Origin of the sequence: Klebsiella sp. 10, from assembly GCF_018223925.1 — a bacterium.
In the GTDB taxonomy this organism is placed as follows: domain Bacteria; phylum Pseudomonadota; class Gammaproteobacteria; order Enterobacterales; family Enterobacteriaceae; genus Klebsiella; species Klebsiella pneumoniae.
On sequence record NZ_JAGRRB010000004.1, the window covers coordinates 171,003 to 228,004 of the forward strand.

General features: G+C 54.9%; 54 protein-coding genes and 3 pseudogenes (1 of these 57 only partly in view). 13 read left to right on the top strand and 44 right to left on the bottom strand.

All coding sequences use genetic code 11. From position 1 onward, the window contains the following. Positions 1 to 37: 37 nt before the first annotated feature. From KHQ26_RS05000 to KHQ26_RS05015, 4 genes and pseudogenes are all read right to left on the bottom strand, one after another. Positions 38 to 301 (bottom strand): annotated as a pseudogene (locus KHQ26_RS05000) (ATP-binding protein); the annotation flags it as partial. Positions 302 to 513: 212 nt separating this feature from the next. After that, positions 514 to 1,383: an aldo/keto reductase gene (locus tag KHQ26_RS05005; RefSeq protein WP_004152141.1), complete on the bottom strand. Its 870-nt coding sequence runs from the start codon at positions 1,381 to 1,383 to the stop codon at positions 514 to 516. Between the two features lie 78 nt (positions 1,384 to 1,461). Continuing rightward, positions 1,462 to 2,664: an MFS transporter gene (locus tag KHQ26_RS05010; protein WP_020803557.1), complete on the bottom strand. Its 1,203-nt coding sequence runs from the start codon at positions 2,662 to 2,664 to the stop codon at positions 1,462 to 1,464. Between the two features lie 72 nt (positions 2,665 to 2,736). Next, positions 2,737 to 3,873, bottom strand: coding sequence for an alpha/beta hydrolase (locus KHQ26_RS05015; protein WP_004190569.1), 1,137 nt, complete (start codon positions 3,871 to 3,873; stop codon positions 2,737 to 2,739). Between the two features lie 172 nt (positions 3,874 to 4,045). Between KHQ26_RS05015 and KHQ26_RS05020 the strand changes: the two genes are divergently transcribed. Next, positions 4,046 to 4,930: a LysR family transcriptional regulator gene (locus KHQ26_RS05020; protein WP_143465112.1), complete on the top strand. Its 885-nt coding sequence runs from the start codon at positions 4,046 to 4,048 to the stop codon at positions 4,928 to 4,930. Between the two features lie 124 nt (positions 4,931 to 5,054). On the opposite strand, the gene KHQ26_RS05025 is transcribed toward KHQ26_RS05020, so the two are convergent. Beyond that, positions 5,055 to 5,888 (bottom strand): DUF6216 family protein, encoded by an 834-nt coding sequence (locus KHQ26_RS05025; protein WP_004190572.1) that lies wholly within the window; start codon positions 5,886 to 5,888, stop codon positions 5,055 to 5,057. Positions 5,889 to 6,118: 230 nt separating this feature from the next. On the opposite strand from KHQ26_RS05025, the gene KHQ26_RS05030 reads away from it, so the two are divergent. Then, positions 6,119 to 6,505: a hypothetical protein gene (locus tag KHQ26_RS05030; protein WP_004190575.1), complete on the top strand. Its 387-nt coding sequence runs from the start codon at positions 6,119 to 6,121 to the stop codon at positions 6,503 to 6,505. Positions 6,506 to 6,672: 167 nt separating this feature from the next. Here KHQ26_RS05030 and KHQ26_RS05035 read toward each other — a convergent pair whose 3' ends face one another. Then, positions 6,673 to 8,289: a peptide ABC transporter substrate-binding protein gene (locus KHQ26_RS05035; protein ID WP_004888568.1), complete on the bottom strand. Its 1,617-nt coding sequence runs from the start codon at positions 8,287 to 8,289 to the stop codon at positions 6,673 to 6,675. Further along, a complete protein-coding gene (locus KHQ26_RS05040; RefSeq protein WP_004148146.1) occupies positions 8,286 to 8,402 on the bottom strand; it encodes a hypothetical protein in 117 nt (38 codons plus the stop codon). The genes KHQ26_RS05035 and KHQ26_RS05040 overlap by 4 nt, the downstream gene beginning before the upstream one ends. Positions 8,403 to 8,474: 72 nt before the next feature. On the opposite strand from KHQ26_RS05040, the gene mpaA reads away from it, so the two are divergent. After that, entirely contained in the window at positions 8,475 to 9,182 is a 708-nt protein-coding gene (gene mpaA / locus KHQ26_RS05045) for a murein tripeptide amidase MpaA (protein WP_004888570.1), read from the top strand. On the opposite strand, the gene ycjG is transcribed toward mpaA, so the two are convergent. Next, positions 9,179 to 10,144: an L-Ala-D/L-Glu epimerase gene (gene ycjG, locus KHQ26_RS05050; RefSeq protein WP_004176448.1), complete on the bottom strand. Its 966-nt coding sequence runs from the start codon at positions 10,142 to 10,144 to the stop codon at positions 9,179 to 9,181. The genes mpaA and ycjG overlap by 4 nt on opposite strands. A gap of 102 nt (positions 10,145 to 10,246) precedes the next feature. Here ycjG and tpx point away from each other — a divergent pair, with 102 nt between their 5' ends. Next, positions 10,247 to 10,753 carry a thiol peroxidase gene (gene tpx / locus KHQ26_RS05055; RefSeq protein WP_004152131.1) on the top strand — a complete coding sequence of 169 codons (507 nt, stop codon included), beginning with the start codon at positions 10,247 to 10,249 and terminating at the stop codon, positions 10,751 to 10,753. 70 nt (positions 10,754 to 10,823) lie between these two features. Here the strand turns inward: tpx and KHQ26_RS05060 are convergent, their stop codons facing one another. The 3 genes from KHQ26_RS05060 to KHQ26_RS05070 form a co-directional block, all read right to left on the bottom strand. Next, positions 10,824 to 11,876 carry an AbrB family transcriptional regulator gene (locus KHQ26_RS05060; protein WP_004176450.1) on the bottom strand — a complete coding sequence of 351 codons (1,053 nt, stop codon included), beginning with the start codon at positions 11,874 to 11,876 and terminating at the stop codon, positions 10,824 to 10,826. A 101-nt stretch (positions 11,877 to 11,977) separates the two neighbouring features. Then, the gene (gene tyrR, locus KHQ26_RS05065; RefSeq protein WP_002901979.1) at positions 11,978 to 13,519 is read right to left on the bottom strand and encodes a transcriptional regulator TyrR; all 1,542 of its coding nucleotides are present in this window, start codon (positions 13,517 to 13,519) and stop codon (positions 11,978 to 11,980) included. Positions 13,520 to 13,691: 172 nt separating this feature from the next. Continuing rightward, positions 13,692 to 15,005 (bottom strand): 6-phospho-beta-glucosidase, encoded by a 1,314-nt coding sequence (locus KHQ26_RS05070; protein ID WP_020803570.1) that lies wholly within the window; start codon positions 15,003 to 15,005, stop codon positions 13,692 to 13,694. A 143-nt stretch (positions 15,006 to 15,148) separates the two neighbouring features. Here KHQ26_RS05070 and KHQ26_RS05075 point away from each other — a divergent pair, with 143 nt between their 5' ends. Continuing rightward, a complete protein-coding gene (locus KHQ26_RS05075; RefSeq protein ID WP_223343760.1) occupies positions 15,149 to 16,018 on the top strand; it encodes a LysR substrate-binding domain-containing protein in 870 nt (289 codons plus the stop codon). An 89-nt stretch (positions 16,019 to 16,107) separates the two neighbouring features. On the opposite strand, the gene KHQ26_RS05080 is transcribed toward KHQ26_RS05075, so the two are convergent. The 6 genes from KHQ26_RS05080 to pspA form a co-directional block, all read right to left on the bottom strand. Beyond that, the gene (locus KHQ26_RS05080; protein WP_020803562.1) at positions 16,108 to 17,169 is read right to left on the bottom strand and encodes a YcjF family protein; all 1,062 of its coding nucleotides are present in this window, start codon (positions 17,167 to 17,169) and stop codon (positions 16,108 to 16,110) included. Further along, the gene (locus KHQ26_RS05085; protein ID WP_020803554.1) at positions 17,166 to 18,563 is read right to left on the bottom strand and encodes a YcjX family protein; all 1,398 of its coding nucleotides are present in this window, start codon (positions 18,561 to 18,563) and stop codon (positions 17,166 to 17,168) included. The genes KHQ26_RS05080 and KHQ26_RS05085 overlap by 4 nt, the downstream gene beginning before the upstream one ends. Before the next feature lie 102 nt (positions 18,564 to 18,665). Next, positions 18,666 to 18,884 carry a phage shock protein PspD gene (gene pspD / locus KHQ26_RS05090; RefSeq protein ID WP_002901915.1) on the bottom strand — a complete coding sequence of 73 codons (219 nt, stop codon included), beginning with the start codon at positions 18,882 to 18,884 and terminating at the stop codon, positions 18,666 to 18,668. Between the two features lie 28 nt (positions 18,885 to 18,912). Next, positions 18,913 to 19,272 (bottom strand): envelope stress response membrane protein PspC, encoded by a 360-nt coding sequence (gene pspC / locus KHQ26_RS05095; RefSeq protein WP_002901913.1) that lies wholly within the window; start codon positions 19,270 to 19,272, stop codon positions 18,913 to 18,915. Further along, positions 19,272 to 19,496, bottom strand: a complete 225-nt coding sequence (gene pspB, locus KHQ26_RS05100; RefSeq protein ID WP_002901911.1) for an envelope stress response membrane protein PspB — start codon at positions 19,494 to 19,496, stop codon at positions 19,272 to 19,274. The genes pspC and pspB overlap by 1 nt, the downstream gene beginning before the upstream one ends. 55 nt (positions 19,497 to 19,551) lie before the next feature. Continuing rightward, positions 19,552 to 20,220, bottom strand: coding sequence for a phage shock protein PspA (pspA, locus tag KHQ26_RS05105; protein ID WP_004203910.1), 669 nt, complete (start codon positions 20,218 to 20,220; stop codon positions 19,552 to 19,554). Between the two features lie 152 nt (positions 20,221 to 20,372). On the opposite strand from pspA, the gene pspF reads away from it, so the two are divergent. Further along, the gene (pspF, locus tag KHQ26_RS05110; protein ID WP_004148137.1) at positions 20,373 to 21,362 is read left to right on the top strand and encodes a phage shock protein operon transcriptional activator; all 990 of its coding nucleotides are present in this window, start codon (positions 20,373 to 20,375) and stop codon (positions 21,360 to 21,362) included. Here the strand turns inward: pspF and KHQ26_RS05115 are convergent. Next, positions 21,353 to 22,744: an MFS transporter gene (locus tag KHQ26_RS05115; RefSeq protein ID WP_020803558.1), complete on the bottom strand. Its 1,392-nt coding sequence runs from the start codon at positions 22,742 to 22,744 to the stop codon at positions 21,353 to 21,355. The genes pspF and KHQ26_RS05115 overlap by 10 nt on opposite strands. A gap of 25 nt (positions 22,745 to 22,769) precedes the next feature. Beyond that, complete coding sequence (locus tag KHQ26_RS05120) at positions 22,770 to 23,939, bottom strand: M20 aminoacylase family protein (RefSeq protein WP_032410268.1); 1,170 nt, start codon at positions 23,937 to 23,939, stop codon at positions 22,770 to 22,772. Positions 23,940 to 24,110: 171 nt separating this feature from the next. Here KHQ26_RS05120 and KHQ26_RS05125 point away from each other — a divergent pair, with 171 nt between their 5' ends. Next, entirely contained in the window at positions 24,111 to 26,432 is a 2,322-nt protein-coding gene (locus KHQ26_RS05125; RefSeq protein WP_020803564.1) for a helix-turn-helix domain-containing protein, read from the top strand. Here the strand turns inward: KHQ26_RS05125 and KHQ26_RS05130 are convergent. After that, complete coding sequence (locus tag KHQ26_RS05130; RefSeq protein ID WP_049124341.1) at positions 26,399 to 27,241, bottom strand: helix-turn-helix transcriptional regulator; 843 nt, start codon at positions 27,239 to 27,241, stop codon at positions 26,399 to 26,401. The genes KHQ26_RS05125 and KHQ26_RS05130 overlap by 34 nt on opposite strands. 107 nt (positions 27,242 to 27,348) lie before the next feature. Between KHQ26_RS05130 and KHQ26_RS05135 the strand changes: the two genes are divergently transcribed. The 5 genes and pseudogenes from KHQ26_RS05135 to KHQ26_RS05155 all read left to right on the top strand — a co-directional run bounded on the left by KHQ26_RS05135 (position 27,349) and on the right by KHQ26_RS05155 (position 33,112). Continuing rightward, on the top strand, positions 27,349 to 28,257 hold the full coding sequence (locus tag KHQ26_RS05135; RefSeq protein WP_075204416.1) for an SDR family oxidoreductase: 909 nt from the start codon (positions 27,349 to 27,351) through the stop codon (positions 28,255 to 28,257). Between the two features lie 333 nt (positions 28,258 to 28,590). Further along, positions 28,591 to 30,234: an ABC transporter substrate-binding protein SapA gene (gene sapA / locus KHQ26_RS05140; RefSeq protein WP_020803565.1), complete on the top strand. Its 1,644-nt coding sequence runs from the start codon at positions 28,591 to 28,593 to the stop codon at positions 30,232 to 30,234. Then, positions 30,231 to 31,196, top strand: a complete 966-nt coding sequence (gene sapB, locus KHQ26_RS05145; protein WP_002901816.1) for a putrescine export ABC transporter permease SapB — start codon at positions 30,231 to 30,233, stop codon at positions 31,194 to 31,196. The genes sapA and sapB overlap by 4 nt, the downstream gene beginning before the upstream one ends. 204 nt (positions 31,197 to 31,400) lie before the next feature. Next, a pseudogene (locus KHQ26_RS05150) lies at positions 31,401 to 31,678 on the top strand (SOS response-associated peptidase family protein); the annotation flags it as partial. A gap of 261 nt (positions 31,679 to 31,939) precedes the next feature. After that, positions 31,940 to 33,112 (top strand): diguanylate phosphodiesterase, encoded by a 1,173-nt coding sequence (locus KHQ26_RS05155; RefSeq protein WP_065762267.1) that lies wholly within the window; start codon positions 31,940 to 31,942, stop codon positions 33,110 to 33,112. 314 nt (positions 33,113 to 33,426) lie between these two features. Here KHQ26_RS05155 and KHQ26_RS05160 read toward each other — a convergent pair whose 3' ends face one another. From KHQ26_RS05160 to KHQ26_RS25980, 4 genes and pseudogenes are all read right to left on the bottom strand, one after another. After that, on the bottom strand, positions 33,427 to 33,846 hold the full coding sequence (locus tag KHQ26_RS05160) for an ASCH domain-containing protein (protein WP_012540023.1): 420 nt from the start codon (positions 33,844 to 33,846) through the stop codon (positions 33,427 to 33,429). A gap of 163 nt (positions 33,847 to 34,009) precedes the next feature. Beyond that, the gene (locus KHQ26_RS05165) at positions 34,010 to 35,275 is read right to left on the bottom strand and encodes a Y-family DNA polymerase (RefSeq protein WP_186932015.1); all 1,266 of its coding nucleotides are present in this window, start codon (positions 35,273 to 35,275) and stop codon (positions 34,010 to 34,012) included. A gap of 1 nt (position 35,276) precedes the next feature. Next, entirely contained in the window at positions 35,277 to 35,696 is a 420-nt protein-coding gene (locus tag KHQ26_RS05170) for a translesion error-prone DNA polymerase V autoproteolytic subunit (protein WP_186932014.1), read from the bottom strand. A 376-nt stretch (positions 35,697 to 36,072) separates the two neighbouring features. Then, a pseudogene (locus KHQ26_RS25980) lies at positions 36,073 to 36,269 on the bottom strand (DNA-invertase); the annotation flags it as partial. A gap of 118 nt (positions 36,270 to 36,387) precedes the next feature. Between KHQ26_RS25980 and KHQ26_RS05175 the strand changes: the two are divergent. Next, positions 36,388 to 37,431, top strand: coding sequence for an acyltransferase family protein (locus KHQ26_RS05175; RefSeq protein WP_211777853.1), 1,044 nt, complete (start codon positions 36,388 to 36,390; stop codon positions 37,429 to 37,431). Between the two features lie 236 nt (positions 37,432 to 37,667). Here the strand turns inward: KHQ26_RS05175 and KHQ26_RS05180 are convergent, their stop codons facing one another. The 20 genes from KHQ26_RS05180 to KHQ26_RS05275 form a co-directional block, all read right to left on the bottom strand. Beyond that, complete coding sequence (locus KHQ26_RS05180; protein WP_186932012.1) at positions 37,668 to 41,495, bottom strand: tail fiber domain-containing protein; 3,828 nt, start codon at positions 41,493 to 41,495, stop codon at positions 37,668 to 37,670. Between the two features lie 69 nt (positions 41,496 to 41,564). After that, positions 41,565 to 44,633: a host specificity factor TipJ family phage tail protein gene (locus KHQ26_RS05185; RefSeq protein ID WP_132349597.1), complete on the bottom strand. Its 3,069-nt coding sequence runs from the start codon at positions 44,631 to 44,633 to the stop codon at positions 41,565 to 41,567. Beyond that, positions 44,630 to 45,010 carry a nitrite transporter gene (locus tag KHQ26_RS05190; RefSeq protein WP_132349599.1) on the bottom strand — a complete coding sequence of 127 codons (381 nt, stop codon included), beginning with the start codon at positions 45,008 to 45,010 and terminating at the stop codon, positions 44,630 to 44,632. Before KHQ26_RS05190 ends, KHQ26_RS05185 begins: the two co-directional genes overlap by 4 nt. A 9-nt stretch (positions 45,011 to 45,019) precedes the next feature. Next, on the bottom strand, positions 45,020 to 45,502 hold the full coding sequence (locus KHQ26_RS05195; RefSeq protein ID WP_132349601.1) for a DUF1833 family protein: 483 nt from the start codon (positions 45,500 to 45,502) through the stop codon (positions 45,020 to 45,022). A 180-nt stretch (positions 45,503 to 45,682) separates the two neighbouring features. Then, positions 45,683 to 46,147 (bottom strand): hypothetical protein, encoded by a 465-nt coding sequence (locus KHQ26_RS05200; RefSeq protein ID WP_004190622.1) that lies wholly within the window; start codon positions 46,145 to 46,147, stop codon positions 45,683 to 45,685. A 311-nt stretch (positions 46,148 to 46,458) separates the two neighbouring features. Next, positions 46,459 to 46,794, bottom strand: a complete 336-nt coding sequence (locus KHQ26_RS05205) for a hypothetical protein (RefSeq protein WP_015958316.1) — start codon at positions 46,792 to 46,794, stop codon at positions 46,459 to 46,461. An 83-nt stretch (positions 46,795 to 46,877) separates the two neighbouring features. Continuing rightward, positions 46,878 to 49,757: a phage tail length tape measure family protein gene (locus KHQ26_RS05210; RefSeq protein ID WP_211777854.1), complete on the bottom strand. Its 2,880-nt coding sequence runs from the start codon at positions 49,755 to 49,757 to the stop codon at positions 46,878 to 46,880. A 101-nt stretch (positions 49,758 to 49,858) separates the two neighbouring features. Next, on the bottom strand, positions 49,859 to 50,221 hold the full coding sequence (locus KHQ26_RS05215; protein ID WP_071526638.1) for a zinc ribbon domain-containing protein: 363 nt from the start codon (positions 50,219 to 50,221) through the stop codon (positions 49,859 to 49,861). A gap of 67 nt (positions 50,222 to 50,288) precedes the next feature. Further along, the gene (locus tag KHQ26_RS05220) at positions 50,289 to 50,456 is read right to left on the bottom strand and encodes a hypothetical protein (protein ID WP_004184440.1); all 168 of its coding nucleotides are present in this window, start codon (positions 50,454 to 50,456) and stop codon (positions 50,289 to 50,291) included. Between the two features lie 167 nt (positions 50,457 to 50,623). Further along, positions 50,624 to 51,106, bottom strand: coding sequence for a hypothetical protein (locus KHQ26_RS05225; protein ID WP_026005925.1), 483 nt, complete (start codon positions 51,104 to 51,106; stop codon positions 50,624 to 50,626). A gap of 39 nt (positions 51,107 to 51,145) precedes the next feature. Beyond that, positions 51,146 to 52,078 carry a phage tail tube protein gene (locus KHQ26_RS05230; RefSeq protein ID WP_186932010.1) on the bottom strand — a complete coding sequence of 311 codons (933 nt, stop codon included), beginning with the start codon at positions 52,076 to 52,078 and terminating at the stop codon, positions 51,146 to 51,148. Between the two features lie 23 nt (positions 52,079 to 52,101). Beyond that, entirely contained in the window at positions 52,102 to 52,494 is a 393-nt protein-coding gene (locus tag KHQ26_RS05235; RefSeq protein WP_186932009.1) for a phage tail terminator-like protein, read from the bottom strand. Beyond that, positions 52,491 to 53,042: a hypothetical protein gene (locus KHQ26_RS05240; RefSeq protein ID WP_012967909.1), complete on the bottom strand. Its 552-nt coding sequence runs from the start codon at positions 53,040 to 53,042 to the stop codon at positions 52,491 to 52,493. The genes KHQ26_RS05235 and KHQ26_RS05240 overlap by 4 nt, the downstream gene beginning before the upstream one ends. 1 nt (position 53,043) lies before the next feature. Then, positions 53,044 to 53,427, bottom strand: a complete 384-nt coding sequence (locus KHQ26_RS05245; protein ID WP_211777855.1) for a glutamate 5-kinase — start codon at positions 53,425 to 53,427, stop codon at positions 53,044 to 53,046. Further along, the gene (locus tag KHQ26_RS05250; protein WP_211777856.1) at positions 53,399 to 53,695 is read right to left on the bottom strand and encodes a hypothetical protein; all 297 of its coding nucleotides are present in this window, start codon (positions 53,693 to 53,695) and stop codon (positions 53,399 to 53,401) included. The genes KHQ26_RS05245 and KHQ26_RS05250 overlap by 29 nt, the downstream gene beginning before the upstream one ends. 1 nt (position 53,696) lies before the next feature. After that, positions 53,697 to 54,107, bottom strand: a complete 411-nt coding sequence (locus tag KHQ26_RS05255; RefSeq protein ID WP_032421472.1) for a hypothetical protein — start codon at positions 54,105 to 54,107, stop codon at positions 53,697 to 53,699. Between the two features lie 3 nt (positions 54,108 to 54,110). After that, positions 54,111 to 54,323, bottom strand: coding sequence for a hypothetical protein (locus KHQ26_RS05260; RefSeq protein WP_040199633.1), 213 nt, complete (start codon positions 54,321 to 54,323; stop codon positions 54,111 to 54,113). A gap of 40 nt (positions 54,324 to 54,363) precedes the next feature. Continuing rightward, entirely contained in the window at positions 54,364 to 55,500 is a 1,137-nt protein-coding gene (locus tag KHQ26_RS05265) for a P22 phage major capsid protein family protein (protein ID WP_040230376.1), read from the bottom strand. Between the two features lie 87 nt (positions 55,501 to 55,587). Then, entirely contained in the window at positions 55,588 to 56,352 is a 765-nt protein-coding gene (locus KHQ26_RS05270; RefSeq protein ID WP_186932008.1) for a DUF6651 domain-containing protein, read from the bottom strand. 105 nt (positions 56,353 to 56,457) lie between these two features. Then, positions 56,458 to 57,002, bottom strand: the end of a protein-coding gene (locus KHQ26_RS05275; protein WP_211777857.1) for a phage minor head protein. It continues 568 nt past the right edge of the window; 545 of the gene's 1,113 nt are visible here — the last part of the coding sequence; its start codon lies beyond the right edge, outside the window — the gene reads right to left on this strand; its stop codon occupies positions 56,458 to 56,460.

The window sequence follows — 57,002 nt, forward strand, 5'->3', positions numbered from 1 at the left end:
TCCCCCGGTGATTCACCCGGGGGCAACGTCTGTTCCCTCACCCGCAGCGATCGTCGGTGGCATGGCTTAGGCGGGTATCAGGCAACGCTTCTATCAGGGTAGTCACATTCTCCCCGGCGCCAGTTTCCACATTAAAATAGTCCACCGCACGCAGAATAAGCCGCAAGCCTCTGCCGCCTTCCGCTAACGGATCGACATCAAAGTGCTCATCGTTACGCGCCAGCGCCAGGCGTTCGGCAGGAAAGATCTCTCCCGCATCGATAAAGCGCAGTGTCACGCGGTCATTGGCAGCGAAAATTTCCCGGGAGACTGCCGCTTTAAAGGCCACTGCGACGGAAGCATCCAACCGACATGTCACCGGCCAGAGGATCAACTGTCACCAGTCAGCTGCCCGTGACGATCGACTACCGCATTGACAACCATCGCGGCAAACGCGTGGGCGCTAACCAGCATACTGAACCCGTCGCCGCAGCGCAGGCGAGGAGATGGATATCGAATCAGCCGATGCCGCAATCAGTCGTGGATTTTCACCCCCAGACATCCGCGAACGAACTCAGGGTTGAAGTGTTTTACCGCTTCGCCAACATAGCCTAAATCCAGGGCGCTGATTTGCGCCATTTCGTTATCTGTTAATACGAAATCCCAGATAGCAAAATTTTCTTCAATGCGCTCCTGGCGGGTGGATTTAGGGATCACCGTGACGCCACGCTGCACGTTCCAGCGCAGAACAACCTGCGCAATGGTTTTCTGGTGCGCATCGGCGATCCCCCGAAGCAATGCATCTTGATACGGATTATGTCTGCCACCGCCTAACGGCGCCCACGCTTCAGGCTGAACGTGATAATGCTTCATGGCTTCCAGCGCCGCGGGCTGCGCGAAATAAGGATGCAGTTCAACCTGGTTCACCATTGGTTTAATTCTGACAGTTTCGCAGAAGTTAGCTAACACATGGGGGTAAAAATTGGAGACGCCGATCGCTTTCAGGGTACCGGCCTCATAGGCCTCTTCCAGCGCACGCCAGGCGCTGAAATAATCGCCCATCGCCTGATGTAGCAAATAAAGATCAAAGTATTCCAGGCCCGATTTTTTTAATGACGCGGCAATCCCGGCTTTCGCCATCCCGGTGTTGGCCATGTCCTGGACCCACAGTTTGGAGGTAATAAACAGCGCCTCGCGGGTACACAGACCTTCGGCGATGGCTTCGCGCACGGCCTCACCCACCGCATCTTCATTATCGTAGACGGCAGCGGTATCGATGAGGCGATAACCGGTGCGAATGGCGTTCAACACCGCCTGCTTACACTCCGCTTTATCGGTCACCTTGAAAACGCCGAAACCCAGCATCGGCATTTTGCGGGCGTTACTTAATACTGAATATTCCACGGTGAAGCTCCCCTCTTGTTAAAACACCATGGTAAGACAGGAACGCGGTCACGATTAGCCTGTCATTCCTGATTTGACTTATGCATTCAATTCATTAATCGCAGTGCGCTGATATGATCTGATTTTGACAGAGAGCAGAAAAGTCACCCCTGCCGCGCCCAGCAGTAACAGACCGCTCAGTGCAAAAGTGCTGTGCCATCCCAGACTATCAAACACCAGGCCGCCTACCGTTGACCCGAGGGCTATCGATAGCTGGATCACGGCGACCATCTGCCCGCCGCCCGTCTCCGCATCCTCGGGCAGCGTCCGCGCAATCCATGTCCACCAGCCGGTGGGCGCCGCTGTCGCCAGCAGGCCCCACAGGCTTAACAGTACGGTGACCGATCCCATATGCTGTCCGGCCAGCAGAAGCGTTCCGGCAATCGCGGCCATGACCAAAGGGATAGCTATCAGCGTCGGATAAAATAGGGCATTCAGAACGGTCGTAATAAGCAGCGTGCCGACAAAACCGGCGATACCAATCGCCAGTAATATCAGGGGCAGACCAGAAGGACTGACCTGGGTCACCGTCTCCAGAAACGGTCGCACATAGGTAAATAAGGTAAACTGTCCCATAAAGAACAGTCCGCAGGCCAGCAATCCCAGGGATAGCGTAGAAAGACGGAACAGACGCAGCACCGATCCCTGCCGCTGTGGTGCGCGCGGACTTTTCATCGACGGCAGGCTAATGCATTGCCAGACGAAGGCCAGCACCGCCAGCGGGACAAGACATAAAAAGGCGCCGCGCCAGCCGACGGTGGCCCCCAGGTAGCTGCCCAGCGGCGCTGCCACAACGGTGGCCAGCGCGTTACCACCGTTAAAGATGGCCAGTGCGCGGGGGACCTGGCGTTGCGGCACCAGCCGAATGGCCGTTGCCGCCGACATCGACCAGAAGCCGCCGATGACGATCCCAATGAGCGCTCTGCCCAGCATATAAACCGGGAAACTGGACGCCAGGGCAATAATCACCCCAGAGGCTGCCATCAACGCCGTGAGCCCCAGCAGCAGCCATTTACGGTCCAGCGATCCGGTAAGACGGGATATCGTCAGGCTGGTCAGTACCGCCAGCGCGCCAGAAAGCGCAATGCCCTGACCGGCTAATCCCTCGGTAATGTGTAAATCACCCGCGATGGGTGTCAACAGACTGACCGGCATAAATTCTGAGGCAATGAGCACAAATACGCAGAGCGTCATCGCCAGGACGCCGCTCCAGTGTGCCCGGGTGTGACCTAATGCAGACATTATTTCTCTCCGACAAGACAAAGCCGCCCGCAGGCGCGTGGCGGCTTTGGGGATGTCTCCGGCACAGGAGATCTATTTCAGGTTGGTTTTAAAAAATTGCGCGAACGTCGCAAAGGGAATTTTGCCCGCGACGTTGTCATAGAGATCGACGTGGTTTGCGCCTGGGACAATCACCAGCGCTTTCTCTTTACTGCCGATGGCCTTAAAGGCATCTTCGGCAAAATAGCGTGAATGGGCTTTTTCGCCGGTCACGATAAGCGTCGGAATAGTCACTTCGCTGGCGTAACTCAGCAGCGGCATATTCATAAACGACAGCGGCATCGTCGCATTCCAGGCCCCGGTTGAATTAACCGAACGCGGATGGAAACCACGCGGCATACGGTAATAATCGAAAAACTCTTTCAGGACCGGGTTGGGGTTGGCGGGCAAGGTTTCCGGCAAAATACGATCGGCAGCGCTGACGTTGCCCTTATCATCAACATAAATGTCATGCCCACCGGGGACGAAGGTGCCGTTTGCCGCATCTTTCCAGCGCTGCACGTTCAGATAGCGCAGTACGGCGCGACGATCGGCAGTGGTATAGCGGTCTTTGCCATCGCCCACTCCATGCCCCATCGCGCGGCTCATGTCATACATTACGCTGGTCGCCACCGCTTTGACGCGTGTATCCATCGCCGCGTCGTTCAGGGCCATACCGCCCCAGCCACAAATGCCGAGCAAACCGATACGGTTGCGATCCACCTCTTTTTGCAGGCCCAGAAAGTCCACCGCGGCACTAAAATCCTCGGTATTGATATCCGGTGAGGCCACGTTGCGTGGGTAGCCACCGCTTTCGCCCGTATACGATGGGTCAAACGCCAGGGTGACAAACCCCTGTTCGGCCAGCGTCTGGGCATACAGGCCGCTGGACTGCTCTTTTACCGCGCCGAAGGGACCGCTCACGGCAATAGCTGCCAGTTTGCGTTCACCGCGATCCTTCGGCAGGTAGAGATCGCCAACTAAGGTTATCCCGTAGCGGTTCTGGAAGGTCACCTTACGGTGATCCACTTTCAAGCTCTCAGCAAACGTTTTATCCCATTGTTCAATCAGTGAAACAGGCGCATTCGGGTTAGTTGTCTCAGCAGAGCTCATCGTTGTGACTCCAGTTAATGAGGCGCAAAGCAGCATGGCGGGTATCGCGGCTGTCAGTTTTTTGGTGAAAACCGTCATCAAAATTCCCCTAAATAAACGTGATCAATGCAAGTCTTCAGTAGACAACGCTGCTGTGCTTTGTTGTCGTGCGCTTAGTGTAGCCAGCAGTAATGGTTCTGATTAGAGGCTGAAAAATGCTAAAATTAATACCATATTGTTCTAAATGGCATCTGGGTGACGAGGCAGGATAATGGCGAAACGGGAAAACTATAATGACCTTTATCTGTTTATGCAGGTGGTACGGGAAGGCAGTTTTACCGCCGCAGCGCAACGACTTGGCCTGGCGCAGTCCGGGGTAAGCCGTGCGGTTCGTGAACTTGAAGAGCGGCTGGGCGTTCAGCTTCTGGTGCGTACCACCCGCCGGTTGTCGCTCACTCAGGCAGGTGAGCAGCTCTATCACAACGTCGAATCCGGTTTCGACGCCTTAGATATGGGACTCGCCACGCTGGCCCACTATCGTCAAACGCCCTCCGGTACGGTACGCATCAATGCCAGCCAGCATGCCATTGATAAAGTCCTGCTGCCGAAGCTGGCAGTATTTAAACAACGCTATCCCGATATCAGACTGGAACTGATCAGCGAAAGCCGGTTTGTCGATATTATTGCGCAGCGATTTGATGCGGGCGTACGTCTGGGCCCGGAAGTCGGAAGCGGCATGATTGCGGTACGCATTTCGCCCGATATGGAGATGGCGGTGGTGGGTACACCGGAACATTTTCGCCGCTACGGCTTTCCACAAACGCCCGCCGATTTAGTCGCCCACCCCTGCATCGCTTATCAGTTCGGCGACGGCAGCCTTTACGCCTGGGAACTTAATGTGGATGGCAAAAAAATCCCCCACCCGCCTCAGGGACAGTGGGCTTTCGCCGATAGCTATATGGAGGCCAAAGCGGCGAGGCTCGGTCTGGGGCTGGCCTATGTCCCGGAAGAGCTGATTACCGACGATCTAGCCCAGGGCACACTTATCCGGGTGCTCCAGCGTTATAGCCAGCGTCTGGAAGGTTCATTTCTCTATTACCCGCACCGCAATGTGTCGCCCGCGCTGAGAGCGGTCATTGATACATTGCGAATGTAGCTGAGGTTGCCTGCAGGCAGCAGGCAACCGGTAGTGGCCGGTGACAGCTTCTGTACTCGGACCTGTCATTTAATTCCGATCGATGCAAACAGTAATGCCAGACGGAAATGAATTTATATAAATATTAATTTTGTGAGTTATGTACTTCATTATAAAGTTTAGAAGCAGCACCTCTGCGTAACAAGCTAAAAAAGCAAATAATCGTAAAGATGAAGGGGTAAATAGCCAAAACCCATGCCAGTTTTTGATTTTTAATAATATTATTTAGAGTATCACTCAACGAACCACTTGAAAAGTTCTCACAAATCCTGTCAACCGAGCGCACACTTATCCCCGCTTTTTCTGAGAAAACCGTTTTATCGAAATCTTCACTTTCACACTGTTTTTTATCGAGCTTCCACTCAGTCCAGTTCAGGGGAAGGTAATTATTGGTCCAGATCGAACTCTCAGCAATATGATCATTAATCCAAACCCATGACTTGTCGTCGCCTAATCGTACTAGTGCGGATGGCTTCAATGCCAGCAACATAAAATTTGATAATAGCAGCATAGTTAACACACAAGAGACAAATACACCAACATTAGCGATAAATAATGGTTTTATTGCCTTAAGCGTTGATATTTCAAACCATCCTTTCGCGGCTGTGACATGACGAATATCTATATTTTTCTTTTTCGTCCAGTTAATCAGTGACTTGATCTCTTCTTTATTTCTTGCGCCGACATTAAATAAAACATTAAAACGTTCAACATCATTTCTCTCATTGAAATATGCATTTATTTTACCGTCGTGAAACGTTTTCCCTCCCAGGCAGAACTCCCATAGCCGGTTCAATAAAGAATATGCGGATCCTGCCCGTTTCCAGAGAAACACTCCTAATAAACCAAAAGTAACAAAAATTAACGCGCTATTTATCAGTCCATCAAAATTCCATATCGAAGAAATTAAACTTTCCATCTAGCCCCTCTTAATCATCCCGCTAATCGTATGCTCAGCAATCACACCACAGCATCATTACAAAATAAATATTTTTTAACTGCAACTTTTCTTATCCAGCGCACAAGGTCATTGCCGATATCTTCTTATACGCAGGCCACAACTATACGTCACGCTCTTCTGCTACTTGAGCCTTACATTCCACCTCAGTGCTGCTACGCTATCTCTGAGAAAATGGCGAAGGAGATATAATGAAAGTCCTCAATATCCTGATCCGTCGATGCGTGCTGATTGCCCGCTTTGAAGATACCGTTTCGTTCTACGAAAATCTCATCGCGCAGAAGGCAAGGTTGCGTTTCGACTATCCCGAATACGATCTCAAACTGGCGCAGGTGGGTTCCGTGCTTTTAATTGGCGGAACCGAGCAAAGCCTGGCTCCGTTTCGCGCCACCGAGGCCACTTTCCTGGTAAACGACATTACCGCCTGGGAGAAACATCTGCCTTCCACCGGGGCAACGATTATCAACCTGGTGAAGGCCGTGCCCACCGGCTGGAACATGCTGGTTCGGCATCCGGATGGCATGGTTGCCGAATACGTTGAGCATCATGATAAAAACCCGGCGGATGAGATCTTCTGATGCTTCGCGACCAGATGGTAGAACCTGGCATCTGTCGGCCATACTGCCAGAAAAGTGAGACTTTCTACTGTGGCGCGAGAAGGAGAGCAGGAAAAACTGGCGCGGCAAGACGCGCCAGCTCGGGGATCAGCGATGGTTGCCTGGCATCATCAGGCAACCAGTACCGGTTAGTGCTTCACGATATACATGGTACGGCTGTAGGCCACATCTTCCGGGTTGGTGATCGGGTAGCCTTTCAGCCACGGCTTAATCAACCGGCCGTTAGTGTACTGGTAGATCGGCGCGATCGGCGCTTTGACCATAATGATCTTTTCCGCCGCGTTGTAATCGTCGTTACGCGCTTTGGCCGAATTCTCTACCGCCGCCTGGGCGAGGATTTTGTCGTACGCCGGATCGTTAAAGCGCGAAATATTTCCGCTGTGGGTGGAGGTCAGCAGCGACAGGAAGGTGGACGGCTCGTTGTAGTCCCCCACCCACGAAGCGCGGATCACGTCGAAATTGCCGGTGTTACGGCTGTCGATATAGGTTTTCCACTCCTGGTTCTGCAGCTTCACTTCCACGCCGAGGTTTTTCTTCCACATCGACGCCACCGCGATGGCAATCTTCTGGTGGTTCTCAGAGGTGTTATACAGCAGCGTCAGCTTCAGCGGACGATTCGGGCCATAGCCCGCGGCAGCCAGCAGGGCTTTCGCCTGGGCATTAAGCTCAGCCTGACTCATGCTCTCAAACTGTGACGGCTGGGGGGTGAAGCCCGCCGTCACGTCCGGCGTGAAGCGCCAGGCCGGTTTTTCCCCGGTCCCCAGTACTTTCTCCGCCATCACCCGGCGATCGATGGTCATGCTCAGCGCCAGGCGTACCCGCTCATCCGCCGTCGGCCCCTTTTGGGTATTGAAAGCGTAATAGTAGGTACCCAGCTGCGGCGGGGTATACACCTGCCCCGGAATATCCTTCAGCAGTTTCTGGTACATATTTTTCGGGAAAGACTCGGTGATATCGATATCCCCTGCAAGATAGCGCTTGGTGGCGGCGGACTCCTGGTTAATCGGCACAAAGGTGACCTGCTGGATCACCGTTTTGGCGTTATCCCAGTAGTGCGTGTTCGGCACCGCCACCAGCTTCTCATTGACCACACGGTCTTTCAGAACATAGGCGCCGTTGCCCACCAGGCTGCCGGGCCGCGTCCAGTTCGCCCCGCTGTCGACATTCGCCTTTTGCACCGGATAGAAGGCAAAGCTGGCGGTCAGGTTGCTGAACCACGGCAGTGGTTTATCCAGCTGCACCCGCAGGGTGTGGGCGTCGACGGCGGTGACTCCCAGGGTCTCCGGCGCGGCTTTGCCGTCAATAATGTTCTGCGCGTTAGCGATCCCCGCCAGCGCCGCGAACCAGGCGAACGGCGAAGTGGTTTTCGGATCCACCAGACGCTGCCAGCTATAGACGAAATCTTCGGCAGTAACCGGCGTGCCGTCGGACCAGCGGGCATTATCACGCAGGGTAAAGGTCCAGACGCGGTTATCGTTGCTCTGCCAGCGGGTCGCTACGCCTGGAACCAGGTTGCCTTTCGCATCCTGATTGACTAAACCTTCAAACAGATCGCGGATCACCTGGATTTCCGGCAGGCCCACCGCTTTGGCGGGATCTAACGAGGCGGGTTCATCTTTGATATGGCGCACTAACAGCTGTTTTTCCGCCAGTACCGTGCCCGGCGGTACGTCAGCCGCCCAGGCCAGAGAAGATACGCTGGCTAACCACAGCGCGCCGCATGTCAAAGCGACAGGATACTTCATAAGATCCCCTTTAAAATGAAAAAAATACCGCCAACAGAGCGATAATTATTTGTTTCATCACCTGAAATTGCAAACGACATATGATAGAAAATTGATGTGCCGTCGGATTTCACGCCTCAGGGAATGGGTTTGATCCCGATACGCTTTTCGCCAACACTAAATAATAACGACACACAGGAAGCCCTATGTCTATTTCACGTCCTCGCCCGCAGCGCGGCGACTTTCCGCCGGGAACCCGGCAGTATGGCAGCTCGGAACTGGGCGCGCCGCTGCTGTGGTTTCCTGCGCCGCAGGCCGACAGCCGTAGCGGGCTGATTATTGCCGGTACCCACGGTGATGAGAATTCGTCGATTGTGACCCTCTCCTGCGCCCTGCGCACCCTGAAACCCGAGCTGCGCCGCCACCACGTGGTGCTGACGGTCAATCCTGACGGCTGTCAGCTCGGGCTGCGCGCCAATGCCCGCGGCGTTGACCTCAACCGTAACTTTCCAGCAGCCAACTGGAAGCAAGGGGAAACGGTTTACCGCTGGAATAGCGCGGCGGCGGAGCGCGACGTGGTGCTGTTGACCGGCGAGCAGCCGGGTTCGGAACGGGAGACCGAGGCCCTGTGTCAGTTGATCCATCAGATTCATCCGGCGTGGGTGGTCTCCTTTCACGATCCGCTGGCCTGCATCGAAGATCCGGGCCACAGCCCGCTGGGTCGCTGGCTGGCCGACGCCTTCTCCCTGCCGCTGGTGGGCAGCGTGGGCTACGACACGCCGGGCTCCTTTGGCAGCTGGTGCGCCGATATCGGACTCCCCTGCATCACCGCCGAGTTTCCGCCGGTCTCCGCAGACGAGGCAACGGAGCGTTACCTGCCGGCGATGACCGATCTGCTGCACTGGCAGGCTTAAAGATGAAGCACGCCGGTGCTGAACCGCAGCGCCGGCTCAACGTCCACCGCCAGCCATGTCGGGCCGTCGAGGTCAGCGAAGCGCGCCAGCGGCGCCAGAGGGAGCGCGGCGGCGATCCCGCGCGAGGTGCAGAGCATACAGCCCAGCATCCGTTCAAATCCCTGCCGTTCCGCCTCCCCGGCCAGAGCCAGCGCTTCGGTCAGGCCGCCCGTTTTATCCAGTTTGATATTGACCATCTCATAGCGCCCGCGCAGCCGCGGCAGGCTCTCCCGGGTGTGGCAGCTCTCGTCGGCGCAAATCGGCAGCGGATGAACGAAGTTTTCCAGCGCCGAGTCGTCGTCGGCGGGGAGCGGCTGCTCAAGCATCGCCACACCGAGGTCCGCCAGCAGCTGACAGCGCGCCGCCAGCCCCTCGCTGTGCCAGGACTCATTGGCGTCAACAATCAGCGTAGCCTCCGGCGCCGCCTGGCGGATAGCGATTAGCCGCTCGCTGATCAGTCGATCGTCGAGCTTCACCTTCAACAGCTGGGCCCCTGCCTGCCACAGCGCCGCGGCGCTGGCCGCCATCTGATCCGGCGTGCCAATGACCACCGTCTGGGCGGTAATCACCCGGTTAGGCAACGCCACGCCCAACAGCTGGGCCAAGGTTTTGCCTTCGCGCCGGGCCTGCAGATCCCATAGCGCGCAGTCAATGGCATTGCGGGCGGCGCCTGCCGGCAGCAGCCGCTGCAGCTGTTCGCGGGTAAGCCCCGCCTCCAGTTGCTCGCCGATCGCCATCACCTGGGCCATGACCGAGGCGATGCTCTCGCCATAGCGGGGATAGGGTGTGCATTCGCCTACCCCTTTCACGCCGTCCTCTTCCAGTTCCACTACCACCACTTTTGCCTCGCTGCGGCTACCGCGGGCGATCACAAAAGGGGTATGGAGCGGCCAGGCTTCCTCATACACTCGCACGTTACGCATTCCCTTGTCCTCTCTGGTAAATGTTAAATAGGGTTTGCCGTGTAGCTGGCGGATGTCATACACTACTCGCGACGTTAACTATATGTAAACAGGAAGATAACCATGTCACAAACCGTGCATTTCCAGGGCAACCCCGTTTCTGTTCAGGGCACCATTCCGCAGGCAGGCGCTAAAGCGCAGCCGTTTACGCTGGTCGCCAAAGATCTCTCTGACGTCGCGCTGAGCCAGTACGCCGGCAAACGTAAAGTACTGAATATTTTCCCGAGCATTGATACCGGCGTGTGTGCCGCATCAGTGCGTAAATTCAACCAGCTGGCCGCTGAACTGGACAACACCGTAGTGCTGTGCATTTCCGCTGACCTGCCGTTCGCCCAGTCCCGCTTCTGCGGCGCGGAAGGCCTGAGCAATGTGGTCACCCTGTCCACGCTGCGCGGCGCGTCCTTCCTCGCTGACTACGGCGTCGCCATCGCCACCGGTCCGCTGGCTGGCCTGGCTGCGCGTGCGGTGGTCGTAATCGATGAAAACGATCAGGTCGTCTACAGCCAGCTGGTGAACGAAATCACCGAAGAGCCGGACTACGACGCCGCGCTGGCCGCCCTGAAAGCCTGATAACAGATTGCCCGGGCGCATCGCGCTCGCGGACATTCGATCTGCCCAGCCCTCGCTCTGCGGGGGCTTTTTATTGCCGCGGCGCATAGCGGGAGATAGCCCGCGCCATCGCCGGGCCGGTCAGCAAAATGGTAAACAGCCGCAGCGTCTGTAGCGCCATAATAAACGACATGTCCGCCCGGGTGCCGGCGGCGATAATCGCCACCGTGTCCAGCCCGCCGGGGCTGGTGGCCAGATAGGCGGTCATAAAGTCCATCTGCAGAATGTGGGTCAGGGCAAGGGCCATCAGGGCGCACATCAGGATCAGTCCGAGGATGGAGGCGATAATCTGCGGCAGCGTCTTGAGGGCCAGCAGAAAAATGGCTTTATTAAACTGGAGCCCCACCGTCCAGCCCAGCACCGCATAGGCCATCGCCAGCAGCCACTCCGGCAGCTCCAGCATCAGCCAGCCGCCGCCCTGGGCCAGCGCGCCAAGCAGCATCGGCAGCAGCATGGCCCCGGAGGGGATGCGCAGCCGCATGCCCAGCCAACAGGCCACCGCCGTCAGCAGCAGCGTGAAAGGGAAATTCAGGGTCAACGATGGAAACCAGACAATATCCTGAGTCATTTCCTGTGCTTCATTGCCCAGGGCATAGCGCACCACCAGCGCCGCCGCGCCGACGACAAACAGCACCCGCAGATACTGCATCAGCGCCACCAGCCGCACATCGGCCCCGTACTCCTGGGCCATCACCACCATTGCCGACGCGCCGCCGGGAGAGCTTCCCCAGGCGCCAGTGGCGCCCGGCAGCGCGCTGTAGCGGACCAGCAGCCAGCCGGTAAGGCCGCTTATCGCCAGGGTGGTCAACAGGATCGCCAGCACCAGCGCCCAGTTGTTGAACAGCACGCCAAAAACAGAGGGATTGATCGCCCGGGCGATCATGCAGCCGACGATGGCCTGCGCCGCCAGATAACAGGGGCGAGGGATGCTCAACTTCACCCCGCGCAGGCTCAAAATGAGACCGGCGATCAGCGGCCCCAGCAGCAGCGCTGCCGGCAGATGTATTCGTAACAGCAGCGAGGAAAAGAGAACAGAGAGCAGCAGCAATATCAGCCAGTGCCCGATCGCGCGACGCGACGCCAAGATGCACCACCCCGGAAAAAGGATTAAAAAACCAGTATATACAGGTTTGGCCCGCTTTGCAGGCCGGGATGCCGGCGACGTGGGTCGCCGGCCTGGCGGGATTATTCGTCGCCCTTTTTCTGACTCAGACCATATTCACGCAGCTTATTGGCGATGGCGGTATGCGACACCCCCAGCCGCTTCGCCAGCTTACGTGTGCTGGGGTAGCTGCGATAGAGCTGGGTCAGCACCGAGCGCTCAAAGCGGCGGGTGATGTCGTCCAGCGACCCTTCCATGGCCTCCTCGCCCACCGGCAGCGAGGCGACGTCATGGTCCGGCAGCAGAATGTCCTGTGGACGCAGCTCAAATCCTTCCAGCTGGGTCAGTGCGCGATAGACGGCATTCTTCAGCTGGCGGACGTTGCCGGGCCAGCTGTAGCGGGTAAGCACCGTACTGAGATCGGCAGAGAGCTTCGGCCGCGGGATCCCCTGCTCGTCGGCAAAGCGGGCCACGAACAGCTCCGTCAGCGGCATGATGTCCTGCGGGCAATCGCGCAGCGGCGGCAGATACAGCGTCAGGACGTTGAGGCGATAGTAGAGATCTTCGCGGAAAAGCCCTTTCTGCACCAGCTCGATCAGGTTTTTCTGCGTCGCGCAGATCACCCGCACATCGACGTGCACTTCATGATCCTCGCCAACGCGGCGGAAGGTGCCGTCGTTGAGAAAGCGCAGCAGCTTGGTCTGCATGCGCGGCGACATCTCGCCAATTTCATCCAGCAGCACCGAGCCGCCGTTGGCTTGCTCGAAGAAGCCCTTCTTGCCCTGCAGCGCGTCGCCAAACAGCTCGCTCTCGACCGCGTCCTCGGGAATGGAGCCACAGTTGAGCGCCAGATAGGGTTTGCCCGCCCGCGGACTGGCCAGATGGCAGGCATGGGCCAGCAGATCTTTACCGGTGCCGGTGTCGCCGACAATCAGCAGCGGCGCGCTGAGCATCGCCAGCTTGCGCGCTTGCTCCACCACGTGGCGCATTTTCGGCCCCACCGCGAGGATCTGACTGAAAGCGCTGGTATCCTGGCTGGTCATGGTCTGCAGCTGGCGTCCCATGCGCACGGTTGAGCGCAACATCGCCACGGCGCCGGTCAGCACTCGCTCGTTATGCTCTCCTTCCAGATAGACCGGAGTCACTTCCAGCAGGTAGTTCTGCCCATTCACCACCACATGCTCCGCATGCGTCTCCTGCGGGCTGCTCTCCAGCCAGCGCTGAACGTTAAAATCGGCGATCAGCTGGGCCACCGGGTGGTTACGCAGCTTCGCCTGGCTTTGGCCAAACAGAAGGCAGCTGGCGGGGTTCGCCAGTTCCACCCGACCTTTGGTATCCAGCGACAGCACCGGCTCCGGCATCGCTACCAGCAGCGCGCTGAGCGCCAGGTGTTCACGTTCAGACGGCATCCACGGCACGGTGCGCACGTCCGTCACGCCGGCGATACGGCGGATCTCAGCCATCAGGCTGCTGAACGTGGCGAATTCCAGTTCGGCGAAATTGAGGTAAATTCGGCCAATAGGGTCAATATCGATACCGCGCAGGTCAATACCACGCAGCACCAGCAAATCGAGCAATTCACGAGTCAGACCGAGACGGTCTTCACAAAAGACTTCAAGACGCATGGGAGTGTTCACCCTAAAAGTGCCAATGACGGGAGAATAATAGGCCAGGAATGGGTTTTCGGGAAGCTAACTGTCAACAATTATTGACAGTGTGGCGGAAAAATGGGCGCTGTGGCGTAAAGTCAGACGGTCAGTGGTTAAATCACCGGCCAGGCGGCCGGTGAGTCTTGGGTCAGGCGTGGAAAGTAGGCAGCCACTGACGGTTCTCAGCGATCACCTCATCCAACGCCAGTTCGAGCTTCTCGCCGCTGACGATCAGCGGATTCAGCATCAGAGCACGCCATGCGGTGTGGCGGTTGCCGGTGAGCGCGGCCTCGATAGTCAGCCGTTCAAATGATTTCATCAGCTGCAGCAAACGCAGGGTATCTTCCGGGAACGGCGCCACATTGAGAGGTAGCGGACCAGAAGCGGTAATCAGCGAGCTGACCTCTACCGCGCAGTCATCCGGCAGGCCACTGATGGCGCCGTTATTACGCGTATTGACGTGCATGATAATCCGCTTGTCGTTGTAGATGGCATTCATCAGCTCGCAGGCCGCCTCGGAATAGTACTGGCCGCCGCGCCCTTCCAGCGCCTTCGGTTTGACTGCCAGGTGCGGGTCGCGGTACTGGTCAAACAAGATTTTTTCCAGCTGCTTAACCACTTCCCCGCGGGTTCCTTCGCCGCCCGCCTCCGCCAGCTCCTGGCGCAGCAGATCGTCTTTCATGTAGTAATAACGCAGATAGGCGCAGGGGATCATGCCTAAGCCCTGCAGCAGATGCGACGGCCAACGGAACGGCGGAATGTTGCGCGGCACCAGCGGATCCCGACCGGCGTTGATCTCGGCTATCACCTCCGGCAGCCATTCTTTACCTTTGTGCAGGATCTGGCGCACGAAGATAAAGTGGTTCAGGCCGGCGACCTGCATCACCACCTCTTTTTCGTCAGCGCATTGCAGCAGAGTGGTTATCCCTTTTTGCATAATCACCGGCACGTTACACAGGCCGACGGCTTTGATGCGGCTGTGGCGCAGGATCGCTTCGGTCACCATCCCCGACGGGTTGGTAAAGTTCAGCAGCCAGGCGTCGGGACACAGTCGCTCCATATCGGCAGCGATCTCCAGGGCGATGGGAATGGTGCGGCAGGCGTTGGCGAAGCCGCCAAGGCCATTGGTCTCCTGGCCGATCAAGCCATACTTGAGGGAGATACGTTCATCGCTGATCCGGGCGTCAAGGCAGCCGGCGCGAAACTGCGAGCAGACGAAATCGGCATCGCGCAGCGCGCTTTCCCGGTCAAGGGTGGCCACCACTTCAATAGTCAGCCCGGCTTTGGCGATCATTCGCCGCGCCAGTCCGGCGATAATCTCGACTTTCTCTTTGCCCTCTTCAATGTCCACCAGCCATAGCGAAGCGACCGGCATTTCGTGATAGCGGTTGAGCAAACCTTCAATCAGTTCCGGGGTGTAGCTGGAGCCACCGCCAATCACCACAATTTTGAGTCCTGACATGGTATACCTCGGTTTAGTTACGATATAACTATTTAAAACCGGCAAAACTGGCCTAACAAACGAATTAAATCGGCCTATGCATGAACTCAATTAATGCATAAGGGAGACAATCTGTGCTTGAGCAACAAAGCATCCTTGCGCTGCTGCAGACCTTTGAGGTGACCGCCCGCCACCTGAGCTTTACCCTTGCCGCGCATGAAATGAACCTTACCCAGGGAGCGGTCAGCCATCGGATCCGCAGGCTGGAGATGCACATCGGGTTTCGCCTGTTTATCCGCATGACGCGTAAACTGGCGCTGACAGAGGAAGGTAAGCGGCTGCTGGCGACGTTAAGCCATTCGCTGCGGGCGATTAACGATGAAATTGAGGATATTCGCGATCAGGATCTGCGCGGCACGCTGCATATTGGTATTGCGCCGACGCTGGCCCATCTCTGGCTGATGCCGCGTCTGCCGCGCTTTCAGGCGCAATGGCCGGGACTGAATCTGCAGTTTCGCGTGCGCGCCGGGGTGATGGATTTTAACGAGGAGCGGGTGGATCTGGCAATTTACTACGGCGCCACGCGCTACCCCGATCTTTATCAACAGCGGCTGATGGCGGAAAGTTTGCTCCCGGTCTGCTCCCCGCGTTATCGCCAGCAGTATCGTCCGCTAAGCGGCGGCGACCCGGCGGCGCTCGTCTGGATCCATGCGTGCGAATCCACCGACGTACAGGATCAATTTGCGGAATGGCGCCTGTGGTGCCAGCACAGCGGACAGGCGTTACCTTTTGAAGGCCGGTATTACGCGGTGAATAACCACTCGCTGGCCATCGAGATGGCGCTCAATGGACTCGGCGTGGTGATGGGGCGTAAAACGCTGATCCAGCCGCTGCTCGACGCCGGCAGGCTGGTGGCCTTGTCTGAAAATGAAGCGCCCTCGCCCTTTGGCTATGACCTGATTTGTCCGCAGGAGAACCGTTCCCGCCCGCGCTTTCGCGCCTTCAGCGAGTGGCTGGCGGAGGAATGCGCCTAATCGAATATTGCCAGGGTGCGCGTGCCAGAGCTTGACGTCGAAGGCCGGGCAAGGCGAAGCCGCCGCCCGGCGATGTCTCTCAGCAGGGGTTAGTTTTCCGGGCGGGTTTTGCTTTTCTGCAGGGTCTCTTTTAACTGCCCAATCAGCTCGCGACGAAAATCGCCGAGTCGCGGTTTATCATCGGCGATCCACGGCAGCGGGCGGCACAGCTCCATCGCCTTGATCCCGAGACGGGCGGTCAGCAGGCCGGCGCCAATGCCCTGCGCGGCGCGCGCCGACAGCCGGGCCGCCAGATCCTGCGACATCCAGTCCATCCCCACCTCGCGCACCAGTTCGCTGGCGCCAGCGAAAGCGATATTAAGCAACACCAGGCGAAACAGTCGCAGACGGCTGTAATACCCGAGCTCAATGCCGTACAACGTGGCGATTCGGTTGATCAGCCGCAGGTTCCGCCAGGCGATAAACGCCATATCCACCAGCGCCAGCGGACTGACGGCAATCATCAGCGTCGACTCCGCCGCCGAACGGCTGATTTCCCGCCGCGCCTGGGCATCGAGCACCGGCTGCACCAGCTGCGCATAAAGGCTCACCACTTCACGGTCGCTTTGCGTTTCGTGGATCGCGGCATACCAGCGCTGCAGCGCCGGATGCGACTGATCCAGCCCGGCCTGCTGCGCCAGCTTCTCACAAAACGCTTTCGCTTTACCGACCGCGTGACTGTGCAGCATATCGCGCGCTTCATCGCGTTCGTGGGCGCGCTGGCGCAGTCGCCACAGACGGCGCCACTCGGTGGCCAGCGAACCGACGCCGGCCCCGACGATCAGCGCCCCGGCGACGCAGCCGCCCAGCGCAATCCAGTCCTGGGTCTGCCAGGCGTTAGCCGTCCACTGCACGCCTTGCGCCACGACGCTGACGCCGAAGATCGCCAGTCCGACGCTGACCATCCGCCGCCACAGGCTGCGTTTGGGTCGCAGGACCGACTCCACCACCGCTTCCGGCGCCCCCTCTTCCTCTTCCCCGGTCACCAGCCGCGCTGGCGCGAAGTTGTCGGCCTCCAGGGTGTCGAAGGCGCGAGCGCCTTTCAGTGACGGAATTTTCTCCGCTTGCAGCGGCCCATCAAAATCAATCCGCGGTTTTAACGGTTCGCTCATCGCAGTTTATCTCCAATCAAAAATTCCAGCGCCGCGTCGAGACGAATGTGCGGCAAAGGCCGATCGACATCCATGACCTGCGGACGAAAGTTTTCAAACTGAAATCCCTGCTGCTGCCAGAAGGCCTGGCCCGGCAGGCGCGCCGGCACCTCACCGGGATAGATGGTCAACGGCTGGCCGTCGCTCAGGCGATTGCCGCGCAGGGCGGGAATTTTCTCGCCATTCACCTCAATCAGCCCGCTCTGGGTCGCCTGAATGGACGCCAGCCCCAGGCAATCCATACTGATCCCTTCAAAGGCGGCGTTCTGCCACGCGTCCTGAATCAGTTGCTGCAGGAGCGACACCATATTGCTGTGCTGATCGATCGTGACGTGATCGGCTTTGGTGGCGGCAAACAGCAGCTTGTCGATGACGGGCGAGAACAACCGGCGGAACAAGGTGCGCTGCCCGTAATGGAAACTTTGCATCAGCTGGGTCAATGCCAGACGCATATCGTTAAACGCCTGCGGCCCGCTGTTGAGCGGCTGCAGACAGTCCACCAGCACAATCTGCCGGTCGAAGCGCAGGAAGTGCTCTTTGTAGAACCCCTTCACCACCCTTTCGCAATAGTATTTGTAGCGTTCGCGCAGCATGCCGGCGTTGCTGTGTTTATCGGCCTGCGCCAGCTTGGCTTCGCCGACGGCGTAGACGTCGGGCCACGGGAAAAACTGCAGCGCCGGCGCGCCCGCCATTTCTCCGGGCAGGACAAAGCGCCCGGGTTGGATAAAGTGCAGCCCTTCGCGCTTACAGGCGTGGAGATAGTCCGTCCAGGCGGCAGCGATATCCGCCAGCCGAGCCTCGTCGGCAGGGGCCAGCGGATCCAGCCCGGCGCACAGCTGCCGCCAGCGGGCCGACCACTCCGCACGCTGTCCCTGCAGGAGCCCGGTCATCTGTCGCGACCAGCTCAGATAATCCTGCGCCAGCATCGGCAGGTCGAGCAGCCACTCGCCCGGATAGTCGACGATCTCCAGATACAGCGTGGAGGTATCTTTAAAATGGCGCAGCAGGGAGTCATTCGAACGGTAGCGCAGCGCGAGACGGATCTCGCTCACCCCGCGCGTCGGGGTTGGCCACATGGGGGGCTGGCCGTACAGCTGGGCCAGCCCTTCGTCGTAGGTGAATCGGGGAATGCCAAAGTCCCGCTGCGGCACGCGCTTGACGCCGAGCAGCCGCTCTTCGCGTGCGGCGCTCAGCAGCGGCAGGCGGGCGCCGGTGTGGATATTCAACAGCTGGTTGACCAGCGCGGTGATAAACGCCGTTTTACCGCTCCGGCTCAGGCCGGTCACCGCCAGACGTAAATGCCGGTCAACCCCGCGGTTGACCAGCGCATTCAATTCAGTTTTCAGTCGCTTCATCGCCAGTCCGTTATGCCCTGAAGGTATGTCTCGTCATCATAAGCGATCTGCCGGGGATAAGCAGGACAACGTTAATCCTTTTGCGCCTTCCCCACGGCGGCATTATTTCATCCCGCGCGTGACGCGGTTGGCCAGCCGGCTGAGCAGCGGCTCCAGCGCCACCGCCAGCAGCATTTTCAGCGGCCGACGCGCGACCGATTTAACCGCCCAGCCGGCAACGCCCGCCGGGCCATAACGCAGCGCGGTCAGCAGCGCCAGCTTACCGACGATTTTCAGACCGGGCTTCACCTGCTGCCCGGCGCGTTGCCATTTGCTATTCATGCGTTGCCTCATTCGTTAGAAACAGGGTTTACAGCTGGCGAAAGCGGCTGCGCAGCGTAAAGGTGTCGGAGGTCACATACCGCTCCATTTCACGCAGACGCTGTTCACCGGAGGCCAGTTCGGCATCCACGGCGGCCAGCAGATCGCCATTGCTCGGCGCTTTATGACCGTACAGCTCGCTGTCCGGTATCGGATCCAGAGCAAAAGTCAAAATGATGTAGGCCACCAGGACAAAGAAAAAGAGGCCGAAAATCATCGCCAGCACGGTAATCAGACGCACCAGCTTCACCGGGACATCAAGATGCTGAGCAATACCCGCGCAGACGCCCTTCACCATCCCGCGCTGCGGGATACGCCACAGTTTTTTATTCAGATCCAGTCCGGCCATTATTTGTCCCTCCAGTTCGGATGTTCGGCATCCAGGATCGCTTCCAGCGCCTGAATGCGTTCGCGCATCCGCTTCGCGTCATCGGTCAACTGCAGCAGCCGTTGCTGCTCATTTTGCGTCAGACTGCCGTTGGCGCCGCGATTGTTGTAGTGCAGCCACAGCCAGACCGGCAGAACAAACAGCACAAACAGCGTCAGCGGAATGGCGAGAAAAAGCATGCTCATGTGTACTCCTTACAGGGGGTGAGCCGCGGCGCAACGCCGCGCCGCGCAATCATACTTACTGGTTGGACTGATTCATTTTGGCTTTCAACGCCGCCAGCTGCTCGCTGATTTCATCGTCCGCTTTCAGTTCGGCAAACTGCTGATCCAGCGTCTGCTGCTTGCCAAAGCGGTGGCTCTCCGCTTCCGCTTCCATCTGATCGATGCGACGCTCAAAGGATTCAAAGCGCGCCATCGCCTCATCCAGTTTACCGCTGTCCAGCTGGCGACGCACATCGCGGGATGAACTCGCCGCCTGATGGCGCAGCGCCAGCGCCTGCTGACGGGCGCGGGTTTCGCTAAGTTTGTTCTCCAGCTCGCCAATCTCTTTTTTCATCCGCGCCAGGGTTTCATCCACCAGCTGCACTTCATGATCCAGCTGAGCGATAAGGTCGGTCAGCTTTTGTTTTTCGATCAGCGCCGCCCGGGCCAGATCTTCTTTCTCTTTGCGCAGGGCCAGCTCGGCTTTTTCCTGCCATTCCGCCTGCTGGGCGACCGCCTGCTCAATACGACGGGTCAGCTGTTTCTTTTCCGCCAGCGCGCGGGCCGACGTCGAACGCACCTCAACCAGCGTGTCTTCCATCTCCTGGATCATCAGACGCACCAGCTTTTGCGGGTCCTCCGCTTTCTCCAGCAGGGAGTTGATGTTGGCGTTCACGATGTCGGCAAAACGAGAAAAAATACCCATAATTTCAATCCTCATAGTTCTGGTTTCAGGCATTCACCTGTGGCTTAGCTAATACAAATGGCGTGCCAACTTTTTATCTTATTGATTTTAAACAGGGTGGTTGCGAAACGTGCTGGGCATTGCTACAGTCACCTGGTTAATTACACTACTTAATGGCGAAATTCATCATGGCGCAGTACAAGGATAATCTGCTGGGCGAGGCCAACAGCTTTCTCGAGGTGCTGGAACAGGTTTCCCGGCTGGCCCCGCTGGATAAACCGGTGCTGGTCATCGGCGAGCGCGGCACCGGGAAAGAGCTTATCGCTAACCGTCTCCACTACCTCTCCAGCCGCTGGCAGGGGCCGTTTATCTCGTTGAACTGCGCGGCGCTGAACGATAATCTGCTCGACTCGGAGCTGTTCGGCCACGAAGCCGGGGCTTTCACCGGGGCCAGCAAGCGCCATCCCGGGCGCTTCGAGCGCGCCGACGGCGGGACGCTGTTTCTCGATGAGCTGGCGACAGCCCCAATGCTGGTGCAGGAGAAGCTGTTAAGAGTGATTGAATATGGCGAGCTGGAGCGCGTGGGCGGCAGCCAGCCGCTGCAGGTTAACGTCCGGCTGGTGTGCGCCACCAACGCTGACCTGCCGCAGATGGTCGAGGAAGGTCATTTTCGCGCCGACCTGCTCGACCGCCTGGCCTTCGACGTGGTACAGCTCCCCCCGCTGCGCGACCGGCAGAGCGACATCATGTTGCTCGCCAACCAGTTTGCCATCCAGATGTGCCGCGAACTCGGTCTGCCGCTGTTTCCCGGCTTTAGCGAACGAGCGACCGCGACGCTGCTCGGCTACCGCTGGCCGGGGAATATTCGCGAACTGAAGAACGTGGTTGAGCGCTCGGTGTATCGCCACGGCGACAGCGAACATGAGCTGGACGCGATTATTATTAATCCTTTTCGTCAGTCCCCCGGCTCTCCGCCGGAAGCCGCGCCCGGCGATGAGCTGCCCGCGCTACCGCTGGATCTGCGCGATTTCCAGCTCCAGCAGGAAAAACGCCTGCTGCAGCGGAGTCTGGAGCAGGCGAAGTATCATCAGAAGCAGGCGGCGGAGCTGCTGGGATTAACCTATCACCAGCTCCGCGCGCTGCTGAAAAAGCATCAGCTGTGAGGGGCGCGCGGCAGCAGCAGCGCGCTCACCGCCATCGCCCCCAGACATAAGACGGCGTTAAACCACAGGGCATACTGGGCGGCATGGGCCATGCCCAGCGGTAAAAACAGCGCGAAAAGTGACGCTGTCACGGCGATACCCATCGCCCCGCCCAGCGAGCTGCCCATCTTATAGATCCCCGAGGCGACGCCGATTTTGTTCTCCGGGGCATTGGCCACCGCGGTATCCGTCGATGGCGTGGCGTAGCAGCCCAGTCCGAGGCCAAACAGCACGTTGCTGGCGAACACCACCCCGATATACAGCGCCTTTTCGAGAAAGGTGCAGGATATCAGCGCGATGGCGATAGCGGTCAACACCGGACCGGCCATCATCGGCAGCCGGGCGCCATAGCGCTGCAGCAGCTTCTCGCCGACCCGGATCATCGCCAGGACGGTCATCAGATAGCCGAGGGTCATCATCCCGCTCTCCAGCGGCGTCAGGTGGTGCCCTTGCTGCAGCCAGATGCTGGCGATCATCATGGTGCCAATCGCCCCATTGAGCAGAAAGTTCGACAGCACTGCCGCACCGTAGGCCCGATTGCGGAACAGCGCAAAATCAATCAGCGCCGCCTCGCCTTTGCGCATGCCGTTGCGGATAAATATCGTCCCCGCCGCCAGCGCCCCGGCCAGCATGGTCAACGACAGCGGGCTGCTCCAGCCCCAGCCGTGGCCCTTGCTGATAAACAGATTCACCAGCACCAGCGCAACAATCAGGCTCAGCAGACCGCCGACGTCCAGCTTATGCTGGCTGGCGCTGGCGCTGCGGCTCTCCGGCGTGCCGCGCAGCAAAAACAGCGCCAGCAGGGCAACGGCGATCGAGAAGACGAAGATCCAGCGCCAGCCCAGACCGGTGGCGATAGCCCCGCCGACGAAGGAACAGAGACCGCTGCCGCCCCACGAGCCGATGACCCAGAAGCTGACCGCCCGCTGCCGCGCACGCCCCTCATACCAGGTCTTAATCAGCGCCAGCGTCGCCGGCATAATGCAGGCTGCCGACAGCCCCTGCAGCACCCGGCCGGCGAGGAACAGCCCCGGTCCCTGAGCGACCACCAGCATGGCGCTGCCGACGATACTCAGCCCCAGCCCGAGGGTGGTCATCCGCATCCGGCCAAACTTGTCCGCCAGGCCGCCGCTGGCGACCACGAAGCAGCCGCTGAACAGCGCGCTGAGACTGACGGCCAGAGTTAAGGTTTCAAGAGAGATATCAAGGCTGCTTTTCATCGCCGGCACCACGTTAATCACCGACTGGGCGAACAGCCAGAAGGTTAAAACGCTTAACACAATCCCCACCAGCAGGCGATCGTTGCCGACAAACGGGGTGTCGCTTATTGTGACAGTGCTCATCGCATGGCCCTCCCGTTTCTCGTGATTAGCGCAGATAGCGTTCCGTCAGGCCACACCACAGCGCCGCGCCGGTCAGCAACAGCGCGTCGTTGAAGTCATACCCCGGGTTATGCACCATGCAGCGATCCGGCTCATCGCCAGCGCCGATGGTGAAATAGCTGCCATGCGGGTGCTGCTCCAGCATGAAGGCAAAATCTTCACTGCCCATAAACGGCTTCACCTCGCCCACCTGCTCTGCGCCAAACAGCGCTGTCGCCACCTCCCGCACCATGGCGTTCGTCGCCGGATCGTTACGCAACACCGGGCTGCCGTTGACGTGGGTCAGCGTGGCGGTGGCATTGAAGCTCTCCGCCTGGGCCACGGCGATATCATGGATCCGCTGCAGCACGGTCTCGCGCACCTGCTCATTGAGGGTGCGCACCGTGAGCTTCATCAGCACGTGATCGTTAATGATATTGGGCGCATGACCGGCCTGGATGCTGCCGACGGTCACCACCGCCGGTTCAAACGGGGTGATATTGCGCGAGACAATGGACTGTAGCGCGAGGGTAATATGGCAGGCCACCAGCGTGGCATCCACCGTATGCTCCGGCACCGCGCCGTGGCCGCCAACGCCCTTCACTTCAATATGCAGCGTATCCGAGGAGGCCATCATCGCCCCGTCGCGCAGGCCGATCTTGCCCAACGGCTGACCCGGCATATTGTGCAGGCCGAAGATGGCGTCGCAGGGGAACTGGTCAAACAGACCGTCCTCGACCATTACCGGCCCGCCGTACAGCAACTCTTCCGCGGGCTGGAAAATCAGCTGCAGCGTGCCGGTAAACTGGCGGGTGCGCGCCAGATATTCAGCTGCGTAGAGCAGCGTGGTAGTGTGCCCGTCATGGCCGCAGCCGTGAAAGCGCCCTTCAACCTGGCTTGCCCACGGCTTACCGCTCCGCTCCTGCATCGGCAGGGCATCCATATCCGCCCGCAGGCCAAGGCGTTTTTTCCCCTCGCCGACGCGCAGCGTGCCCACCACTCCGGTGCCCGCCAGGCCGCGGTGAACCTCGTATCCCCACTCGCCAAGCAGTCGGGCGACCTCGCTGCTGGTCTGGTGCTCTTCAAAGCCGATCTCCGGCTGCTGGTGGAACCGACGACGCAGAGCAATAAATTGCGCCTCGTTAACCTGCAATGCTTCTAGCAACGGATGTGTCATTTTTGTTATTCCTGTGTTGTGTTTGCACGACACTTTCGAGTTTATGCGGGTGGCTCAGCTTGCAGGCGCGCTTTTTTGTTTTATATTGACGAAAAATCAATGAGTGTTTTTCATACATATCGGTTATGACAAAAAACAACCGGTTGTTTTTTGTCTACAGAGGAGAGTCATGTGGAGCAGCATGCAGGCGACTTTAGCGTCACCGTACGCGATGTGCGTCAGCTGACCCAGCCGGAAAGCGATCTGCTGACGCTGCTGTGGGTACTGGAGGGAAGCGTAAATCTGGCGGTGGCGGAAGGTGCGTCGCAGCCGCTCGCCGCCGACGGGCTGGCGATCGTTAACCGCAACCGTCGCTGGAGCCTGCGCAGCGCCGGGGCCAACGCCGTGATGATCCTCACCCTCTCCGCCAGCTGGCTGGCCCGCCTCGATAATGCCTTTTTTGCCGTCGATTACCAGATAACGCCGCGCACCCGGGATGCCGATGACGGCCTGCGCCGCCTGATGCGCCAGCTGCTGGTGAGCGGCCTGGTCAATCATCCTGGCCATTACCGACTGGAGGCCAACCGCTGGCTGAGTGAGATAGCGCTGCTGCTGGCCACGCGCTTTAGCCAGCCCATCGCCTCCACGCCCCGGCGCGATACCGAAAAATGGAGCCGGAGAATAGCCAGCGTGGTGGCGCGGATCGACGCTAACTATCAGCGTCGCCTCTCGTTGCAGGAGGTGGCGGCCGCGGAATTTGTCTCCGAGGCCTGGCTGTCACGCTTATTTCGCAAAGAGGTCGGGGTAAGTTTTGTCCAGTACCTCACCGCGCTGCGCCTGCGCCACGCCGCCGACCAGCTATTAACCACCCGCAAAACCGTCCAGCAAATCGCCCGCGAACAGGGATTCGCCAGTACGCGAATGATGAGCGATTTGTTTAAGCGCCAGCACGGCGTGACGCCGCGCCAGTATCGTGAACAGCATCCTCTGGAGCTTGCCAGACCGCGCCCGCCGCAGGCCGATCGCTGGCAGCCGGTGGCGGCCGACCGGCTGTATGCGCGACTCAATGAGCCGGAACCACGCGACCGGGAAAGTCCCCCCCTGCCGATCAACCCACCGCAGACCCGGGAGATCAATCTGCGCGATCGTCCAGCGCGCCCCGCAGCGCTGCGCCATACCCGGATGGTGGTGACCGTGCGCGAACTGGACGATCTGCTGCGCGAAGATGTGCGCCGGGAACTCGAACAGCTGCACCACGCCCTGCCGGTGTATGCCATCGATATCAACGATCCCTTTCTCAGCAGTCGGCTGTTCGGCACCGGCTGGGACGATCCGCAGATTGCCGGCTACGCCTGCTGGTACAACCTGCAGCAGATTTTTAGCTGGCTGGCGGCGATGGGCTGGCAGGTGATCCTGCACACCGGCGTCACCACCCGCAGTGACCTGCTGCAGCGCTTCCTGCAGCTCGCCGCCAACCATTTTCCGCCAGCCACGCTCAACAGCTGGCGCTTTGTCTGGCACTGGTCGCCGCAGGCCAGCGAAGCTGCGCGCCAGGCCGCCTGGCGGCAGCAGCGCGGGGTCCTTCATCGCCTGCTGCCGCAGCCGCAGCTGGGGATCTGGCACCGCTTTGCTCCCAGCGATCCCGGGAACGATCCGCTGTTCCACTCGCCGCTGCTGGCAGAGGCGGATTTTCTCGCCTGCCAGGCAGATGCCAACGAACAGCTGGATCTGGCCCAGGCAGACAGCAGCCGCCTGGCCTCCAGCGAACATTATCCGCTGCACAAGCTGCGGCAGATCCACAGCGCCCTGCGCCAGCGTCAGCTCAACCTGCCGCTGTGGCTGCTCTCCTGGAATACGCTGACCGGCGATACGCGGGATACCAACGGCCGCTTTTTTCGCGGCGCGCTGCTGATGGATAATCTGCTGGGGGTGGCGGACCAGGTCTGGCTGGCGGGCTTCTGGTTAAATTCAGGCCTCCAGGGCGAAGCTCGCGCCAACGGCAAGCTCGATACCTCCAGCCTGGCGCTGCACTATCTGCACGGCCTGCCGCGCCCGGTTTACTGGGTACTCTGGCTCTGGCGGCGGCTGCGCGGCGAGATCCTGGTTCACGATAAAAACCTGCTGCTGCTTCACCACCAGGGTCACTACCAGCTGCTGCTGCGCAATACGGTGGTCTACAATCCCTGGCTCTCCAGCGAAGCGGCCTTTATCCAGCGCTTCAGCCAGCCCTACAGCGTGCGGTTGCAGGGCCTGGATGGCAGCTGGCGCATCAAACAGCATCTGTTCGATCAGCACCACGGCGCGTTGTTCCCGCTGGTGGACGCCTTTCGCAGCCGCAGCGGCCCTGACGCCGAGGATTATCAGTGGCTGATGCATCAGGCCCGTCCGGCGCTCAGCGTGGATGAAGCCAGGCTCGATGGCTATTGGCTGCGGATCGACTCGCTGCAGAGCAATGCGCTGGTGCTGTATGAATTTACCCCTCAGCTCTCCTCCGGCGCGGATCCCGCCCCCTGAAGTAAACCGTGAATTTTCCGCTGGCTCTCCGTCGTTGCCGGATTAAAGACCAGCAGGGAAAGATCGGGACGGCCCTCCACGGCAAAGGAGGTAAATTCCAGGTCGAGCGGACCCATCTGCGGGTGATTAATGCGCTTATAGCCCTCGCCGTGGCCGGCGACGTCATGGCTTTGCCAGAAACGGGCGAACTCGACGCTCTGCTGGCTGAGCTCCGCGATCAACTGGTCAGTTTCTTTCGTGGCGCCCATCCGCGTGACGTCGGCGCGGAAGGCGTTGACGATAAGCTGCCCCACCCTCTGCCAGTCCTCCAGAGTGCAGCGGGCCTCCGGCCGGGTAAACAGGCGGCGCAGCACGTTGCGCTCCGCCAGCGGCAGTTGGCTGTAGTCGGTCAGCACCCTGGCCGCCGGCGCGTTCCAGGCGATGACGTCCCAGCTGGCGGTGCGGATAATCGACGGAATGGTGAAAGCGTCAAGCACCCGCTGCAGCCGCGGCGTCATATCATCCGTCACCGTCAGACGCGTCTGCGGCGGATGGCCAAAGGCGAGAATAAACAGATGCTCGCGCTCCGGGGTGGTCAGCCGCAGACCGCGGGCGATCCGCTCCAGCACCTCGCGGGAAGGCGCCCCGCCGCGCCCCTGTTCAAGCCAGGTATACCAGGTCGGGCTGATGCTGGCGAGCTGCGCGACCTCTTCGCGGCGCAGCCCCGGGGTGCGCCGGCGTCCCGCCGGGAAGCCAAACGTTGCCGGATCGAGACGCTGGCGGCGGGCGCGGAGAAAATCGCCTAAAGCATGGTTGTCAGAAGTGTTCATCATCTGCCTGTGGGTTCTGCCTGTTAGAATTTATACCCCGATAATGTCTCTACTTTTATAGTATGACATCGCAGGTAGGATACGCCTGAAACCCATTCAGGAGATCCATGATGCGTATATTTCTTACCGGCGCGAGCGGATTTATCGGCTCACGTATTCTTCCGGCGCTGCAGGCGTCGGGCCATCAGGTTATCGGCCTCGCGCGCAGCGAAAGCACCGCACAGGCCCTGAAGGCGGCCGGCGCCGAGGTGCATCGCGGCACGCTGGATGCCCCGGAGTCGCTGCTGGCTGGCGTCGGGAATGCCGACGCGGTGATCCATACCGCCTTCGACCACGACTTCAGCCGCTTTGCCGCTAACTGCGAGAAAGACCGCCAGGCGATCCTGGCCCTGGGCCAGGCGCTGCGAGGCAGCACGCGGCCGCTGGTGATCACCTCCGGCACGCTGATGGGCGACGACGGGAGCGGCGCCCCGGCCCGGGAGTCGTTCTTCAACTCAGCGCACTCCAGCCCGCGCACCGCCTCAGAGCTCGCCGGCCAGCAGTTGCTGGAGGCGGGAGTGGATGTCAGGGTGGTCCGCTTACCGCAGGTGCATGACACCGTGCGTCAGGGACTGCTGACCTGCTACATCGAACGCGCGGTCGCCAACGGGGCGGTAGCCCTGCGCGGCGAGGGAAGCAACCGCTGGTCAGCCGCCCATGTCGATGACGTCGCACGTCTGTATGTCAGCGCGCTGCTTCAGGGCGCGGCCGGCGAGCGCTATCATGCGGTGGCCGAAGAGGGGATCGCGTTACGCGATATTGCAGCGGTAATTGCCCACGGATTAAACCTGCCGCTGACCCACCTGGATGACTCGCAGGTCGACGCCTGGTTCGGCTGGTTTGCGCCGTTTACCGCCCTTGACCTGCGCGCCAGCTCGGCATGGACCCGCGAGCGCTTGCAGTGGCAGCCGCTTGGCCCCGGGCTGCTGGAGGACCTGCAGAACATGGACTATCATAAAGTGACACTGTCACAATAATCGAAACACGCTCCCCCTGTATCACACCCGACGGTTACGGCTAGTCGCCCGTCGGGTCATCGGCTTTCTCCCCGCTATACTGAATCTATTCTCTAGCGTCCGCACGCCGTCGCCGTTTGGTCAACCGCGGCCAAACAGAGCTGACTGGCGATATCGGCGATAAAAAGTTACCATGTTTCACTATACAGACTCGGTTCCGCGACTATTTTAATCAATTGACTGAATACTATACGCACCCGGTAACCGCATTATCCCTCAGGCTTGTTGAAGGCGGTGGTGAATGTCTATTAATCTTAATAAGATAGAGTTCAGCTCTATAATCAAACAGAAAATATGCGCCTGAAATTGTCATCTCTCCTGGCAGCCGTTTCCCTGCTGTGTGGGCCAGCTTTTGCCGCCCCTGCGCTCCCCGACCGCGCCGATATCCGCGATAGCGGTTTCGTCTATTGCGTCAGCGGCCAGGTTAATACCTTTAACCCGCAGAAAGTCAGCAGCGGCCTGATTGTCGATACGCTGGCCGCTCAGCTCTACGATCGTCTGCTTGACGTCGATCCCTATACCTACCGGCTGGTCCCCGAGCTGGCGGAGAGCTGGGAAGTTCTCGATAACGGCGCCACCTACCGCTTTCACCTGCGCCGCCACGTCCCGTTTCAACGCACGGCGTGGTTTACCCCGACGCGGGACTTTAATGCCGATGACGTCATTTTTACCTTTGGCCGTATTTTTAACCGCGACCATCCGTGGCACAACGTCAACGGCAGCAGCTTCCCCTACTTCGACAGTCTGCAGTTTGCTGACAGCGTGGAGAGCGTCCGCAAGCTGGATAATCAGACCGTGGAGTTTCGCCTCAAGCGGCCGGACGCCTCGTTCCTCTGGCATCTGGCCACCCACTATGCGTCAATTACCTCTGCCGAATATGCCGCCCGCTTAATGCAGGACGACCGCCAGGAGCAACTGGATCGCCAGCCGGTTGGCACCGGCCCGTTCCAGCTTTCCGATTACCGCTCCGGACAATATGTTCGCCTGCAGCGCCACCCTGGCTACTGGCGCGGCAAACCGTTGATGCCCCAGGTGGTGGTCGACCTTGGCTCCGGCGGCACCGGCCGCCTGTCGAAACTGCTGACCGGAGAATGCGACGTGCTGGCCTGGCCAGCCGCCAGCCAGTTGACGATCCTGCGTGACGACCCGCGCCTGCGCCTGACGCTGCGCCCGGGAATGAACATCGCCTGGCTGGCCTTCAACACCGCTAAGCCGCCGCTGGATAACCCTGAGGTGCGCCATGCCCTGGCGCTGGCGATTAACAACCAGCGCCTGATGCAGTCCATCTACTATGGCACCGCGGAGACGGCGGCGTCCATGCTGCCGCGGGCCTCGTGGGCCTACGATAATGACGCTAAAATTACCGAATATAATCCGCAGGAGGCCCGCGCCCGCCTGAAAGCCCTGGGGCTGGAAAACCTGACCCTCAAGCTGTGGGTGCCCACCAGCTCGCAGGCGTGGAATCCCAGCCCGCTGAAAACGGCGGAGCTTATCCAGGCGGATATGGCGCAGATTGGCGTTAAGGTGATTATTGTGCCGGTAGAGGGACGTTTCCAGGAGGCGCGCCTGATGGATATGAGCCACGACCTGACGCTCTCCGGCTGGGCGACGGACAGTAACGATCCGGACAGTTTCTTCCGACCGCTGCTGAGCTGCGCGGCCATCGCCTCGCAAACCAACTTTGCCCACTGGTGTAACCGGGAGTTTGACGACGTGCTGCAAAAAGCGCTGCTCTCGCAGCAGCTCTCCTCGCGGATGGACGCTTACAAAGAGGCGCAGCGGATCCTCGCCCGCGAACTGCCGGTCCTGCCGCTGGCCTCGTCGCTGCGGCTGCAGGCCTTCCGCTATGATATGAAAGGCCTGGTGCTCAGCCCTTTCGGTAACGCTTCGTTCGCTGGCGTATCGCGGGAAAATACCGAAGAGGTGAAAAAGCCATGATTATTTTTACCCTGCGCCGTCTGCTGCTGCTGCTGATCACCCTCTTTTTTCTGACCTTTGTCGGTTTCAGCCTGAGCTATTTCACCCCTCATGCCCCACTGCAGGGCGCTTCCCTGTGGAATGCGTGGCTGTTCTGGTTTGAAGGGGTGCTGCACTGGGATTTCGGCGTATCCAGCATTAACGGCCAGCTGATTTCTGAGCAGTTGCGCGAGGTTTTCCCGGCGACCATGGAGCTGTGCATCCTCGCCTTCGGCTTTGCCCTGCTGATAGGCATTCCGGTGGGGATGATCGCCGGCGTAATGCGCAATAAATGGCCCGATACCCTGATCAGCGCCGTCGCGCTGGTCGGTTTCTCGATCCCGGTCTTCTGGCTGGCGCTGCTCCTGACCCTCTTCTTTTCCCTGACCCTCGGCTGGCTTCCGGTCTCCGGTCGCTTCGATCTGCTGTATGAGGTGAAAAACGTCACCGGTTTCGCGCTGATCGACGCCTGGCTTTCGGACTCGCCGTGGCGCCATGAGATGATCGTCAGCGCCGCCCGGCATATGGTGCTGCCGGTATTGACCCTGGCGGTCGCCCCCACCACTGAAGTGATCCGCCTGATGCGCATTAGCACCAGCGAGGTGTATGACACTAACTATGTAAAAGCGGCCGCCACCCGCGGCGTGTCGCGACGCAAAATTCTACTGCGCCATGTGCTGCACAACGCCCTGCCGCCGGTGATCCCGCGTCTCGGCCTGCAGTTTTCCACCATGCTCACCCTGGCGATGATCACTGAGATGGTGTTCAGCTGGCCTGGACTGGGCCGCTGGCTGATCAACGCCATTCGCCAGCAGGACTACGCGGCGATCTCCGCCGGAGTGATGGTGATTGGCGCGCTGGTGATTATTGTCAACGTGATTTCCGATATTCTCGGTGCCATGGCTAACCCACTGAAACATAAGGAATGGTATGCCCTACGATAGCACCTACAAAATAAATATTTTTGTCAATTAAAAACAATGAGTTAGATTTTCAAATTGTGCGATTTTTCTGATTTTAATACACAATTTTGTACACATTGTTTTTGACGTCATCTCCGACAGTCATCAGTTAGATGGCTGTCGGAGTTCCCTTCCTACGTTTCCTCCACAACTTCTATACTTTCAGTCTGAAGACTGGAGGTAACCATGTGCGGACGCTTCGCTCAATCACAACCCCGTGAAGAGTACCTGGCTTATTTGGCTGAAGAAGCCGAGCGGGATATCACTTGTGACCCCGAACCAATCAGCCGGTACAACGTGGCGCCAGGGACAAAGGATTTGCTCCGGAGTGAACGTGATGAGCAACTGCATCTCGATCCAGTTCACTGGGTTACGCACCTAGTTGGTGGGATAAACCACCACTGATTAATGCTCCAGTAGAAACCGCGGCGACAAGCAGAATGTTCAAGCCTCTATGGCAACATCGCTCACTCTTTCCTGCGCCGACAACTGGTGTAAATGAGTAGAACTAAAAGGTAGCCTTACTCCTTTACCATTTTAAAATGTCAAGAAATTATTTACTTATCATATAAAATGTGCAATTTGTGCTGATGACTTGCCACCAAATTCTTCGTGAAGATTACAGACATTTTTCATTCATAGTGGGCTAAATATTTTTGATAATTTTTCGGATTTTAGATCATAAGTCTGCTAATCTCTGTTCAAACACCATAGCGAGAACTGAGATGCTTACAACTATCATTTACCGTAGTCACGCACATAGTAGCATTTCAAGAACCTCAATCATGGAAATGATTGAGCTCGCAAATGCCCATAATATCAAGAGTGATGTCACTGGAATATTGATTTTTAATGGGATTCACTTTCTACAACTGCTTGAAGGCCCTGAGGCTCAGGTTAACGACATTTACACCAGGATCTGTAGAGATACTCGTCACTTTAATATTGTTGAACTCTTAAATGACGTTGCACCTTTCCGACGATTTGGTAATTCCGGGATGGAACTAATTGATATAGATTTACACAGTCATGAAGACTGCCTAAGAACAATTCTAAACCGTGGAACAGCAAAACATCAACTTCTTTATAATGACAGAGCATTGCGTTTTTTTAGAACATTCATAGAGTCCATACAACATGAAAAATACTATGAATTGCCGCCGGTTTCTGAATGGCAGTTTTCCAGGGAGCCCTTAATACCTGAAAGCCCTTATTTTTCTAGCTCCTTCATTATAAATCCAGTGGTAGACCCTCTCGTGAGAAAGGTCCATTCGTTCCAGTTCAGTAATCCCGTGACGACTGGTTTGTATGGAATGGGATTGTTACAGCATGATCTGGAATCAAAACGTGTTGCTCTTCTTGAAGCTGGTAGTTTCCTTCAGTCTGGACAAAGGGTTTCAATTAGCCTATTACCATTGACTATAATCAAGATTAGTGATGCCCCTTGTACGCTGCTTAAGTATATTGAGCAAAGCGGTCTTATCCCTGAACAAATTATCATCGAATTTTTAGAAAAAGATCTGTTCGCCAATATTGATGAATTTTTACATGCGCTACGAACACTTAAAAGTGCTGGAATAAGCGTTGCTATTAATGACTTTGGGTCTGGACATGCAGGATTACTCCTTCTGACAAAATTCCAGCCTGAAAAAATCAAAATTCATAGTGAGCTCATAAGAAACATTCACAAGGATGGTGCGAAACAAGCCGTAGTTCAAAGCATAATCAATTGCTGTGATACTCTCGAGATAAGAATATGCGCTACAGGAATCGAAAAAGCTGAAGAATGGATGTGGCTGGAGTCAGCAGGTATAGCTTACTTCCAGGGCCCCCTTTTTTCTGGCTACTCAGATGACGGCTTACCATTTGTAAGCTGGCCGGATCCTGTGGAGATTTAGTAACAGCAGAAAGCGGTGATGAATTTTAAGGCGTTTTACAGACATCGAATTTGAGATCAATAGACGCCTGATTGACTTTGACCACCTATGCCCGCTAGCCATGTAACCGTAGCAGCGCGCGAATAGATGAGGCAGTATGTCCCCGGACTGCAGGCAGTTGAGACTACCGAAGGCGGAGTACTACGCGCTGAGTATTTCTTCTTGCGCCCGGTCTCGCGTGCCATGAGTGACGTGAAAAACCAAGGGCCAGAACTTATCGAGGCTATTGAACGCCTATAAAATTATAACGTCCGCAATGCGCCAGTAGCTGACAGTTACAAAATCTCTGTAAGTTCAAATTCCTCAAATATAAGTTCCATTTCTTCAGAATAAGTGCCTTCACGCTCAAAATAACGCTTATGACCTTCATTCCAATACTCCAGACTTAAATCACCTTCACCTTCCTTACTGGCAAGTTCACTCGTCATTTCATTGAAGCGGATAACTTGCATCCTGAGAGTTCTGATCACGCACATTGGCTGCCCGGCTCCGTTAAGAATGATATTATAACTTCCAACGCAGGGAGCTTCGCCTCGTTCATGTTCATGGTGAAAAGATGCTATCGAAGAGCATGTCGCTGTTTTACTCCCACTCAAAACCAGTTGTACGAGTTCGTCAGCAAGTTCTGGGCTGTCGCCAAATTTCCATGCCAGTGCACCGGGATAAATGTTTTTTAATTCTTCAAGCTTTGCCATTTTCAGCCTTTGTTACTCTGATACGTTTAGAGGAAGTAACCTATTTCCGTTTAATATGAACTATCTGATTCAAATATTCATCTTTGTTGCGCTACCGCGAACGTCCGCTCCTCGCTCTAAGCGGACTGTAGTAGCAGCATAACCACTACCGTTAATGGCCAAATCATCTAACTTTGAGCAGGTCAAAGAACCTCGTAGTATAGCGTGGGGATAGCATTTCTCGTTTCATTTGCCAGGCGGTCTGGATCCCCTGCCCTGCAAAATACAGAGTTCCTCTTCCGTCTTTCGCGTTGAGATGGTCGAGAACTTCCATAAGCTTTTCACTGTTCTTCCGTGGCGCGTTGTCATCAAACAGGTTGAGCTGCGCTACGCCCTGGCTGTAGAAATCTCCCAGCATTACTCCTGCTTTCTGGTAGCGATGCCCGTCGCGCCAGATTACATCGAGACATTTTGTCGCCGCAGTGATGATATCCCGGCTATCCTGGGTCGGTGTAAGAAGCTTTACTGATGCACTGTTCCCGTAATACGGCTCGTTCAGCGCAAACGGGCTGGTTTTAACAAACGCAGAGATAAAGCGACAGTACTGATGCTCGCCACGAAGTTTCTCCGCTGCGCGTGATGCGTAGCTGCATATCGCCTGCCTCATCTCAAGGTATTCAGTGATACGGCCGCCGAACGAACGGCTGCACACGATTTCCTGCTTTACCGGCGCGAACTCCTCAAGCCCGAGGCATGGCTCGCCGCGCAGCTCCCGCACTGTTCTTTCCAGCATGACGTTGAAATGCTTCCGGATAAAACGGATATCGGTATCCGCCAGCTGCAGTACCGTTTTAATCCCGATGGCCTCCAGTTTTTTACTGATGCGGCGCCCGACGCCCCAGACCTCATCCACCGGAAGCAAAGCCATCAACTTCCTCTGCCTTTCCAGATTAGACAGATCCACCACTCCTCCGGTCTGTCGCTGCCACTGTTTCGCAGCGTGATTGGCCAGCTTTGCCAGGGTTTTAGTCTGGGCTATGCCGACGCCGACCGTGAGGTGCGTCCTGCGCAGAACCGTCTCACGAATTTCCCTGCCAAAATCGGTAAGATCGCGACAGTTACGAACACCAGTCAGATCGCAAAATGCCTCATCAATACTGTAAATTTCGCAGCGTGGAGAGAGTTCCTCCAGCGTTGTCATCACTCGGTTGGACATATCGGCATAAAGCTCATAGTTGCTGCTAAACGCGATAATACCGTGCCGGCGAAATATGTCCTTTTGCTTGAAATAAGGCTCACCCATTTTGACGAAGGGCTTCGCTTCTGGCGAGCGGGCGATCACACAGCCGTCGTTGTTTGACAGAACGACCACCGGACGCCCCTTCAGGTCAGGACGAAATACGGTCTCGCACGATGCATAAAATGAATTCACATCACAAAGCGCAAACATCTCAGCCAGCCGATTTGATGATGTAAGTTACGACCCCGAACACATCGAGTGTATCCTCACTACCGACGACAATTGGCGAATATGCAGGGTTCATTGGGTTAAGCTGAACCCGCGGATGCAGCTGCAGCTTCTTAACGGTGAATTCCCCATCCACAGCAGCAATAACGATATCACCATGAACTGCTGTCCTTGAGCTATCCACTACCAGAAGATCACCGTCCCCTATGCCGGCGTCTTTCATGCTGTCGCCGGCGGCTTTGACAAAATACGTCGCACTGGGGTGGTTAACGAGCAACTCGTTCAGATCGATACGTTGCTCAACGTAATCCTCCGCAGGACTAGGAAAACCACATTGCACAAGGTCGCTGTACAACGGGAGCAGCATAATCTGACGTAACTCAACGGGCGTGTAGAACTGCATAATAAACTCGCTCACAAAATACTGTTTTTATATACAGTAGTTTTATTCGCTAATCTGATCAATAGAGATTTTAACTATCAATCAGGAACACAGGGGGGAAACCAGTCACCTTTGAGCCACTGATATTGGTTTCACTTAGTGATTATGTTGTCTATGTGCCTGCTTTGAACTATCTTTTCTCAAAACCTGCTACTGCAAAATGGATATAAGATGTCACAGACGGACTTGCTGATTGTTGTTTTTACGCTGGGCATTTTAGCCTTTGGCTATTCCATATGGTTCATTTCGAACAGAATACTCTGCTCAATAGTTCATAGACTTACAAAGAATGTATGAATTGGGATGGTATAGACTCAAATTCATGATCCTTGTTCCTTTACTTCGGAAGGTACTTACAGACCGTCTTCGCTCTTAACCTATCACATCGGCTACCTGCTGCCGGGTTGTGCCCGTACCCAACATCCTGCGGCATCGCTCCACAACCTCAGTGGTCATTACCCGGCGGCGGCCGCCTACTCTCCCCTGCTCCCTCGCTGCGGCTAAACCGGCGCGGGTACGCTGCACTATTAACTCGCAAGCTATATAATAAGAAAAAGTTTCTTTACACTTAAAAGAAACATACTTACAGTTATAATCAAATCGTTACATATGAATCTTACTAATATTGCATTTTAATATTTAAGGATATTAAATGACAAAAGAAAGAATAGTGTGGATGGATATGATGAGAGGTTCTCTTATTCTTCTTGTCATCATTCAGCACTGGATATCTGATTTTAATTTATATAATGATTTATCTGAATCATTTATATACAATGGAATATATCAAGTTAAAATATTCTTTGCACCATATAGAATGGAGCTTTTGTTTTTCCTTTCTGGATTTATCGTTCACAAATCAATAAACAAAAACTTTATAATGTACCTTAAAGGAAAAATAAATAATTTACTGTACCCTTATATTTTATGGTCTCTTGTTTTTTTAACTCTGTACAATTTCTCATCATTGCTATCTGGTGAATATTTACAGACCTTACATTACTTGCAAAGAATAGTTATAGGCGCAACAAATTTAACATGGTTCTTGTATTTTCTTTTTTTATACTTCGTAACTTCACTAATAATAATTAGAAAAAAAATAAATACCGCTTACATACTAATATCAACTGTGGCCCTTTGCTATTTATTTTCAAACATTAACATTTACGATCGTGTTGGTGTTGAGTATTTAGAAGAGGGTGATATTTTTTACTATTTCATTTTCTTCTATCTTGGATGTTATTGTGGAGTAAAACAATACGACATTCAAAATTTATCAAATAATCCATTAGCACTCTTCATTGCTCTACTGTGTGTTATTGCTACTGCAATTATAAATTTTCATACTAACATTCAGAAAACCAGTTTATTATATTTGATTCCTGTGATACTAAGCATTCCTCTAGCAATATTTTTAGCCACACAGATAGAGAAAGTAAAAGCAATAAAAAGAACACTTACTCACATTAGCTTGAACTCCATTGTCTACTATTTAATGCATCTGGTATTATTAAGGGTGTTTACAAAAATTTTTGATGTGTCGCACTTCAATCAAAATTCCGCATTTCCAATAAAACTTGTGCTTACGCTACTCACAATTTATCTATTTATCCTTCTGAAAAGGAAATTTTCTTTATTAGATATTTTATTTCAACCTCCACATAGAAGGTTGACAGATAAAATCAATGTAACTTAAGGTATAAAATTAACACAGTAGGAAGGAGCTATCTTTTTACATTTAATTTAAATGAGCTTAATAATGGTAGCCCTACTGATATTAGTAAACCTAACCCCCAACCACAAAAATACGTAACAGCAACTGCCACAAGCATCATATAAAGCTGCGTTCCTGATGCCCGATGTTTGACTATTTGAACCCTCATTTAGATCACCTTTGAATCGGCCATCCCTGGCCGTTATTCTGTTCCGTTTTTACGATGACATGCTTGCTTCTATTGCCGCCAGGCGTTTTTCGATATCCTGCTGTTTTGCGATTGTCGCTCTGCTGATCCAGAAAAGTAACTCCTCCTTGCGAAATGCGTAGACGCTCCCTGCCATTCGCGCCTCCTGGATAACATTGCTCCCCGCCGCTCTGATAAGAGTACGCGTTTCCGGTACTGCCTCAACAACCATATTTCCTTCCTCGTCCAGTTCAGCCGGGGTGCCGGGTTTTACCTCCCACTCGTCATCCCACGTCTCAATGATGGCATCCTGCGCACTCCATTCGTCATAACAGAAAGCAGAATATCTCTGCCAGTCCAGGCCGTACTTATCCATAACGGCAATCGCCGCCTGTACCGTTGGACCTGAATGCAGTCTGGCGTCGTCGCCTTCTGCCATGTATTTATCAAGCCACTGCCATACGCCCGGCAACTGGCCGATTTCATAGAATGCGTCGGTTTCCGCCGGCGTGTCTGCCCGTGGGCGGGTTTTATGCGTCTCGTCTGACGTCCCGATAACGCTATTCGATGCAAAAACCTGCGACCAGCGACCTGTTGAGGTTCCGAGCGAATATGCGCCGTCAGCGTTCGGGTATGTATTCCCGTTTACTGACAAGTTCCCGCCGGTTTCCAGGCTCATTACCGTCGTAGACGTGGCAACAATCCTTTGCGTGTAGGTGGTTCCACCATTGACGTAGAACTCCAGGGCTTTAGCTCCTGACGCGCCACCATAGCCAATGGCTGAAGAGTATGTAGACCTGTGGGCGTTTGCTACCGACACCCCGTTGACAGTCACTGACGTCGCGATTACAGCATTGAAGTTGCGGTCATTATAGAACGTGTACGGCGGAATTTGCGCCTGATCGATGGTCAGAGTGTCACCCACCGCCCCGGTGTTTCCTTGTACGAGGTAACGGTTAGACGATGTTCCGTCACTGTTCAGCAGACGCTTAATCAGCCGAACTTGACCGGTCACGCCGGTTGATGAGCCGCCGGTGATATACAGAGGTATACCCACAGCAACGTACGGTAGGTATGCCGCAGGCACGGTGATGATGGTGGTGCCGTTGCTGTTGACAGTTGTCACTGTTGCGCTGAATGCAACTTTGAAAGCAGCTTCAAGCGTGCAGCCACCTGTCACCATTTTCCGATCGAGCGTATATCCAGGGGTCAGCGTCGGGGAGATGATGTAACCATTCTGCGTACGTCGCACATGCGACCACGGCCCGATGATATCACCAGGGAAGAACAGACCACCGCCCAGAGAGCTGTCCAGCCCCACAGGATTGGTGACCGGACTTAACACGGAATTACCGTTCGTTTCCGGGATGTAGTTTCCGCAACCAGCTGGAAACAATGGAACGCCACCCTGATAAGCCTCTACCGCAATAAGCGTTATCGGCGTGCTACCATCAGCGGGCACATCTACCACAACCCCACAATTTCGCGCATACGTGTACAGGCCATCCCATGCCGTCAGCCTTTTATTCGGGATCATCGCCATTTTTGTCCCATTGCCGAAATCAAACATATGCTCGGCAAAGGACTTATATAGCGCTTCATCTGTGTTCGGGCCGTCCTGGCTTGCGGCAGTAATCCAGGCGTAAATATTACGCGGATTAAAATTCCCTGAATGGTCTTTATACCAGATGCAAATATGTGACTTAACTGAGGGGGTTTGCCATGGCAACATGACTGGTTTTGCGTTTATTTGTAATCCGTTTGCGTTAAACATTTCTTTCGCATACGGGCGGTTACGTATTGAATCCCAGTCAGTACCACTAAATACATATACGTTATATGTACCGTAGTAAAAATCGAATCCGCCATGTCGGAATGCTCCCAGATCTCGGATTGGGGTTCCCCACGCAAATTGTGATACACCGTTCGGCGTATCGTAATGGTAGAAGCCGTCCGGGTAAAGCGAGTTACCACCATCATCCGTTGTCGGGAAACACCCACCCTCAAAGCGCAGTGATGAGTATTCTGTAAAGTTATCTTTATACTGGCTGATAAGTTTAAGCTCAAGGCCGGAAAGACGCGACGCCTTGCCATTGAATCCCCATGCGCTTACAGTCAAGAAATTGTAGGTCCATTCAGTATAAACAGCTAAAAATGAATGATTTTGCGCTGTTGAGTATACAGTCCCGTAACGCGCGTTATAATCTTTTGCTGCTGCCGGCCCCCAGTAACCACCAGAGACATTCAGAACAGTACCAGTACACACGGCGATATATTCGGGTATATCACCGGACACGTTGGCCGCATTCCGCCATGCCAGACGGTTGGTTACTTCACAGTTGTACAGAGCTGACCAGTCACAACCATTGCGGTACGTACCCCGGCGACCGCCCATAAATTTACTGTTGTAGTGGGTGGTGCGGTTAAAGTTGCCAAAACGGGTAGTGATACCCGCATTAACCCATGCAGGAACAATATATTCATAATCGATTTCATTATTGTCAAAAGCGTGGCCATTTTTATTAAACTCGGTCGCCTCAACTTCTGCTGTTGTTTCAACAACGGCCCACAAGCAATCCTCACGAACTACGGTACCATGCGTAGAAAACCCTTCCGGGTTTAAAACCAGAATCCCTACCCCAGCAGAACATGAATCGCGTAAAGAGCGAATATCATGGTCTCCAGAAATGGTTCCACCGTAAATGTTAACGTTCTGTAGGCTAACTGAACCCCAATAAATACCTTTGTTTACAGCCTCCCATTTTTCTGTAATCTCATCCACGCCATGTTGGAAACCGTTAAGGCGTTTACCTGTAACCGAGTATTTATACGAAGCCCCAGCCTGAATAAAGACCCTGGATTTATTCAAATAATAATCAACACCAGTATAGAGCTTGGCATATTTTTTACCAATTCTATAGTCGTTTGTTGGCACTATAATATCGAGGCGAGCCCCACCATCATATGTTTTACGGTCATTAGCAGTAGATATTCCAAGAGTTAAATGTGATTCAATTCCATTTATCACTTGACCAAGACATACAAAGTTGTCGGTTGTTTGGTCTAGAAGTTTTGCAAATGAATACGACTTAGCGCCATTACTCAGGACGCTAATTTCGCCATAACTCACATCCAGCGCATACTCTACACCATTTGCGTTATAAATCTTCGCCTCATCAACTACATGACTTCCTGCCTTCGATAGATCTGTATTACCTGTTTTAATCCATATACCTGCACCACCATCATAGGCGAAATAAAACCCTCTGACCCTTATTGCGGTATAATCAGTGGTCACATTAAAAAGAGAAACAGCATCAGGAAGCCATTGTCCTAACTGGTACTGGATTTGCTGACGGATATCATTGTCACCAATAGCAACAAGATACTGAGAATCATTTTCCCAGCTCGTTGCATCAGTGCCTGTAGTCGTAAATCCAATAGGCGCACTTGCAGCAAGGCGATATGCCACGCCATTATAAACTGTGACCTGACTGCGATTTGTAAATGTAACTGGCCCGTCAACATAATCTTTCAGCCACGAATAGCCTGAGGCTGCGAGCATGTCGTTGAATTCATCTCTTTGCCCCGTGATTTGTGCCGTGAATTGATCATGTTGTTCTGAAATCTGGCCTTCAAACTGGTTTTTCTGAGCAGTTATTTGCGTGGCAAACTGATCCCGCTGCGATGCAATCTGGGTGGCAAAGTCAGATTCAATTCCGTGCCATGTTTTTCTTTCTTTTCCGAAACGATCTTTCCAGATAGCTTCCGTAATACTATTGACTGCCACATCAAGATTCTTGGCATTCAACAGTAATATTGCAGGCGAAGAGGAGCCAATGTTCTCGATATCGGCCATATGTCATGCTCCAGAAATGAAAAAACCCGCTAAAGCGGGTCTATGGATGGTAATAGGTCATGTAAAGTCTTAAGTAGCGTCGCCGGGGTATGTGGTGTCGTCGTACTGGTAGAACGATTCGAGGTATTCTTTAGCGGTGACCTGACAGGTTCCGTCTGACTGCGGAGCGATCTCCTCTACAATGGCGTCGTAGACGTGGCGCGTTGAGCCGCAGAACACCAGGCGGATCGGCTCGATGGTTGCCGACGACAGGTCAACCCGCATGGGATCATCAAACTCGCTCAGGTGCGGGACTGACAGCTGAAAATCACCCACCCTGCTCGCCACCATCAGCCCGGATGCAGAGCCATCCTGATAGCGGATCAGCGCGCGGGGATTTTCGAAAGACCAGTCCAGCGGCTCCGTGACGGTGAACGTTGTCACGCCACCAGCCGTTGTCATCGCCTCTACCAGACAGGAAATCGTGTTGTTGCCCGGAATATCATCCGTGAGCACTATGCGATCGCCCGTGTTGTAGCACAGCGCGTCCAGCTCGGTAGTGGTCTGGAACGTCACCCGCTGCTGCAGGTATTTCATCAGGCGACGCATCCCGATTTGGTAGGCGTGATCCTGATTCAGTACCCCATCGAGTTTGTAATTCTCTATTTTCACCGGCGTGGGATTATCAGGCGTCCGGCATTTAACGGTCTCCTCTGCCCAGGTAGTCCCGTTGATGTACGTCACGTCGACACCATCAAAATCATCATCTGAGGGCACGGTAAATCCGCTCTGCAGCTCCTCCACCATCTCATGAGGAGTGATCACACCGGTCCAGGGCTTAATCCCTTCCCTGTTTACCGTCGCCAGGCCATCGCTCAGCAGAAAACGTGACTTCCCGGCATTGGCTATCATCTGCAGCATTTCCAGCGCCGAGATACTGTCGCCTGTAGCAAAGTCGAAATACTCGCTGCGTGGCGTCCAGTATGCAGACTCCAGCGCGTTGATGGTGTCGACATCCATCTCCAGTCCCAGCGAGTTCCCGACATGCAGCAACGCCCCAGAAATGGTTCTGGCCGTTCCTGAGTCATAGGCCCGCGTGGCCACAACGTTTACGCGGCGGTCCGACTGAGCCGCCAATTTGCCCCCCGTTTCAACGGTCACCGCCATCAGCGACACGCCGGGATAGGATGAAGGGCGCGTCAGCAGTCGCCCGCGCAGTGCCTGCCAGTACATCGAATCCCTGGCGTTGTTTGAGCCCTGCTCATTGCGCCGACGGCAGCGAACCTCTACCAGTCCCGGAGAACTGAGGGTGATCCGCTCAGTGAAACCTAACCCGTTGATGTTTTTAAGCGCGTACTCTCCCTGGTGACTTACCCACCCCGATCCGGAACCGTAGACGCGATACTGAATCTCCCACTCAACATGCCGGAGCCGCTTTTTCCCCTTACTGTCGAAGCCACAGATGCCGTTCGGGAAGGAGAAATTCACCTCGAACGCATCCACCACTTCATTTTCAGGGCATACGAGGAACGGCCCCAGCCAGCTCAGCGTGTCGTTAAGGCCAGAAGCCTCATAGTCGATCATCGTGCGGGCGGTGAATCCCGGCCATGACTCATCAACGGCACCATTAACCAGGCGCGCCACTGTCGCCGTTGTGCCGTCGGCCGAGACAATCCGGTACTCATTCCCGCGGTGAGCAAGTGAAAGCCGTTGCACCCCCTCTGGCATGCCGGAAAAGGCCGTTCCCGTGGCGCTGTTATAGGCAAGCGTCACATTCGCCGTTACCGCCGGGCTGCCGCCGGTTGATGCCGTGCCGGAGGTGTAAACCGGGGCATCACCGAAAACAGCTGCAGGCAGCGAAGAGGACGTGATCTCCCCACCCGCGAACGGACTGGCCGACTCGGTTATTAGTACGGTGCCGCCGTTGTCCCGCGCAACCAGGCCGGAACCAGTGAGTCCCTCGGTGATTGCCGCCAGCAGTCCCGACATCGAGACGTAGTTAGCCACCAGCGACACCGGGTAGGTAACCCCCTGCCAGGTGATCGTGAACGTGCTGGAGTTGGTCGAAAAATCGTAGGTGGTCGGGGCCGCACTGGCCTGGAGTTTTGCCGCACTCCCCCCGGTGCCAGGCACTGCAGCCTGACCGGGGGTATATGACGCGATAAACAGATCGTAATCGACTGAGTTAAACCCTAGGGTTACCGGCATACCTACTACCGGCGCGATCTCCGTCAGCAGCGGGCTTGCGATAACACTGTATCCAGCCGCCGAAGTGATCTGGTAGTTCGCCGGGGCTTTCAGTTCGACCACGGCGCCAGTGACCCAGCTGGGCGGTAGCGCGTTATCGTTCTCGTCATTATCGTCATCATCATCCGTATCCAACCCGGTAAACGTTACGCTCGAACCGGATACGGTCATGCTGTCTGCGATAATGTCATCTGCGTCCGGCGACGTCTGGGCCATATCCAGCCCGGTGCCGGATGATGTCCCTCCGACCTCCGTACTGTTGACCCAGTTTTCACTGCGCTCATCGCCGGAAACGTCCGCGCCTGGCGGAAAATAGGTGATGTTGAAACCCGGCAGCGTTGAAGCTGGCGTACTGCCAACCCGGATATCGCCAGTGGTATAAATCAGTTCACCGACACCGAGACACAGCAGCATCTGGACGCGCATTTTCGTAGGATCGGCGGCATCGAACCGGGTAACGGGCTGGACCACATAATCCGGGTAGATACGCACCCGGCCAAACACCTCACGAATGGCATCACCGAGTTTTGCGGTGTTGGCCCGCGCCGGGTTCAGGTCGAGACTCCGCCCTGTGGATGAGGTATAGCCGCCCGTATCAATGGTGCTCATCAAAACAAGCGAATAGGCTGCAGCGGCAACGGAGATACCGATACCGATCCACGCGATTGTGGCGGCCTCCAGCCCGAATGGAACCGGATAAAGCCTGACATCACTATCAGGGCGAATCACGCAGGTGGCCCACTCACCTGGAGGAATTAACACCCCCTCAACCTCAACGGTAAGCGGTGGGACATCCCGCTCCTCGTAGCCTTCAACATTTGCCACCAGCCAGCTGCGAATACTGGTTACACCATGCTCATGCGTTTCGAGTGGTTCACCGGGAAGCCGGGACGGGTAAAAACGAATGGTCATTGCCAGAACTCCACTTTGACAAATCGGCGCTTAAACCGCGGCAACGGCAGAAAGATGACGTTCGTTCCCGGATTGCATTCCGCCACGTGCAGCAAACCATCGATACTGACCACGATCCCCACATGGGTGACGGTCGACCCGGAATAGCAGGCCACTCCAGCCCCTTCGCAGGGTTCGCAGCGCTCAAGGGTAAGCATCATCCGGCGCGCTTCCCGGTCGAGGCCGCCGTCGTCTTTGGTTACCCCAGCAAAATCGGGCCAGACGGGTAAATTCAGATCGCGGCGTATCTCGTTCACAATGCCGAAGCAGTCAAGTAGCGGGTAGGCTCTACCGCCCTTCTGCCATTTAACAGAACGGTATTTATCAGGGTTGAACATTGGGATTCCTTAGCTGATATAACGCAGTCCGGGGAATACAGGTAGCGTGTAGCGGTAACGTGGCCAGGCTGTATCAAGGATATTCATATAACCCGCGGTAATCTGCGCCTCTGTCGCCGTCCAGTAACCAGACTTGATTTTCAGCGTATACGGCACTTCCGCAGGGGCCGCTAAATCAGTGGAGATATAACGCCGGTACGTCAGCGATGCAGGCAATCTGTTAGCTAGGGCATTGCGGATCGCCGTGGACACAACACCATCGATATTGCACAAGGCAAATTTGAGGTCCTGCGTGCCGTCCGCATTGCGCGCCGGCAGCGCAATGTCTATCGCACAGGCGGTAAACGTTACGGTATCGCCGTTCTCCGTCGTTGCCGTGATGTTCTCGTAACCCTGGCACAGATAATGGACGTCAGAACCAATGGTGATCTGCAGCGTCTCAATGATCACCTCCAGCCCGCTGCTGGCGTAGAGGCGGTTGAGTATTGTCATGATTTTTACCCAATAAAAAAGGCCACCCGAAGGTGACCTTAAAAATTGGTGTCGAATGTGGGAGTACCCTCACCGGCAGGATCGCTATTCCGCGCTTTATTTCACGCTCCGGCTACGGAGCGGCATGAAGGACTTTCTCACAAATCGACACAAGTGATTATTAAGGTGAAACGGTTTTAATCAAGCCTTTGGCCACTCCTTATTCAGCGCAATATCCAGCAGTGAGCTGCCGACGATCCATTCCGGGTAATTACCCCATGGGGCAGGAGCAAGGGGGCGTTCCCATAATTCAAGCGTCGCTGTGTACTTCCAGTAAATCGGGGCCACCAGTACCGGTCCCTGATAAATATCTGTAAAGCGGCATTTGTAAAACTTAATGCCTGCCGGCGTCTGCAGCTTCATCATGAACCACGCTGCCCCGTCAGATAACGCATCACGGAACCAGGACTCAAACGCCAGGCCCTGCGCATCGGTTTCCATAAACCAGGTGATGCTGGCCTGCGTCGGCGTGGACGTATAAGCTCGCCTTTGCCGCGCGCGGCCGGTGGTTAACTGGGTTCGTTTTAACGGGCTGACAGGCTGGAATCCGTACCCTTCCTGTAATGGCATAGGGAGGCTGTCATGTGGGTAGTAGATATCAGTCATGCAGTCTCCCGGTAAAGTATCTCGAATAAAATTTCACCATTAACCTCAGGAGGGTATTCATTTCAGAATAAAGCACGATGGAATCGAAGAAATCTCTGATTTTTTGGTTCAGATTAACGAAGATAAAAATCTTATTAAATCGACACAAACACACAAGGCGATATATTTATCAACTCATTTCAAGAGCCAAAATAAATAAAAAAGCAGCATTATCAATATATTAGTTTTATTTGCTTTAATGTGAGATTAAATTTTTTCGGCACAGCCCATGCCAAAATAAAAAAGGGCGATGTGCCGACAGGCAATATACGTCAATGTGACTGCTTGTTTAAAAGCAACTCCTGAAGAAGAAGCGCAATAGAAACAAAGATCAAAACCCCACAAAAAACAATTTTTGCAAAATCATAGTTAAATACGGTTGTAAGCGTATCATTATTATATAAGTGATTATGCCTATAGGAATAAGTTGTGTAGATGTCATCGCATATTTCAAGAATTCCACCGACAATCAAAACAAGCCAAAGAAATGAAAACTTCACTCGGACCTCCTTACGTTTACGTCTCCTATTGAAGATAAGTCCGCCAATAAAAAGAGGAATCATAAAAGCTATGAAGTCTTTAAATGTAAATGTTAACAACGCTTCCATTAATAAGATCCTTGTGTTTTCTTGCATCTACTCAGATTGTTAGACTTACCTACCTAATCAAGTCTCAGCTAATGCAGTTTAGCTTACCTAGGACCGTGTCGTGTATAGTTTCCTTTTAGAGCGTTGCCAAAAGCTCCTTGTGGCATGGTAACCTCCTTTGTGAGTTCACCTTTTAACTGCCTGGAAAGCTGTCGATTATTCTGATTGAGTGTAGCGCTCAACTGCTCCGGAGTAATACCCTGGAGATGAAACTCCTGATTAATCGGCGCGTGTACAGTTGTTTGCCTACGGTTATCGCTGTTAACGTTCTGAACACCAGTACCAAACCCTGTACGCCCCAGAGTTGCATCAAGCGGTTGGCCATTTCGAAGTGCCTCAAGCTGAGACACGCCGATCCGGTTCGTTGATGCCTGGTCGAAGACGTACTCTCCTTTGTGAACAATACCCGCTGGCTGATACTTACCACCGGGGCCGGTGTAACCGCCGGAGGAGAAGCCAACTCCTGACACAGCCTGGATATTTGAGACGATACTGGCAGTCTGTGCAGCGATTGAGGCCATAGCGATGATGTTGGCCGGATAAGGCGCGCTTACTGCACCGCTTGCTATAGCCTGCTGGATTTTCACCATCGAGTCAGCGATAGCGAATGCCTTACTCGCAGCAAAAGCAACCTTGTAGATTGCCGATTGCTCACCAAACCCCGTTCGCATGATTTCGGCGGTACTATCAAACAAGGACTGCGTGGCCGCAGATATGATGGTGTTTTTCTGAGCCTCTATGACCTGATTTGCATCCGCTGCACGTTGACGAATCGAGGTCATTCTGGCCTCACCCTCGGCAGTTATTTCGCCGGCCTTCGCATAAGCTTCCTCCTGAGCTGCCAGCCAGCGCTGGAGCTCTTGCTGAGCTTGGTCATACTCGTTGATTTGCCCCTGCATCCCCTCAAAAGTTCCAGAGAGTCGCCCTCCTGTGGGTGTCAGGTTTCCTACAACATTACGAACCGTCGAGGGCAGTTGCATATCGGTGTTTTGATAAATATCTGCCCGTGTTTTTTCATATTCACCGGGTTTTAGTTGCCCGGTTGCTTTGGCCTTCTCCAGCAGTTCAAGACGGGTTTTAAGCAGATCGTTGGTCCGCTCATCCTTCGTCTTTACCTGTTCCTGCATCTTCCGATAATCGTCCAGGGTTTTTACGGAATTTTGCAGTGCCTCCTGCTGCTTATACGCCTGGAGGATTTCATCTGAACGGGAAAGGATCGATTTCTGGTCAGCTGTGAGCTGCGTTTTAGACTTGAGGTCAGCAATTTGCTGTTCGAACTTAACTCGCGCCTGGGTTGCGCTGTTAAGCTTGTCACTGGCATCCAGCTGGGACTGCATGGCAGCAGTCTGCTGGTTTATCTGATCAAGCAGCCGGGTTGCTGCGTCCTCGGTATATGCTTTACCCTTTGGCGTCTTGGGTGGTTTCGGATCTTTGTACATCTCGTTAATACGAGAAACATTTTTTGCATATTGCTCTGCAGTAATTGCACCTGCCTTCAGGAACTCGCTTTGCTGCTTAATAGCTTTATTGCGCTTATCCGCATTGCTCAGATATTGCTGGTTAACGCGATCTGCTTCCTGCTGCGTTTTAATTCGTTGCTGTTCGGCTTTGTCATGACTGCTGATTATTTCAGTTAAAACGCCTTCTGTTGTGATTTGAGATTGCAGATTATTTAGCTCATCTTCGAGCTCAGCCTTTCTTCCACCAAAAAATAGCTTCCCACCAGCAGCCTTATCTATCCAATCTAATTCCTTACGAATGTGAGAGATCCGCTCGGTGCCGGTTTGCTCGCGACCAATATCAAGCATGGCATCCCATGCTCCTTTAGCCGTTTTAGCAAGCGAGTCCCAAGCACGTTCAAGAATCCCCAAATTCTGATGAATATCGTTCGCACGCTGCTGCATGGCATTGGCGTAAGCATCACTAGCCACCCGTGCAGCATCCTGCTGATTACCTTCATCCTGCAGTGCTTTAATCTGGTTGTAGGTTGCCAGTGTCAGAAAGTGGTACTGGTCGTTAAGTTTGGTAATGGCCGCAACCGGGTCAGCAGCAATGTCGTTGAAATCACCCACCAGCTTTTCAGTGGCGATGCCTGTGGCTTCACTGATTTCAACCACGGCAGTTGTTACTCGTTCCAATGACTCTGCAGCCACCTTCCCGGATGAAACTATCTGGTTAAGTGTGGCTGCGGTCACTCCAGTAGTTGAGTTGGCAACTACTGAAACCCGAGCGGCCATTTCTGCTAGTTGCCCGGTGGTTTTACCAACCAGATTACCGCTAAGGGTCAATGACTTATAGAACTCGTCCTGCTCCTGAGAGCCTTTGTAATAGGCCAGCCCAAGAACACCGACAGCCGCGGCAGCCAGAGTGACAGGATTAATTAACCCCAGCACATACCCGCCAACACCTTTAATCGCGGGGCCAATACCGCCGAACATATCTTTCAACTGCCCGCCCTGCTGCATAAGCACCATAAACGGCGACTGACCCGTAGATAAGCCGACGATAATGTCAGTCATCTGCGCCGGGATCATGCGCATGGCAAAGGCAGTCTGTGCGGCAGATTGTCCGGTTTTGGCAAGGTCGTCGCGAAATCCAGTTAGCCTGTTTCGTGTTTCCTCGATTTTCTTTGAATAAAGATCGAATGTATCGGTATCTACCATCCCCTTTGATTTGAATTTCGCAAGATCTTGCTGTTGTTTATCCAGTTTATTCAGAGCTGCATTTACCGGGTCAATTCGATCTAAGAGTTCAGAAAGAGACTGTTTTTCTTCATCAGTAGCCTTTGTCACTTTCCCTGCACTGGTGGCAGCACGTTCGCCTGCCTGCGTCATTTTTACCAGTGCAGTTGCGAGATTGTCAGCCTGCTTCTCTGCCCCGGAGCTATCAATCACAATGGCCAGGCGGGAGGTTTGTTCTGTCATTTAGCTATCTCCGGGCAATAAAAAACCCCGCCGTAGCGAGGTTTTTTTACGAATATAATATTTTGATAGTTATATTATCGAAACGGGCTCACTGCTAATACTCAGGTCTGTTTAATATCACTTCCACAGTGTTTACATTTAATGGCCTCTTTGCGGATAGGCTCGGCGCAGAAAGGACATTTTTTATACTCACCAGACTCACCATTAAGCACTGCTCGGCGTTCAGAGGTAGACGATGATAAGACAATAAGAAGACCAAGAATCGGCGCAATAAATGCAGTAAAACCAGCGATAACGCCGTTTCCATTTGTGATGTTTGATGCTAAAACGACCAAGCCGAAGCCTATAGCGCACATACCAATAAGGTAAAGGAACGCAATACCTAACCCATTTCGTTTTGCAGCAATAACTGCTACAACAATAACTGCTAGCCCAAAAAGCATAAAACCTAAAAGCGGTTCCACTTCCCCATCCCCATCATTAACATTTGCACACAGGTTAGCACAGGAATAAATGTAGACAATGATATGACTACTTCACTTTTGCCTGTCTTTTCTGCTCTTCAGCCCACTCAACTCTCCAGGCATCATCGAGGGCCAGTATTGCTGCGTCAAACTCAATGCGGTCGATCAGGATGGTGCGCGATGCCAGGTAAAGCTCAATATCATTCAGGGATAGAGGGAGCGGCACTCCGGCCATGCCGGCATACTTCCTGCCGCGCGATATCATGGCGTAAGCGTTGAGGATCTCCCCAGTGACCGCATCGATCTCAGGCTCTGGAATGGGTGGGAGATTTAGCTTCTCCCTGCGCCACTTTGCTTTCTCGCCCTGCTCGCCAGCGAAATCCTTTAGCCACTTTTGGGCCTCTATGGCTTTTTTACGGTTTCCTGAGTCTGCTGCTCCTTACCCTGAGCAATGTTTGCCGCCTCAGCCAGTATCAGCCAGTATAGCGCCGGGTGCTGTTTCAGCATGGCAGCCCCAAGTTCTGGGGTGTAGTCGAGAGCAACCTCTATGCCGTCGACTAACTTACCTACTCCCTCCCAGCCTTTCAGCAGGAACCGAGCGGCGTTATCGATCAGCAGGTCATCAACAGAGTCTATATCGTCCACGCTGGCGAGATTAAAATCCGTTGTCCCCACCTTATAACCTGCGTCCATCTTATCGATGTGGCGGCGCACCAGCGCGTTACGAGAGCGATATTGCGGATTCTCGCTGCTGGCCACCAGCAGGCGAAGTTTGAACAGCGATTCTTCTTCCGGCGAGAATTCCTTTTTGCTGCCTTCTGGCTTTTTGTAGGGATAAAACCAGCGCTCGCCATTTAAATCAATTTTCGGGGTAACAATCAGCATAAAAAACTCCATAAAAAAACCCTCCAAAGAGGGCCAATTTTAATCACCACCGCCATTAGTGGCAGGAACGCGGGTAATAGTTGGCGGAGTATTGGCCGCGGTGATATCCAGCTGAACCTGAACAATGTCAGTGCTCCCCGCATCCGGCCAGTCGCCGGAGATCTGCACTTCCGGGAAATCGAAGGTATAGGCGCCTTCAGCATTCTCCAGCGTGAAGCTAAACGGCACCGTTTCGCCGGTGAACGTTTTTTTGTAAACCTCCCAGGCAGCCTTTGACCATGACAGCGTGATTTGACCTGACGGGGTAAAGGTTGTCGGAATGTTTGCGCCGGCGAATGCCGAACCGGTACCGATGCAGCGCTGAGTCTGCATATTGTTGTTAAACTGGATGTTGAAGGTGTCGACGCAGAAACCTGTCCCGCCATCAACACCATTTAGCCGGATGTTCGTGACCTCTTTGAAGGAGTAACGCAGCGCCCCCGCTAAATCCACCGGCGCGGTGAAATAGCTGGTATCGTCCCCCTTCGTCTCCCAGTCCAGCCCTGCAAACGTAATGGTTGCAGTGATATCACCATCGGCCGGGATTTCCATCTGGAAGGTGCCAACCTGGCAACCGCGGGCAATCTGGGCGATCCCCACATCACTGGCAAAAGTCGCCACGGAGAACGTAATGCGACCATTACCCATCGTCAGCACGTTATTTAGCCATTCGGAACCGAAGCAGCTGGCAAGAAAATCATCATGCTGGTTCCAGCGAAACCGTGTGCCGACATCGCCGCCGACATCCACTGTGCCGCGTGAAACACCCTGCGCCATACGGTCACCAGCGATTTCGTCATTGTCGTTGGTGTTCTGCGTTGGTTTCAGACCAAATGAAGAACGGCGCAGCAGGTTCCACGCCCCTGCTGTTGGCGTGATTCCTGACGTTGTCTCGCGAATAAACGCGGCTACTACTTTTGCACCTGAGCTCACAGGAGCCTCCTGTTTTTTGTGCGCTACAGAGCGCGATAAGGAATTTGAAGATTGAGCTGTAACCAGCCATCGGTCTCACCCGCCGGCACAGCAGAAACAGCGAAATAACTCAGCTTTCCGTCGTCCTTAAACTCGAATAGCTCCGTTAGCTGGTCGGCCGTTCGGGAGATAAGCAACGTCCCGTAACCGACCGGAACAAACAGCTGAATGATGAGTAAGCCCGTCCTGTGGACTACCGGCCCGTCCCCGATCTCTGTTGCGCCAGCCTGCCCAGCAATGTTGGTTAGTCGGGCCCAGATATCGCGGTTACTGGGGTCAAATACCGGGCCATTGGGATAATCCACCGCATCAGAGGCAATAGCGGTCTGTGCCGCCATTCGGGAAATGACAGCGTTTCTGATTTCTGTAAGGGTCATTTGTAGGCCTGAATTACACCATTAAACGAGACGGCATAGACGCCTGTCGGCGCCTGTGTTGAGTGGCCATTCTCCAGAGGCACGGAGTAAGGCAGGTTCGACTGGATGTAAATCACCGAGTAGGCTGGCGCCTGGTCAATGATATTTTTGCCATTAAGAAATGTCATTGTCCCACGCGGATCCGGCTCGGTCGGGACGGAGTGATCGGGTTCGCCGATGCTGACAAAATGCGATGCCCTGAAGGTTCCTGCGCGATACTCAGCCGGCCGCCTGATATCCATGCTGTCATTAACACGGACTTTCTTCCTGAGCCTTCCGGTTTTGGTCAGGTTAGCAGGGTCGGCATAAAGAGATTCGTTCCATTCCCCAACAGCTTTGTTGTATTGAACCGCGGTCGCGTTGATGGCCCACAACTCAGGGTTTCCTACCGGCGAACGTTGAACGATTTCATTCAGCAGTTGAATGGCGATTGTCCGCTGGCGTAGTTTGACATCTTCGGCCACCAGCCCGGCGAATGCCGCCGGGTCAATGTTCCAGCCCTTAGCCATATCACACTCTCCGCAGTTGAATGGAGTACGCAGCGCCAGCAGAGTCGGCAGAAGCGGTGATGATCTCGTAACGCTGAAGCTCACCCGTAATAGAATCCGGTGCGGTGATGATATGCCCGACTGCCGGCTTGTTAGTCACCTCATTGACCAGGGCGGTTAGCTTCACGTCACCATGCAGAATGTTAACGCCATCGATACGGCGCAGTTTATAACGCGCCAGCACTCCACGCCCCGAGTAAGTCACCTGCGTTTCAGTGCCGATTTCCGTCACCGGGTCCCAGGCACCTCGAACGGTGTATGACCCAGTGAAATCCTTAACGGCATCCTGCAGGTCTGTATCGAAGGCTGCGGCGACTTCAGTTTGGAGTTCGTCGCGGATACCCACGGTCTACCTCCTCTATGCCTTTTTCACCAAAACGCTGAAGCGGGATATTGTTAGAAACATATCCGTCAGTAAAAAGGACCAGGACGTTACCACGCAGTTTCCTGGTATAGATTTCGCCGTTGCGTTTAACCCTCAGCGGAAGCGGAGCAAACTCAACAACGCCCTTTGCCGGGTTTGCGTAAACGACATAATTGATCGGGTTTCCATTCACAAACACATCGCGAGGGCCGAGCCCGTCACCGGCATAATGCACATCAGTGTTTTGCATATCACCCCCTTACCAGCCGTACCTGAGACTGACTAACGCCATAGGGCTTTAGCATTGCAAGCGCCAGCTGCAGATCGGAATCAAGCAATGCCGAGCTGTTGGTAGCAAGTTCCGCGAAGGTCTTTGAAACGCTGACATCATCGGCATCTACCGTCTTACTCAGCAACACACCAGAATCGGTTTTCTGCTGATAAAGGCCACCATTCGAGGCCGCTAGCGCCGCATAGGCGCCAGCTTGTTTCACATCGTCAGGAATGATGATTTCGTGAGTTGCCTTATTGCACGGCATTTTCAGGTTAAGTCCATTCATCCAGGTATTAGCCATCAGCACAGATTTGGCTTTTTTGCTTTCATCTGTCCAGGTGGCACCGAGAATCGAATTGACGTCTTCAACGGTGATGAAAGTGATCATGCATCACTCCATTTCTTTCCAGCCGTGCGCCTTCCAGTTCTCCACTTCATCAGGGTGAACGTTGGCGGTATTGGGCGCACCCGGGAATGCCGGGAAATCGGTAACCATCGCCACCAGCAGCGATGTGGTCGTTACGGGTACGTTGTTATCCACCTTCGTAGACGCAGTTTGCTCAGCAGCTCGTTGGGCGCGCTGCTCTTTTGTTAATCCGGCCATTATCCCTCCACTAAAAAAAGGGGCCGAAGCCCCCTGTTTATCAGCCCAGCAACAACGCTGAGTGCGCGGACTTAACTGCCGCTACACCCCAGGATAAACCGACTTCGTAACGCACCTGGCGATACTGGCGGTACAGTGCCACCTGGTAAGTGATGCCAGATACGGGGTCAGTAACGTTCATCACATCATCCGCCGTATCGCCGCCCTGCGGCATTGCCGGGGTTCGGGATGCAAGCAGGAATGCATTGCGATCAAACGCCATGTTTGCGGTGTAGGCGCCACCAGCGGTAATAGCGGTGTTGTCGGCCAGTGACTGACGTAAGCCAGGAGCAGCCAGGGTGATTGCTGTGGCCGTCGCAGCAGCAACAAGGTATTTATTACTGTCCCCGTCAAACGTCACGATGTCACCTGCTGCAAAAGCACCTGTGCCGGTATCAATGGCAATCAGAATATCGCCTTCAGCTTTTGCTCCATTCACCAGGTATCCGGCAGCCGGAGATGCAGCGCGTTTCTTAACATGCGCGGATTCGTGGATGTTGAATCCTTCCAGTCGCCCCACGATACCTTCGCGCAGAAGCGCATCAGTACCGGACTCGTTTACTTTGAACAGAACAGACTGTTTACCACGGAGGTTTGCGATAGCCGAAGAACCGAGAACCATCTGCAGATCAGTTGTCGGCGAACCGTTGTCAGAGAGAACCTGGCGCGCATTGGCCGCATCCGACAAATCGCCTGCAATACCGAAAGGAGCGGTGCCGGCCGTACCGACAGCACGGGAGGATGCGAAATACAGAGCTGCGAGATCTGCATCCATCTCATTAGCCAGCGCGCGAAAAGCCTGCTTAAACTGATCAGCAAGGATGGTGTTGTATGTCCCTGCGGGCCCCAGTGCCAGTTGTTCCTCACCGTTCCATTTGACCGGGGCCATTTTGGATTTGGTGATTTTGACATCAACGGTGCCGATCGTCTGGTCGCCGTCATTTGGCGCAGTAGCCCCCGGGGTAATATCAACAGTGGTAGCCGGTGGCGCAACCGGCGCAGTAACAGTCTGGTCCTTCGCCGCCGCATCAGCTTTAGCATTGCGCGATACAGCCGGGATAAAACCGACCTGTTCGCGAGATACGGTATCCAGAGCCGTGAAGATAGTCGGGATCAACCCGGTAAGCGTATTAGCCATGTGTATAGATTCCTTGGAGATTAAAATATAGGGTTGGTTGAGCTATCCAGCTCCGGCACCAGCAGCCATCCGGCGGCTGGCAAAGAATTAATCGACGATGGTGATACCGTCTTTGAGAGTTGATTGCTGATCTGCCGGACTCAAACTGGTAAACGCATCGCGTTTCATCGTTTTCTGCCCGAGTGAATGCTGAGACTGCCGTGAGCCGCCTCCCTGGTTGCCGCTGGCCTTCAGAATGTGGTCTTTCTGTGGGTACTGCTCCACCAGGAACTCCAGCGCCTCATCAAAGGCCGCCAGTTCGCCCGGCGTCGAGCGGGAATAAATTTTGTTGCCAGAGCCATCATAGGCAACGACTTTGCCGTCCTCGACTTTGAAGGACTGACCGAACCGCGCCTGAAGCATATCTGCCGGAATTGCTACTTTATCTGCGATGAATTTCGAGCCAGAGAACCGGCCGCCGATCATTTCCTGATAAAGCTGGCCTTCAAGGGTCGTCGCACGCTGAGTAGCTTCATCAAGCTGGGCCTGGAATGATTTGGTGATATCCGCTTTAACCTGATCAACGGCGCCTGCGTCGATCAGTTTTTTCTGGTCGATTTTAGTCATCATCTCCAGCGCTTCGAGCGCCTTTGCCGGATCGCCGATTTTGGCATACTTAGCCAGACCGGCTTCAGCGGCTTCTTTGGCTTCACGATGAGATTTTGCCTCGCCATTCAGAGAGGAGATTTTCCCAACGGCCTGCACAGCATCAAAACCAACTTCCTGGCCGTCATCGTGGACGTAGACGGGTAAACCGCTGGAATCGACTTCTGCATAGATTTTGCCGTTAACTTCGACTGTTTTCAGTTTCATGTGGTTACCTTTTCGGGGTCATCCGACCGTTGCACCGCTCACCATCCGGATCACGGCAATAAAAAAGGCCGCCCGGAGGCAGCCTGATTGAAGACTTAAAAAGCTTTAAAGTCTGGCGTTACTGAACGCCTGAGCATCCAGGTTACGAAGTTGCTCCAGAGTCAGCCATTCGCCCTTGTCGTTGTAGAAGTCATCGGGCGACATACCGCCGTCACGAATCAGCCGGGCCCGGGTTACGCCAACGATCTGTGACTGTCGCGTGAACGACTGGCGCGAGAACCAGCCCTGATAATCGGTATCCGAAGGCACCTGCCCGTCCATGCTGGCACGTGAGCTATCTGATATTTGCCCAATAGCAATACCCAGCTCATCAGACGATTTCAGGATGTAGGTTTCGACGCTGCGGCAGCAGAAATGGATTTTCCCGGGCCCCTGCAGATACGGCACCTTATGGCCGATAGGCTTGTTATCCAGGGTGTATTTGAGACGGTCGCGTATCCGACAATCCTTTGATGTCCGGTTATCCAAAGTGGATAACCACTGCTTACCCTTCAGAATGTCGTCGTTAGCATCCGCAAAGCTCTTTCGCGCCGTCGCCGCAAGATGCCCTACAGCTGTTTTGGCAATGCTGCCGGCGTTGGCCCTGCTCA

Excerpts from the sequence above, each read along its gene's own strand:
- KHQ26_RS05085 (WP_020803554.1), bottom strand. The coding sequence starts at position 18,563 with ATGAAGCGACTGAAAACTGAATTGAATGCGCTGGTCAACCGCGGGGTT.
- KHQ26_RS05030 (WP_004190575.1), top strand. The coding sequence starts at position 6,119 with ATGAAAGTCCTCAATATCCTGATCCGTCGATGCGTGCTGATTGCCCGC.
- pspB (WP_002901911.1), bottom strand. The coding sequence starts at position 19,496 with ATGAGCATGCTTTTTCTCGCCATTCCGCTGACGCTGTTTGTGCTGTTT.
- KHQ26_RS05155 (WP_065762267.1), top strand. The coding sequence starts at position 31,940 with ATGCTTACAACTATCATTTACCGTAGTCACGCACATAGTAGCATTTCA.
- KHQ26_RS05115 (WP_020803558.1), bottom strand. The coding sequence starts at position 22,744 with ATGAGCACTGTCACAATAAGCGACACCCCGTTTGTCGGCAACGATCGC.
- pspD (WP_002901915.1), bottom strand. The coding sequence starts at position 18,884 with ATGAATAGCAAATGGCAACGCGCCGGGCAGCAGGTGAAGCCCGGTCTG.
- KHQ26_RS05210 (WP_211777854.1), bottom strand. The coding sequence starts at position 49,757 with ATGACAGAACAAACCTCCCGCCTGGCCATTGTGATTGATAGCTCCGGG.
- KHQ26_RS05165 (WP_186932015.1), bottom strand. The coding sequence starts at position 35,275 with ATGTTTGCGCTTTGTGATGTGAATTCATTTTATGCATCGTGCGAGACC.
- KHQ26_RS05035 (WP_004888568.1), bottom strand. The coding sequence starts at position 8,289 with ATGAAGTATCCTGTCGCTTTGACATGCGGCGCGCTGTGGTTAGCCAGC.
- KHQ26_RS05015 (WP_004190569.1), bottom strand. The coding sequence starts at position 3,873 with ATGACGGTTTTCACCAAAAAACTGACAGCCGCGATACCCGCCATGCTG.
- sapB (WP_002901816.1), top strand. The coding sequence starts at position 30,231 with ATGATTATTTTTACCCTGCGCCGTCTGCTGCTGCTGCTGATCACCCTC.
- KHQ26_RS05270 (WP_186932008.1), bottom strand. The coding sequence starts at position 56,352 with ATGAAACTGAAAACAGTCGAAGTTAACGGCAAAATCTATGCAGAAGTC.
- KHQ26_RS05220 (WP_004184440.1), bottom strand. The coding sequence starts at position 50,456 with ATGGCCGGAGTGCCGCTCCCTCTATCCCTGAATGATATTGAGCTTTAC.
- KHQ26_RS05170 (WP_186932014.1), bottom strand. The coding sequence starts at position 35,696 with ATGCAGTTCTACACGCCCGTTGAGTTACGTCAGATTATGCTGCTCCCG.
- KHQ26_RS05235 (WP_186932009.1), bottom strand. The coding sequence starts at position 52,494 with ATGACCCTTACAGAAATCAGAAACGCTGTCATTTCCCGAATGGCGGCA.
- KHQ26_RS05195 (WP_132349601.1), bottom strand. The coding sequence starts at position 45,502 with ATGACAATACTCAACCGCCTCTACGCCAGCAGCGGGCTGGAGGTGATC.
- KHQ26_RS05130 (WP_049124341.1), bottom strand. The coding sequence starts at position 27,241 with ATGAACACTTCTGACAACCATGCTTTAGGCGATTTTCTCCGCGCCCGC.
- pspC (WP_002901913.1), bottom strand. The coding sequence starts at position 19,272 with ATGGCCGGACTGGATCTGAATAAAAAACTGTGGCGTATCCCGCAGCGC.
- KHQ26_RS05025 (WP_004190572.1), bottom strand. The coding sequence starts at position 5,888 with ATGGAAAGTTTAATTTCTTCGATATGGAATTTTGATGGACTGATAAAT.
- KHQ26_RS05265 (WP_040230376.1), bottom strand. The coding sequence starts at position 55,500 with ATGGCTAATACGCTTACCGGGTTGATCCCGACTATCTTCACGGCTCTG.
- KHQ26_RS05240 (WP_012967909.1), bottom strand. The coding sequence starts at position 53,042 with ATGGCTAAGGGCTGGAACATTGACCCGGCGGCATTCGCCGGGCTGGTG.
- KHQ26_RS05135 (WP_075204416.1), top strand. The coding sequence starts at position 27,349 with ATGATGCGTATATTTCTTACCGGCGCGAGCGGATTTATCGGCTCACGT.
- KHQ26_RS05255 (WP_032421472.1), bottom strand. The coding sequence starts at position 54,107 with ATGATCACTTTCATCACCGTTGAAGACGTCAATTCGATTCTCGGTGCC.
- KHQ26_RS05010 (WP_020803557.1), bottom strand. The coding sequence starts at position 2,664 with ATGTCTGCATTAGGTCACACCCGGGCACACTGGAGCGGCGTCCTGGCG.
- KHQ26_RS05080 (WP_020803562.1), bottom strand. The coding sequence starts at position 17,169 with ATGAGCGAACCGTTAAAACCGCGGATTGATTTTGATGGGCCGCTGCAA.
- KHQ26_RS05175 (WP_211777853.1), top strand. The coding sequence starts at position 36,388 with ATGACAAAAGAAAGAATAGTGTGGATGGATATGATGAGAGGTTCTCTT.
- sapA (WP_020803565.1), top strand. The coding sequence starts at position 28,591 with ATGCGCCTGAAATTGTCATCTCTCCTGGCAGCCGTTTCCCTGCTGTGT.
- KHQ26_RS05200 (WP_004190622.1), bottom strand. The coding sequence starts at position 46,147 with ATGACTGATATCTACTACCCACATGACAGCCTCCCTATGCCATTACAG.
- tyrR (WP_002901979.1), bottom strand. The coding sequence starts at position 13,519 with ATGCGTCTTGAAGTCTTTTGTGAAGACCGTCTCGGTCTGACTCGTGAA.
- pspF (WP_004148137.1), top strand. The coding sequence starts at position 20,373 with ATGGCGAAATTCATCATGGCGCAGTACAAGGATAATCTGCTGGGCGAG.
- KHQ26_RS05250 (WP_211777856.1), bottom strand. The coding sequence starts at position 53,695 with ATGCAAAACACTGATGTGCATTATGCCGGTGACGGGCTCGGCCCTCGC.
- tpx (WP_004152131.1), top strand. The coding sequence starts at position 10,247 with ATGTCACAAACCGTGCATTTCCAGGGCAACCCCGTTTCTGTTCAGGGC.
- KHQ26_RS05190 (WP_132349599.1), bottom strand. The coding sequence starts at position 45,010 with ATGTTCAACCCTGATAAATACCGTTCTGTTAAATGGCAGAAGGGCGGT.
- KHQ26_RS05225 (WP_026005925.1), bottom strand. The coding sequence starts at position 51,106 with ATGCTGATTGTTACCCCGAAAATTGATTTAAATGGCGAGCGCTGGTTT.
- mpaA (WP_004888570.1), top strand. The coding sequence starts at position 8,475 with ATGTCTATTTCACGTCCTCGCCCGCAGCGCGGCGACTTTCCGCCGGGA.
- KHQ26_RS05185 (WP_132349597.1), bottom strand. The coding sequence starts at position 44,633 with ATGACCATTCGTTTTTACCCGTCCCGGCTTCCCGGTGAACCACTCGAA.
- KHQ26_RS05160 (WP_012540023.1), bottom strand. The coding sequence starts at position 33,846 with ATGGCAAAGCTTGAAGAATTAAAAAACATTTATCCCGGTGCACTGGCA.
- pspA (WP_004203910.1), bottom strand. The coding sequence starts at position 20,220 with ATGGGTATTTTTTCTCGTTTTGCCGACATCGTGAACGCCAACATCAAC.
- KHQ26_RS05020 (WP_143465112.1), top strand. The coding sequence starts at position 4,046 with ATGGCGAAACGGGAAAACTATAATGACCTTTATCTGTTTATGCAGGTG.
- KHQ26_RS05070 (WP_020803570.1), bottom strand. The coding sequence starts at position 15,005 with ATGTCAGGACTCAAAATTGTGGTGATTGGCGGTGGCTCCAGCTACACC.
- KHQ26_RS05120 (WP_032410268.1), bottom strand. The coding sequence starts at position 23,939 with ATGACACATCCGTTGCTAGAAGCATTGCAGGTTAACGAGGCGCAATTT.
- KHQ26_RS05260 (WP_040199633.1), bottom strand. The coding sequence starts at position 54,323 with ATGGCCGGATTAACAAAAGAGCAGCGCGCCCAACGAGCTGCTGAGCAA.
- KHQ26_RS05205 (WP_015958316.1), bottom strand. The coding sequence starts at position 46,794 with ATGGAAGCGTTGTTAACATTTACATTTAAAGACTTCATAGCTTTTATG.
- ycjG (WP_004176448.1), bottom strand. The coding sequence starts at position 10,144 with ATGCGTAACGTGCGAGTGTATGAGGAAGCCTGGCCGCTCCATACCCCT.
- KHQ26_RS05180 (WP_186932012.1), bottom strand. The coding sequence starts at position 41,495 with ATGGCCGATATCGAGAACATTGGCTCCTCTTCGCCTGCAATATTACTG.